Here is a 56,911-nt window from a genome sequence, read left to right as displayed (position 1 = left end):
CCGCCGTGAGCTCCTTGGCAAAGGCGTCATCGAAGGTGCCGGTGGCTTCGCAGCCATTGCTGGTGCAGGAGGCGAAGTCGACCTTGCGCGGCTTGCCCTTGTTGATGACGATCTGCACGCCGTCCTTGATGCGCACGCCGAGCGGGGTGCGGATGAGATAGGCCGGCGCGCCCGCAGCATCCTGGCCGATCTGCCAGAGCAGCACAGTCTTCTGCGACTTGCTCTCCGTGACCTTCAGCGCCGCGGCGCAGGAACGCTTGGCACCCTTTTCGAGCTTGGCCCGGCAGGTCACCACCCAGTTATCGAACACGGTGGTCTCGGTGCGAACCGGCGCGGCGCTCTCGGCGGGCGCCTGCTGGGCCATGGCGGCCGGGCCGGCGACGAGCAGCGGCAGCGCCAGCAGGCCGACGGCCAGTTTGGTGACAGGGTGCATGAAATCCTCCGGCGGATGTTCCGAGCCTCCCGCGCCCGGAGGCGGCGCGCGCTTCCGATCAGGGAACTCTGGCTGAACGGCATGGGCAGGCCCGGCAATCGCGAACCCGCGCGGGAAAGGCAGCCCCGGACCGGCGCCCGGCCCGTTGCTCACGATCGAGCACGAACGGGCTGTCAAAGCAATGGGCCGACCACGAGGCCGGCCCATTCCGAGGTTGTTTCAGGCGTTCCGCAGCCGTGCGGTGCCCGCCTGGACGGAGATCACCAGCGGAACTTGATACCGCCCTGCCCGACCCAGCCCTCGACATCGCCGAAGTTGTATTCGGCGTTGCCGAAAAGCGCCACGGTGCTGTTGAGGTCGGCGGTGAAGCCGAGGCCGGCATTGTACCAGGTGCCGTTGATGTCGCTGGTCAGCACGGTGCCCGCCACGTTGGTCTTGTTGTCGCCCATGAACTCGGACAGCACGTTGAACGTCGCGTAGGGCGTGATCGTCTGGCCGGTTGCCATCACATAGGTCGACTGGACCTGCAGGCCCAAGCGGCCGATGAGCGACTGGGCATCGCCCGGCGAGACGTAGGTGCCGATCGAGTCGTAGTAGTCATCCTGCTTGGCGACGACATAGGCGAGCTGCACCTGCGGCTGGATGACCCACGCATTGGGCATCTCGAAGCCGTAGCCCACCTCGGCAGAGGCACCCCACACATTCGCGCTGGTATTGGCAGTGACGTTGCTCGTCGAGGTGATGTCGATGTCCAGCACGTCGACCTTGCCGACGAGGTCGGTGTAGAAACCCGCGCCCGGGGCCAGGCCGACCTGCCGGATCGAGGTGTAGATACCCGCCGACCAGCCGTTGATGTCCATCGACGAGCCGCTGTCCCACGAGGTCCAGTCGCCGGCGACGTCCACGTCAGACCAGCCATAGCCGCCGAAGGCGCCGGCCGTGACGCGCCAGCCGCTATAGTCGAAGGTGTAGTCGCCGCCGGCCTGCATGCCCCAGGTCTGCTGGCTGAAGTCCCAGCCGCCGGACACGTCATAGGTCAGGTCCGAACCGCCGCCGCGGCCCCACATCTGGAACTTCGGCGCCGGCAGCGGCTGGAAGGCCGGAGCCTTGCCGGTGACCGGGTCGAGATCGGCGTTGCGGCCCTCGAACTGCTCCTGCTGGCGCATCTCGCCGAGGCGCTTATAGAGCGTGTCCATGCCGGCGTAGAAGTGGTTCTGCACCGCCGACGGCGCCGTCGCGTAGCTGGTGGCCTGCGAGGTGTAGCCCGCGCGCAGGAACCAGTCGCCACCGCTGCTGGCGTCCGACATGCCGCCGGTGGTCGGGTCCTGATACAGCCGGTAGGCGAAGGCGCCGGCCATCACCTCGCGCCGGCCGCTGACCGGGTTCTGCGCGAGCTGGAAGGTTTCGTCGGGCGAGAGATGGCCCTCGGTGATGTCGACCACCTTGATGCCCGAACCCACCGTCGTGCCGGTGTTGATGCCTTCGCCCGGATTGGTGTTGTTCACATAGATCGTCGTGACGGCTTCGGAGGAGACGTTGCCGTTGATCACCAGAATGTCCGTCGCGCTCGCCGCGTCGTACAGGAAGGTGTCGATCAGCAGGTTGCCGCCGCCGATATAGTCGCCGTTGATGGTGAAGCGGTCGCCGGCGACGTCCTGCGGGATGCCGGAGACGAACTGGCCGTTATGCAGGGCGATGGTGCCCTGGTTGATGAAGGTCGCGGCCGGCAGGTCGCCCAGCGTCTCGTCACCGTCATGGTGATAGAGCTCGACGCGGGTGTTGCTGGTGCCGTCCACGGAATTGCCCGCCACATCGAGCACGCCGCCGGTGACCTTGAGGAAGCCGGCGTCCGGGCCGGTGTAAATCTCGCGATAGCCGGCCTCATCGGCCGAGCCCTCCAGCACGAAAGTGCCGGTGTCGAGATCGGCCTTCGAGTCGGTGAGGCGCAGATAGGAGGTGGGATCGACCACCACGAGGCCGTCCGTGCCCTCCGTCCCGTTGAAGTTCACATAACGCTGCGTCAGCTCGAGATAGGAGTTCTTGGAGACGCCGAGCTGCTGAAAGTGCTCCACATCGTCGAGCGACAGCGTGCTGCCATTGGTGACGACCAGCGTGTCGAAACCGCGGCCACCGTCGAGACCGCCCCAGATCGAGAAGTTCGAGTTCATGTTGTCGAGGCCGGACAGCTTGACGTAATCGTCACCATCGCCGCCACGGATGTTGTCGAGGCGGATCCAGCTATCCTCGTCGTCGGTGCCGGCGACCACGATGGTGTCGTCGCCGTCGCCGCCGTCGATATCGTCGAGGCGGATCTGGCCGCCATCGGCGATGACGCCGATGAAGTCGCCGCCGCTGTTGCCGTCGATGTCCTTGCCGCTGATCTCACCGCCCCGCTGGGCGAACAGGACGATCTTGTCGTCATTGTCGTGGTAGTGGCCGTACTCGCCGTCGCCCTCGATATTGTCGAAGCGGATCTCGCCGCCCTTGTCGGCGATCAGGAAGACCTTGTCGTCGCCCTTGCCGCCCTTGATGTCGTCGACGGTGATCTCGCCGCCCTTCTCCGCCGACAGCTTGATGGTGTCGTCGTCGTCGCCGCCGTCGATGTCGTCGACCTTGATCTCGGCACCCTTCTCGGCGAACAGCCCGATGAAGTCCTCGTCGTCGCCGCCGTCGATATCGTCGGCGCGGATGTCGCTGCGGCGATCCTCGGCCGACAGCACGATCACATCGTCTCCGTCGCCGCCGTCGATGTCGTGGACATAGATGTCGCCGCCATCCGACACGAACAGGCCGATGAAGTCCGTGCCGTCATTACCGTCGATATTGTCGCCGACGATCGTGCCGCCATCGGTGGCCGACAGGATGATCTTGTCGTCATTGTCGCGATAGCGGCCGTACTCGCCGTCGCCTTCGATGTCGTTGAAGCGGATCTCGCCGCCCTTCTCCGCCGACAGGAAGATCTTGTCGTCGCCCTTGCCGCCCTTGATGTCGTCGACGGTGATCTCGCCGCCCTTCTCCGCCGACAGCTTGATGGTGTCGTCGTCCTCGCCGCCGTCGATGTCGTCGATCTTGATCTCGGCGCCCTTCTCGGCGAACAGGCCGATGAAGTCTTCGCCATCGCCACCGTCGATGTCATGGGCGCGGATGTCGCTGCGGCCATCCTCGGCCGACAGGACGATCACGTCGTCATCGTCGCCGCCGTCGATGTCGCGGACATAGATGTCGCCGCCATCCGAGGCGAACAGGCCGATGAAGTCCTCGCCATCATTGCCGTCGATGTTCTCGCCGGAAATCTTGCCACCATCCTTGGCGGTAAGAACGATCACGTCGTCCTCGCTGCGGTGCCAGCTGCGGCCGTAGCCGTACCCGCTGTCGCCGTCGCCCGCGATGTCGTCGAAGCGGATCTCGCCGCCGTCGTCGGCGGTCAGGAAGATCTTGTCGTCGCCCTTGCCGCCGGTGATGTCATCGACCTTGATCTCACCGCCCGTGTCGGCCGAGAGCTTGATCTCGTCGTCGCCGTCGCCGCCCTTGATGTCGTCGAGGGTGATCTCGCCGCCCTTCTCCGCCGACAGCTTGATGGTGTCGTCGTCCTCGCCGCCGTCGATGTCGTCGATCTTGATCTCGGCGCCCTTCTCGGCAAACAGGCCGATGAAGTCTTCGCCGTCGCCGCCGTCGATGTCATGGGCGCGGATGTCGCTGCGGCCGTCCTCGGCCGACAGGACGATCACGTCGTCATCGTCGCCGCCATCGATGTCGCGGACATAGATGTCGCCGCCATCCGAGGCGAACAGGCCGATGAAGTCCTCGCCATCATTGCCGTCGATGTTCTCGCCGGAAATCTTGCCGCCGTCCTTCGCGGTAAGGACGATCACGTCGTCCTCGCTGCGGTGCCAGCTGCGGCCGTAGCCGTACCCACTGTCGCCGTCGCCCGCGATGTCGTCGAAGCGGATCTCGCCGCCGTCGTCGGCGGTCAGGAAGATCTTGTCGTCGCCCTTGCCGCCGGTGATGTCATCGACCTTGATCTCGCCGCCCGTGTCGGCCGAGAGCTTGATCTCGTCGTCGCCGTCGCCGCCCTTGATGTCGTCGAGCCGGATCTCGCCGCCCTTCTCCGCCGACAGCTTGATGGTGTCGTCGTCCTCGCCGCCGTCGATGTCGTCGAGCTTGATCTCGGCGCCCTTCTCGGCGAACAGGCCGATGAAGTCTTCGCCGTCGCCGCCGTCGATGTCATGGGCGCGGATGTCGCTGCGGCCGTCCTCGGCCGACAGGATGATCACGTCGTCATCGTCGCCGCCGTCGATATCGCGGACATAGATGTCGCCGCCATCCGAGGCGAACAGGCCGATGAAGTCCTCGCCGTCATTGCCGTCAATGTTCTCGCCGGAAATCTTGCCGCCCTTATCGGCCGTCAGGACGATCTTGTCGTTCTCGCGGCTCCAGCGGCTGCCATAGCCATAGCCGCCGTCACCGGAGATGTCGTCGAAGCGGATCTCGCCGCCCTTCTCGGCGGTCAGGTAGATCTTGTCACTCCCATCGCCGCCCGAAATGTCGTCGACGGTGATCTTGCCGCCCTTCTCCGCGAACAGCCCGACGAAATCGTTGTCTTCACCGGCCCGGATGTCGTCGCCCTTGATCTCTCCACCCTTCTCGGCCGAGAGGATGATGACATCGTCGTCGTCCAGATGATGGCCGCCGTAGCTGCCATTACCCTCGATGTCGTCGAAGGTGATGAGTCCGTCGTCATCCGCCTTCAGCTTGATGAAATCGTCGCCGGAGCCGCCGCTGATGTCCTTCTCGAACAGGACGTAATTGCTGTCCCCGGACGCGGTCGCGATGATCTTGTCCTCGCCCGAGCCGCCCTTGACCTCGCCGCCCATCGTCACGTCGCCGTGGAGAGCGTTGATCAGAATTTCGTCGTCGCCCTTGTCGCCGCTGACGTCTTCGTGGATGCCCACCCAGTAATCCGCAGTCGAATCCGCGCTGCCGATGGTGATCTTGTCGTTGCCGTCGCCGCCGGACACCGAGCCGCCATATTCGACATTGCCCGTGTTGGCCGAGACGCCGTCGGCACCGATGAAGATGGTGTCGCCGCCCGCCTTGCCCAGGAGCTCGATGGCGTCCCAGGTCGTGCCGTCGAAGCCGTAGGTGCCGCCGAGAACCTTGATGGAATCGGGATCGTCCGTGCCGACAATGTCGGTCGACACGTAGCCAGCCGTGGTATCGCAGACGATGGTGGAGGTGCCGTTGCCCGTGCAGCTCGTCGCCGAAGCGGGCTGCGGCGCCACCGTCACCGCGAGGGCGACGAAGACCGTGCTGAGCGCAAGCGTGGAGACCGAGCTGAACAGCGCCCCCTTACGGTGCTCCACCGCCGGAGACATTAGCGACTTACGCTTCGCAGCCAGCTTCGAACCACGCGCCCAACGGCGCGACGCCGCAATAACGGTCGACATCAAACAGCTCCCAACCCATCGGCGGAATAAACTCCCGCCTTTTCCAAATTTGCCCGTACTTCCGGCTCTCGGTCCGGATTCGGTTTCGGCATCGGGAAGCTAGATCGGCGCCACGAAAAGCGGCAAGAGGCTGATCAAACCGGCAGTATCGCATAATTCCGGCTCTCAAAAAAAACCGCCGCCCCGCGCTGACCGCAAGAGGGTCACAGAAATGCCCTATGTTCAACGGGTTGTGGATTCGCACGTTTCGCGTGCAAAATTTCACAAATTCCCTCATATTAATACCTGCTCATTTTGCCTTCCCGCGCCGGTGGTGATTGGCGCCGTGTGTGCTATTTTTGCTACGCATTCGGGGAAGGGATGAACGACGGTCGTCACTTTGGGCGACCGCGTTCCGTCCGCAGAAAGCGGCCTGCGGGGAACATGCTGGTTGGTTATTGTGTAGTGGAACCCGATGGCCAGCAGGCCAACGGGGCGGCCTTCGACAACGTGCACGGAAGCGCCGATATGAGCCGGGACAGCGAAGCAACGCTGCGCCACCCGGACATCGCCCAGCTTGAGAAGCTCGGCTGCGAGCGCGTCTTCTCCGATATCGAGGACGACCGGCGCGCCGACCGGCCCGGGCTGCGCGCGGCGATCGAATTCATGCGCGGGGGCGACGTGCTGGTCGTGCCGTCCATGTCGCATGTGGGGCACGACATCGAATCTGCGGTCGTCGCCATCGCCCGGCTGAGCGAGAAAGGCGCCACGCTGCAGATCGGCGGCATGGCGATGGATATGATGATCCCGTCCGGCGAGGCGCTGGCCTTTGCGTGCCGGGTTCTTGCGCCGCTCGCCAGCCCGGCCGCCACGCCGCCGGACCTCGATGGCGCGCCGCGCCGGCGCGGCCGGCCGCACTCGCTCTCGAAGAAGGACATCGCCAAGGCGCGGCGCCTGCTGGCCGCCGGCAACGCGGTGCCGCAGGTCGCCCGCGCGCTCGGCGTGTCCTCCGCGACGGTCTATCGAATCTTCCCGCGCCGCGGGCAGAAGCCCGACGCGGAAGGCGCCGAGGAATAGACGCCCCCGCCGGACCCGCGAATCGGGACCCGGACCGCAGGGCCGGCAGCCTCAGCCCTTCAGCGCGGGCAGCGCCTGGTCGATGCCGTCGAGCGGCAGCGCCACCTTCAGCACCTGCCCGTCAACGAAGGTGAAGCTGGCCACCGCCTCCCTGGCGCCCGCCAGCTCCTTGGCGAAGGCTTCGTCGAAGGCGCCGACAGCGTGGCATCCGTTGGACGAGCACGAGGCGAAGTGGAAGTGGCGCGCCGCCCCGCCGTCGAGGCTGATCTCGAGCCCGTCATCGAGCCGTACGCCGAGCGGGGTGCGGAACAGGAAGGCCGGCTCGCCCGCCGGGTTGCGGCCGATCTGCCAGAGCAGCGCGACCTTCTTCGACCTGGCCTCGAGCACCTTCAGGCTCGCCGTGCAACTCTTCCTGTCCTTCACGTCGAGCCGCTCGCGGCAGGTCACGCTCCACTGGCCGAAGGTCTTCGTCGTCGCCTGCGCCGGGGCGAGCTTTCGCGGCTTGGGCGCCTCGGCCTTGCTCTCGGTCTTCACAGGTGCGGCCGTCTGCGCGCTCGCGGGCTGGGCCACCGCGAGCGCCAGCGGCAGGATCAGCGCAAGCGGCGCGGCGAGCTTGACGGACAGGAACATCGAAACCTCCGGGGAGAACGCATCATCGTCGGGCGCGGCGTGGAGCGGTGCCGGGCGCGCGGCCGGCGCGCCCAATTCATCGCAGTCGCGGGAGAAACACAATCGGCATTGCCGGCTACCGGCACCTCAGCGCGGGGAGCGCACCGCGCGCACCAGCACGCTTGTCGCCAGCAAGATGGCAGCGGTGGCGATGCCGGCGGTGACGACGCCCGCCGGCGTCCAGCGCGCGCTGGCCTGAACGGCGACAAACCTGCCGACCCGCAGGTCCCACACCGCCTTCATCTCTTCGGGGTGACAGGGATATGGCGGCGTCTCGCTGCCCGGCTGGTCGGCCATCTCGTCTCTCCGCGCGGATCGTCCGGCCGGACATTCCTACTCCCCGCCGGTGGCGGCGCCTAGTGCCGCCGATTCGCCCAAGAGCGGAGAACCGGGAAGAGAGCGAAGAACCGGGAAGGCGGCATCTTGACGCTTGTCGTCGTGCCCGAAGCCCCTACATCGGCTCACGGCCGCAAATGGCCCTGAGAGGAGTGAGATGTCGTCGCGTTTCGTTCGGTTCGATCCGGAGACCGTTGAGCTTCTGGACAGATGCGCCGCCAGGGCGCAGCAGGTCGCCCGCCAGATGCACCCCGATGCCAATGACGAGGATACCCGCACCCGCCTTGCCTCGGCGCTGATCGAGGCGCTGCAGCTGGGCGAGACCGACGAGGCCAGCCTCGTCGCCTTCGCCCTGCGGGTGCTTCCCGCCGCGCGCGAGGATGCGTTCGGCCGTGCGCCCGCGACGGCTGCTTGAGCGGTCGCGCCCACGTGTCAGCCGCGCACGCGGTGGCGGCCGGCCCACACCACGAGCGCCGGCAGCAGCACGGCCTGTACCACCGTGATCAGCAGCAGCAGTCCGAAATTGTTCGGCGCGAAATCATGCGCGTCGATCGCCTCGCGCACATGGCCGACGGCCACGCCGGCGAAGAACAGCGCCGTGTACAAGGCGGCGGCGGCCTGGAATGGCAGGCTCCGCCAGAAGGCGAGCACCGCCACGACGCCGATCGAGAGGTCGGCGACGCCGATCTCGAACTGGAAGGGCGACACCTGCCAGCCGATCGACTGCGCGGCGATTTCGGGAAAGAACACGTGAAAGAGGCCCGCCCACAGCGAGGCCACGCCGACCGGCAGCAGGAGCAGCCAGCGCAGCAACCTGTTCGGCAGCGGCTCCTCCCCGCCCGTCATGAAGGCCGCCGCGACGGCGATGACGAACAGGAAGGCCGGCAGATTGGTAAGGACGAAACGGATTGCCTCGGCCATCGTAAGAAATCCCGGCTGTGGAACGCGATGGGCGAACACTACGCCGCCGGCCCGAAACGAAGCCAGCGCGAAACGTGCGCTCGACGCGGCGCGCTCCCGCTTCAGGCGCGGTTGCGGAACTGTCATCGAAACTGTGCATGAGGGGGTAGACCGCGAAGGAGCGAGGCGCTATATCCCCCGCGTTCGCCGCCGGGTCCTGCCGACCCGGCCGCCGGGCTTGCGAATGCAGGTAAATCCCTGAAATTCCAGAGCCTTCGGTGGGGGATAGTTTAACGGTAGAACTGCGGACTCTGACTCCGTTAGTCCAGGTTCGAATCCTGGTCCCCCAGCCAACCTGTTTTCCTAAGACATTTCCTTGAGTGCTTCGCCTTCGTGCGACAGGCCCGCTCCACGCCTGTCGTCCTGCGCCGAAGCGCGGTTGCGCTTGACCGCCGCCCCGCCGCCCTGCACCACGGAGCCGGCCACAGCGAGCCGGAGGCACCCGCTTGATCACGCTCTATTCCTATCCCGAGCTTTTCGGCGTCGCGGACAATAATGGCTATGGGCTGAAGGTCTTCGCCTATCTGCGGCTGGCCGGCCTGCCCTTCGATCACCGGCACGTGGTCGATACGTCGGCGGCACCGCGCGGCCAGCTTCCCTATATCGACGACGATGGCGAGATCGTCGGCGACAGCGAGGCCATCCTCGCCCATCTCGCTGCCCGTCACGGCATCGATCTCGACGCCGGACTGACGCAGGCCCAGCACGACACAACGCTGATGGCGACGCGCCTGCTCGACGATCTCTACTGGGTGATGTCCTACTCGCGCTGGAAGGACCCGGCCTTCTGGCCGGCGTTCAGCGCCGCGCTGCGCCGCGAGCATCCGGAGCTGACCGACGAGGTGCTGCAGCAGGCGCGGGACTACAATGCCCAGCGCTACCATTTCCAGGGGATCGGCCGCTACGCGCCGGAAGCCGCCTATGCACGCGGCCTCGCCGATCTCGCCGTGCTGGCGCGGCTGGTGCCGGCGGAAGGCTATGTGTTCGGCCCCCGCCCGGCCCGCCTCGACGCGGCTATCTACGGCTTCGTCGCCAACATCCTCTTCTACGAGATCGACACGCCGCTACGGCGCTTCGTGCAGGGGGCGGAGAATCTGGTCCGCCATTGCCGCGCGATCCATGCCGCCATCGCGGACGTTAACAGAGCGTAAGCGCCGCCCGCTGCAGGCATACCTCCGACGCCGGTTTCGACCTCGATTCATGCACTGAATGCAATATTAAGGTAATATAATACCTTAATTGCCTATTTTCGTCGTTTCTGGCGGATTTCCGGGACCTCCAACCCATGCATGCCTGTCAGTGCTGTCATGCAGCATTCCGCCTTTTGCGGCGCGAAAGCGCGGCTATATTGCTGGCATACAGAATACGAAATGGAGACCACGATGAGCACCGTTACCCTTTCCCGCCACAGCTCGCCGGACTTCTTCTCGCGCGTCGTCGAGAGTGTTGCCGCCTTCTTCGAAGCCGTCAGCGAAGGCCGCCAGATCGCCCAGCGCTACGAGGCCCTGTCCCGCCTTTCGGACGCCGCCCTCGCCAAGCGTGGCCTGACCCGCCAGGACATCGCCCGCGCCGCCGTCAGCGGCCGCTGATCGTCCCGGCCGCTGATCCGGCCGGTTCGCGAATACGCAGGGTGACGCTGTCGGACGATCCCACAGCGTCCATCACGGTCAGGCGAACGAAACCTGCGCCCGCCGGCTGCCAGAAGAACGTGGCGGCATTGGCGGGCTCGCCGGCCGGTACGCCGTCCACGAACACCGTCAGGCGGCCCGTGCCGCCGCTGACCTTCAGCGCCAGCGGCTCGTCCGCCTCGCGCTCCAGACTTGCCCCGTCCGGCGGAAACGCGATGCGGGGACCCACGCCCTCACCGATCTGACCCGCCATCCGGCCGAAGCGTCGGAGCGGCGGCGGCAGCTCGGCATTTCGCGCGACGATCGCCTCGCCCGGCACCGGCCCGAAGGGCGCCGGCCGCGTCATCAGGCGCGCAAAGGCCTCGAACAGGATCGGCGCCGCCGCCTCGCGCCCGATCATGCCCGGCACGGGCTGCCCGTCCGGCCGGCCCACCCACACCGCCACCGTCCGCCGCCCGTCAAAGCCGACCGCCCAGGCGTCGCGGTAGCCGAAGGACGTGCCGGTCTTGAAAGCGATGCGCCCCGCCCGCTCGTTGCGCGGCGCCGGCGTGCCGGCCAGCGTGTCGGCGAGATACCAGGCCGCCACCGGGCTCATCAGCCGGCGCGCGCGCTCCCCTCCGGTCGTTCCCCCGTCGAGCCGCTCGCGCAGCGGATGCGCCATCCCGCCATCGGCGATGCCGCCATAGAGGCCGGCCAGCGCGTCGAGGCTTATGCCCGCGCCGCCCAGCCCCACCGCCAGCCCCGGCACCTCGCCGGGCGGCAGCTTCAGCGCGAAGCCGGACTGGCCGAGCCGGCTGGCGAGGCGCTGCGGCCCCACCGCCTGCAAAAGCACCACGGCGGGCACGTTCAGCGAGAGTTGCAGCGCCTGCCGCACCGAGACCGTGCCCTGATACTCGCGATCGAAATTGCGCGGGCGATAGGCGCCGAAGCGCGCAGGCCGGTCCTCGATCAGCGTCTCGGGGTGGGCCAAGCCGTCCTCGAAGGCGAGGCCGTAGATGAAGGGCTTCAGTGTCGAACCGGGCGAGCGCTGGGCGCGCGTCAGGTCGACGGCGCCGGCGCGGGCGGCGTCCAGAGGATCGGCGCCGCTGACGCGGGCCAGCACCTCGCCGCTCGCATTGTCGACCATCACCATGGCGAGCGACACGCCGGGCCCGAGCTCGCGCACCCGCTCGCCGGCCAGTTCCTCCAGCCGCGCCTGCGCCACCGCGTCGATGGCAAGGCGGTGCTCGCGCGCCGCCGGGCGCTCGCGGCGCGCCGCCTCCGCCGCATGTGCGGCCAGCATCGGCAGGGCGAGGCGCCGTGCCTGCAGGGGCGCGCGGTGGGCGAACTCCGCCTCCGGCGCGCCGAACAGGCCGGCCTCGGCGAGCCGCGCCAGCACCTTGTCGCGGGCGAGGTCGGCGCGCTCGGGGTTGCGGTCGGGTCGGCGGGCCTCGGGCGCCTGCGGCAGCGACACCAGCAGCGCCGCCTCGGCCAACGTCAGCCGGCGCGGCTCCTTGCCGAACCAGGCGAGGCTCGCCGCGCGCACGCCTTCTATATTGCCGCCATAGGGCGCCAGCGTGAGATAGAGGCCGAGGATCTCGCGCTTGGAAAGCCGCGCCTCCAGCTCGATGGCGCGGCGCATTTCGGAAAGCTTGGCGCCGATCTTCGCAAGCGTGCCACCGCCCGCGCGCGGCTCCAGCAGCCGCGCCACCTGCATGGTCAGCGTCGAGCCGCCGGAGACGATCCGTCCATGCACCAGCATCTGCCCGGCCGCGCGCAGCAGGGCGAGCGGATCGACGCCGCCATGCTGCCAGAAGCGGCGGTCCTCATAGGCGACCAGCATGTCGACATAGCGCCGGTCGACCTCGCCCGGCTCCGCCTTGAGCCGCCAGCGCCCGTCCTTGAGCGCAAAGGGTCGCAGCAGCCTTCCCTCGCGGTCCAGCACCTCGACCGAGAGAGCGGGAGACGGGGCGGGAGGCGCGGCCGCGCGCACGCCGGCGAGCCAGGCGGTGCTGCCGCCGGCCACCAGCATCGTACCGAGCACAGCGAGCCCGGCGCCGCGCCGCAGCGCCGCCCTCATCGCGCCCTCCCCACGCCCTTCATCGCCGCGCCCTCACCGTGCCGGCCCCGTCACTTCGGTGCGTCCCGCCGCCGTACGGGCGAAGCGGCCGGGGCGGTACATGTCTTCGACGATGGCGGGGGGATGGGCGTAGCTGCCCGGCGAGACGGCGCGCACGATATAGGCGACGCGCAACGCCTGCGCCTCCTCCGAGCCCTGGGTGAGATCGAAGGCGGCCGCGAAGAAGGTATCGCGGAACTCGGCATGCGCCGGCTGGGTGGTGTCGCCGAGCCAGGACAGCACGCCGACATCCGAGCCGACGGCAAGGCTCGGATTGTCGATCTCGAAGCCCGCCGGGAGGTGATCGACCAGCAGCACGTGGCTCGGCCCGGCCTCGTCCTCCTGCGCCTCCAGCAGCACGACGAGCCGCTGGTTCTGCGCCACCTTCGCCGGGTCGGCCGGCTGGCCCTCCAGCGTGAAGTAGCTGCGCGTCAGCGCGAAGCCGTTCGCCGCCGCCGGCTCGGGCGTCGCCGGCGGGCCGTCGATGGAGACGGCGACCTCGAGCGGCGCGGTGCCGCGATTGGTCAGCACGATGGGCTTGGCGAGTTCGTCCGGCGTCAGCGTGCGCTCGTAAATGCCGGTCTGCGCGCGCCCGTCGACATCGACCGCGATACCGCGCCCCTCGCGCGCCGCGCGGGCGGCGAGCAGCAGCCACGCATCTTCCTGCGTCGAGGTCGGGCCGGCATCGACGAAGGCGGTGGCGATGCGCGCCCGCGCCGTGCGCGCCTTGCCGGTAAAGCCGGCTTCCGAGGCGAGCGTCGCCACCCCGGCGGCGTCGCGCAGGATGGAGCCGAAATCCGGCCGGCCGGTCGCCACCGTCTCCGCCGCGTCCGGCAGCAGTTCGAGCGCCGCGCCGAACACCTTCTCCGCCCGCCCCTTGTCGCCCAGCAGAGCGAGCGAGGCGGCGAGCTGGCCGCGCGCGAAGGCGCTCCCCACCTCCTCCAGCTTGGCGTCGGCGATGTAGCGCAGATCGCCCAGGGGCGCCCGGCCGTTGCGCGCCAGAACATAGATCGCATAGGCGGTGCCGTCGTCGGTGGCGCCGTCGCCAGCATAGGCGAGCGCGTTGCGCAGCCGGTCGAGCGCCATGGCGAAGGGCTGCTCGGGCACGGCATGGCCCTTCTCGCGGGCGCGGGTGAGGAAATCGGTGACATAGGCGTCGAGCCACAGATCGTTGCCGCCCGCCTCCCACAGTCCGAAGGAGCCGTCCGAACCCTGCCGCGCGAGGAGGCGGGCAATGGCGTTGCGGATGGTCTCGGCCGGCTCCTGCCCGAGCCGGAAACGCGCCGGCGGGCCGAAGTCGGAGAGATAGAGCAGCGGCAGCGCGCGGCTGGTGAGCTGCTCGGAACAGGCGAAGGGATAGCGGTCGAGCGCGCCGATCAGCGCCGGCACGTCGAGCGCCGGATCGAGCCCGGCGAAGACGCTGACCCCGCCGCGCCCCGGCACGAGGTCGGCCACGAGGTCGCGGCTCAGCGTCAGGCTCTCGCCCGGCGCCAGCGTGTCGACACTGCGGCGGGAGATCGCGGGATAGGCGGGGCGCAGGTCGAGCCGGTAGTCGCGCGCGATGGCGAGCCCGCCGGGGCCTGACAGGCGGACGGAGAGTTCCGCCTCGCCAATGCCGGTGCCCTGAAGTTGAAGGTTGAACGCCTGCCGGCCGCCCTTCTCCAGCGGCACCGTCTTCGGCGCGCTGGCGACCGAGATCGGCCCGTCCGTCACCACGTCGAGCGCATAGTCGCCGGCCTCGCCGTCGACATTGGCAATGGCGAGGTTGAGCGTCGAGCGGTCGCCGGCGGCGAGGAAGCGCGGCAGCGTCGCCGTGATGACGACGGGATCGCGAATGACGACATCGGCCTGCGCATGGCCGACCGCCGCCTCCGACCACGCCACCGCCATCAGCCGGCCGGTGCCGTCGAAGGGCGGGATGGTGAAGTCGACCGTTCCCCGGCCCTCGCCGTCGAGCTTCACGAGGCCCGAGAACAGGGCGAGCGGGGGCTGCGTCGGCGGCTCGGCCTGCAGCCCGCCTTCCATGGCGTCGCCGCCCGCGCGCAGCCGGCCGCGCGTGCCCAGCATGCCGTCGATGAGCTGGCCGTAGAAGTCGCGCACCTGCGTGCCGAGCGCGCGCTGGCTCAGATAGAAGCCGTCGGGGTCCGGCGTCTTGAAGGCGGTGAGGTTGAGAATGCCGACATCGACCAGCGCCAGCGTCACATAGGCCTCGCCCTTGCCGGCACCGGTGATGCGCACCGGCACGGAGAGCGTGGTCTCCGGCCGCACCAGCGAGGGCGCGTCGAGCTTCACGTCCAGCACGCGCTGCGCGCGGTCGACGCCGAACCAGGCGAGGCCGATGGCGCGGCCGGGATTGCGGCCGGCGGCGACATCCAGCGGACGGTGCAGGAAGGCGAGCGCATAGGCGCCCGGCGCCCAGCCGGCGGTGGCCGTGAACTCCACCGCGCTGTCGCCGGCGGGAACGTCCAGCGTCTTCGAGGCGAGCACGCCGTCGCCGACGATGAGCACGGTGGCCGAGCCGGCATAGCGGCTGGTGAGGTTCACCCTCACGGTCTCGCCGTCATTGTACTGGGACTTGTCGAGCCCGACGTCGAGCCGGTCGGGCGCGTCGGCGGTGGCCCCGCCGCCCCAGCCGGCCTCGAAGGGCACGGCGGTGGCGATGCGCCCGTCGCTCACCTCCAGCCGGTAGCGGCCCCAGCCGACCGGCACGCTGAGCCGCGCCGGCACGCCGCCGGTGAGTTCCACCGCGCCGTCGGCGACCTTGGCGACGCTTTCTACCGGCTCGAAATCCCAGGCGCCGCCGAGGCGATACCACTGGTAGCGCGTCTCCAGCCGATAGAGCGCCCATCGCCCGGCTTTGAGCGCCACCGGCGCGCCGGCAGCGTCGAAGGCCTGCACCTCGAAGCCCGCCTGCGCGTTCTCGCCCGGGCCGGCGCCTTCGAAGAGCGGTTTCACACCGATGCCGACGCCATTGGGCCGCACCGGCAGCACCAGCGAGCGGCGCACCGCCCGCCCGCCCCCTTCATTGAGTGACACGAAGATCTCCGCCTCCAGCGGGCGGGCGCTCGGCGGCAGCGTGGGCAGGCTGGCGGCAAGGCTCGCCTTGCCCTGCGCATCCGTCACGGCGGAGGCGGCGAGCGGCTCGCGCACCGGCGTGAAGCCGTCATCCGGCCGGCCGAAGCGCCAGCCGGCAAGACCGGGGCGCTGGTCGGCGACGCGCACTTCGATCTCGCCCTCGACATCGAGGCCGGCGGCCGGCGGGCCGAACAGCCAGCGCCCGTCCGCCGCCACCGTCACCGGCGTGCCCGGCGCAATATCCGTGGCGGCAGAGGAGATGTCGAGCGCCAGCCGCTCGGGCACATAGTCTTCCAGCAGGAAGGTGGTCGCACCGGTCGGGGCGCCGCGCGGGTCGGCATAAGCCTCCACGCGCCAGGTGCCCGTCATGGCGTCGCCCATAAGCGCGAAGCCGACTGTCCGCCCGCCCGCGCCGGCATCCTCCGCCAGCACGCGGCGCTCCTCCACGCCGTCGGGGCGCTTCAGCACGAGGGTGAGCGGGATGCCGCGCGCCGCCGCCACCTGGGGCGCGCGCAGCAGCGCGGTGACGTGCACCGTCTCGCCGGAGCGATAGACGCCGCGCTCGGTGGTGACGAAGGCGTCGAGCTTCTCCGGCGCCGCCCTCCCACCCACACCCCGGTCGGTGAGGTCGAACGCCTGGTCGTCCAGCGAGAGGAAGGCGTAGTCGCCCTCCTTCGCCTGCGCCACCACGACGGTGGGCGCGAAGCCGTCCTTGCCGCGCATCATCCCGGCATCGAAGGTGCCCGTGCCGCTCGCATCCGTGCGGGCGGTCGCCAGCACCTCGTTCGACTTGGCGAGCAGGCGCAGTTCGACGCCTTCCAGCGGCTGCGCGCTGCCGAGCGCGCGCACCAGAACGGTCAGCCCGTTGCTGCCCGAAAGCGCGGTGAGGCCGAGATCGGAGACGACGAACCACTGCGTCGCGCGCGAGCCCCAGTCGTCGTTCGGGTCGGCGGCCTCGCCCGCCGGACGGGCCGTGAGCGCATAGACGCCGGGCGCCAGCATGCCCACCGCCTCGTCGACGGGCAGCGAGGTGGTGACGTCCTCGTTGAGCGGCGAGGCGGTGTCGAGCTCGCCCTTGAACACAAGCTCGGCCTTGCCGTCCTTGAGTTGCTGGACGTCGTAGCCCGCGATGTCGCGGCGGAAATCGCCGTCGAGCGCGGTCGGAATCAGGCTGCGGTCGCCGATGCGGAACATCTCGACCCCGACGCGCGAGGTGTTCACGCTCACCACCGGAATGCCCCGCGGGCCGGTGCGCGGCAGCACGTAGCTGCGGCCGGTGAAGCGCACGCCCGGCTTGCGGTCGCGCACATAGATGGTGAGGTCGGCGCTCTCGCGCAGCGGCTCGGCGGCGATGGAGGACGGCAGCCCCTGCCGCAGCTTCATCTCATAGCTTTCGCCATGCTTCAGCCCCTCGACGCAGAGCTGGCTCGCCTCGCTCGTCACCGCCGGCTTGTCGATCTTCCCGCCGGGACCGCTCAGCGTCACATAGGCCGAATAATCCTGACCGCCGCCGGCCAGCGGCTCGGAGAATTGCACGCAGATGCGCGGGTTCGCCGCGTCCGAATCGACGCTGTAGTCGAGGAGGCGGAAGCCGCGCTCCTCGCGCAGCTTGTCGTAGAAGGCGCGCTGGTCGGGCACGTCCACATAGGCGAGCGCGCTCGCCAGCGTGTCGAGCGCCGGCCGCCAGAGCGAGCGCTGGTCGTAGAGATGCCCGATGGCGAACAGCGCGTCGGCCTGCTGGGCGCGGGTGGCGGCGGTGCGGTAGGCGATGAAGGCCGCGGCCTGCGCGCGTTCGAGGAAGGTGTCGGCGTTCTCGTCATCCTTCGGCTTGATGCGCGAGAGGGCACGCGAGAGGCGCTGCCACAGGCCGGCATCGGCCGGGCTCGCCTGCGCCAGCCGGCCATAGATCTCCGCCGCGCTGCGCGCATCGCCCGCCGCCAGCGCCGCATCGGCGTCCTTGCGAAGCTGGGCGGCCGGCTTGGCGAGCGGGGAGCGGTCGCGGTGCAGCAGCGCCTGCAGCCGGCGCGCCGCCTCCACGAGGTCCGGGCGCGAATAGGTGGCGGGCAGCGCGTCCGACGCCGCCTTTCCGGCCTGCTGGGCTGCATTGGTCAGGGGCTTCGCCGGCTGGGCGCCGCTCGCGGCGGGCTTGGCAGGCTGCGTGCCGCTCGCCGCAGGCTTGGCGGGTGGCGCGGTCTGCGCCGCCGCCGGAGCGGCCAGCGCCGCCACGATCACCGCACCCGCCACCACCCGCGAAAGCCCCGAAAAGGCCAACGAAATCGCGACCATGACACCACCCCCACGAAGACGCTAAGCTGCGTTGCCGGAACGATAGGACGAATCCGGTGCGCGGACCATGACAGGACCGTTCCCCACGCGGCGGCACGGATGTCACACAGCCGAGGATTGCCACGCCGGCGCCATTGAATAGCCGTCCGCGCTTAGGTATACGGGCCGTCATCATCTAAAGGGTCACGCCGTCGCCCGGCGACGGAGAACCGATTCAACCGTGGCCGGACGCGGCCGCCGAGACCAGAGGCCTTTCATGTCGACCACGTTCGAGACCGTTGCCAACATCATTGCCGAGACGTGCGACATCCCGCGCGAGAACATCACGCCGGAGAGCCACGCGATCGACGATCTCGGCATCGACAGCCTGGACTTCCTCGACATCGCCTTCGCCATCGACAAGGCGTTCGGCATCAAGCTTCCGCTGGAAAGCTGGACGCAGGAAGTGAACGAGGGCAAGGCCACCACCGAGCAGTACTTCGTGCTCAAGAATCTCGTGGCCCGCATCGACGAGCTGATCGCCGCCAAGTCCGCCTGATCGCGGACAGGCAACGGCGCGTGCGCAGGACCGGGTGATGCGGCTCGAATATTTCCAGATGATCGACAAGGTCCTCGAGCTCGATCTCGAGGCCCGCACGTTGCGGACCGCCAACACGGTCCCGGACGAAAGCCCGATCTTCGAAGGCCATTTCCCCGGCCACCCGCTGCTGCCCGGCGTGCTGCTGTTCGAGATCATGGCGCAGACCAGCGGCATGCTGGCGCTGCGCCTGCACAATTACGACCGCATGGCGTTCCTCGCCTCGGTCGACAAGGGCAAGCTGCGCACCTTCGTGACCCCCGGTCAGGTGATCGAGGTGTTCTCCCGCCTCGAACATGACGGCTCGGGCTATGCCCGGCTCAAGGCCGAGGGCAGGGTCGAGGGCAAGCTCGTCTGCAACGCCGATATAACCCTCAAGACCATGCCCTTCCCGGCGCCCGAGCTGCGCGGCTACCTGCTGTCGACCGCCAAGCGCATCGGCATGCCGATGGGCGACGCGCCGGCCGCCGGCGAAGGGGCGTGCCAGGAAAGCCTGACGCATGTCTGAAAGCCTGACGCATGTCTGATCGTCGCGACGTCTGGATCACCGGCATCGGGATCGTCTCCTCGCTGGGTGAAGGCCCGATCGCCCATTGGGAAGCGCTGTCTGCCGGCACCACGGTGATCGACGAGGAGAGCTTCGCGCCCTACCTCGTCCACCCGCTGGCGAAGATCAATTTCGACGCGCAGATCCCCAAGAAGGGCGACCAGCGGCAGATGGAGCCGTGGCAGCGCATCGGCACCTACGCGGCCGGCCTTGCGCTCGATTCCGCCGGCATCAAGGGCGACAAGGACATTCTGGGCACCACCGACATGGTGGTGGCGGCGGGCGGCGGCGAGCGCGACCAGACGGTCGACGGCGCCATCCTCACCGAGATCGAGAAGCAGCCCAAGCCCGACGTCTTCCTCAACGAGCAGCTCCAGTCGAACCTGCGCCCGACGCTGTTCCTGGCCCAGCTCTCCAACCTTCTGGCCGGCAACATCTCCATTGTGCACGGCGTCACCGGCTCCTCGCGCACCTTCATGGGCGAGGAAAGCTCGGGCACCGACGCGGTGCGCATCGGCTGGTCGCGCATCGCGGCCGGCACCAGCGAGATCGCCCTCGTCGGCGGCGCCTACAATGCCGAGCGGCGCGACATGCTGCTGCTCTTCGCGCTCAAGCGCCTCGCCCGCCACGCCCCCTGGGCGCCGGTGCTGGCCGATCCTAAGGGCGTGCCGACCGGTTCGGCCGGCGCCTTCCTGGTGCTGGAATCGCCCGAGCACGCGACCGCTCGCGGCGCCAAGCCCATCGCCAAGCTCTCCGGCGTGTGGTCCGAGCGTGCGCAGCGTAACGAGCCGGGCGCCGTCGAGGCGGTGATCGAGCAGCTCGTGAAGACGGCTGAGGCCGGCGTCACCGAAGGCACCGCCATTCTCTCCGCCGCCTGCGGCGCGCCCGAGCCGACCCAGGCGGAAGCCGCCGTGCTGGCCCGCTCCGGCCTGCCGGTGCGCTCGGTGACGGATCGCGTCGGCCACGGGCTGGAGGCGCAGATGCCGGTCGCGCTGGCGCTCGCCGCGCTGTGCGTCGCCGAGGGGCGGCTTTTCGCCCCGCTCGCCGGCGAGCCGCTGGAAAAGCCTTTCGACGGCACGCTTTCCCGTGCCATCGTCACCGCAGTGGGGCATTGGCGTGGGGAAGGCGTCGCGCTGGTCGAGCGCGTCGACTGACCTCGCACAAGGCGGAAGCGCATCGCTTCCGAGGAGCAGATCATGGCTTCCTATACCGACAAGGCCGGTCGGCCGATCGTCGTCGTTACCGGCGCGGGGCTCGTCACCTCGCTCGGACAGGGCAAGCAGGACAACTGGGCGAAGCTGACGGCCGGTACTTCCGGCATCCACCGCATCACCCGCTTCCCCATCGACGGCATGCGCACCACCATCGCCGGCACGGTGGATTACCTGCCGAAGAGCTCGACCACGGCGCCCGACCTCTCCGAGGAACTGGCGACGCTGGCGGCCGAGGAAGCCATCGCCGAATCGGGCATCGGCGCGAAGGGCCGTTTCCCCGGCCCGCTCTTCTGCGCCGTGCCGCCCATCGAGCTGGAATGGCCGCAGCGCCGCATCCTGGCGCAGGAGGCCGCGCCGAATGCCGCCGTGACCTATGACGACCTGCTGCGCGCGGCGGAAGCCAACGGCCACGACGCCTGGCACGAGCGCTTCCTTTACGGCTCCATCGCCGACCACCTCGCCGACCGTTTCGGCACGCGGGGCCAGCCGATCTCCCTTTCCACCGCCTGCGCCTCGGGCAACACCTCGATCCAGCTCGCGGTCGAGGCGATCCGGCGCGGCGACTGCGACGCGGCGCTCTCTATCGCCACCGACGGTTCGGTGACGGCCGAGGCGCTGATCCGCTTCTCGCTGCTCTCGGCGCTTTCGACCAATAACGAGGTGCCGGAAGCCGCCTCGCGCCCGTTCTCCAAGAACCGCGACGGCTTCATCATCGCGGAAGGCGCCGGCGCGCTGGTGCTGGAGAGCCTGGAGCACGCGGTCGCGCGCGGGGCGAACATCATCGGCGTGGTCGAGGGCGTCGGCGAGATGGCCGACAGCTTCCACCGCACCCGCTCCTCGCCGGATGCCAAGCCGGTGATCGGCTGCATGCGTGCGGCGCTGTCGGATGCCGGCGTGAGCCCGGACGACATCGACTACATCAACGCCCACGGCACCTCGACGCCGGAGAACGACCGCATGGAGTTCACCGGCATGAGCGCGGTGTTCGGCGAGCGGCTGGGTTCCATCCCGCTGTCGTCCAACAAGTCGATGATCGGCCACACGCTGACCGCCGCCGGCGCCATCGAGGCGGTGATCTCGCTGCTGACCGTCCGCAATGGGCGCATCCCGCCGACCATCAACTACGAAGTGCCCGATCCCGCGATCCCGCTCGATGTGGTGCCCAACGTCGCCCGCGACGCGCAGGTGCGCCGGGTGATGTCGAACTCCTTCGGCTTCGGCGGCCAGAACGTCGCCCTCGTCATCACCGGCGAGCCGGCGTGACGGGCAAGCCTCTTCACATGACGAACGCGGTGGCCGGGCCTGTCCCGGCCACTGTCGTTTCGCGCCGCCCGCGCCCGCAGGCCAGCGCGGCGAGGAAAGGAATGCGTCCATGAGAATGCGTCCATGAGCCAGCGTGTCCTCGTCACCGGCGGCGGTCGCGGCGTCGGCGCCGCCATCGTGCGTGCGCTCGCGCTGGCGGGCTTCGAGGTGGTGTTCACCGTGCGCACGGCGGAAGCCGAGGCGCAGGCGCTCATCGCCGGCATCAAGGCCGAGAAGGCCGACGCCGCCGTCGAGGCGCGCGCGCTCGACCTCGCCGACAAGGCGGCCGTCGAAGCCTTCGCCGCGATCATCGCCGAGGAGCCGGCCTATTACGGCTTCATCCACAATGCCGGCATGAGCTACGACACGCTGGCGGCCATCGTCGACCAGCACCGCGCCGAGCAGCTCATGCAGGTGAATTACTGGTCTTTCGTGAAGCTGGTGGGCGCGCTGGTGCGGCCGATGACGCGCGCCCGCGCCGGGCGCATCGTCGCCATCGGCTCCATCGCCGCCGACGTCGCCAATGCCGGCAACGCCATCTATGCCGGCTCCAAGGCGGCGCTGGCCGGCTATTGCCGTACGCTCGCCATCGAGAGCGCGCGGCGCGGCGTGACGGTGAACGTCGTCGCCCCCGGCTTCGTCGACACGGCGATGCTGGCGCCCTATGCCGCCTATCGCGCCAATGTCGAGAAGCAGATCCCGGCCGGCCGCTTCGCGCGGCCCGAGGACGTGGCGGGGGTTGTCTCCTTCCTGCTGTCGCCGGGCGCCGCCTACGTCACCGGCGCGACCCTGCCGGTGGATGGCGGCCTCACCGCCGCACTAGCCATCCAGCGCTGATTTAGCTATCCACCCTCGTCCTTCCGGCGGCATCCGGCTGCGCCCTTTCCTCGTATGAGGCGATGGGCGGCCCCTCCGCCGCCATTGCCCGGAGTTGTCCATGCGCGCGCTTCAGCTGGTGTCCGACCGCGAACTCATCCTCACCGACCTGCCGGAGCCCGGCGCGCCGGAAGCGGGCGAGGTGCAGGTCTCCGTCAAGGCGCTCGCGCTGAACCATATCGACGTGTGGGGCTGGCGCGGCATGGCCTTCGCCAAGCGCAAGATGCCGCTCGTCGTCGGCGCCGAGGCGGTGGGCGAGGTCACGGCCGTCGGCGAGGGCGTCACCCGCTTCAAGCCGGGCTCCAAGGTCGCCATGTACGGCGCGCTGACCTGCGGCCAGTGCCGCATGTGCCGGCAGGGCCGCGACAATCTCTGCGAGGAGGTCGCCGGCGTCATGGGCTTCCATGTCGACGGCTTCGCCCGCGACACGCTGAACATCAAGGACCGGCTCTGCGTGCCGATCCCGGAGGGCATCTCCTGGGCCGACGCGGCCACCGCGCCCGTCACCTTCTCCACCGTCGAGCACATGCTGTTCGACAACGCCAAGCTGGAGCCGGGCGAGACCGTGCTGGTGCACGCCGCCGGTTCGGGCATCGGCACGGTGGCGATCCGCATGGCGAAGGAGATCGGCTGCACCGTCATCACCACCGCCGGCGACGACGAGAAATGCGCCAAGGCGCTGGCGCTCGGCGCCGACCACGCCATCAACTACCGCACCGACCGCTTCGAGCACGAGGTGCGCAAGATCACCAAGAAGAAGGGCGTCGACGTCGTGTTCGAGCATGTCGGCGCCGAGACGTGGAACGGCTCGCTGCTCTCCATGCGGCCGGGCGCGCGCCTCGTCACCTGCGGCTCGACCTCGGGCGTGTCGGTGAACATGAACCTGATGCAGCTCTTCCAGCGCCAGTATCGCATCATCGGCTCCTTCGGCGCGCCCATCCGCGCCATAGCCGACGGGCTCAAGCGCATGGAGCGCGGCGTGCTGCCGGTGATCGATTCCCAGTACCCGCTGGAGGATTTCGGCGCTGGGCTGGAGCGTCTGGAAACCCGCCGCGTCTTCGGCAAGGTCGTCATCACCTTCTGAACGCGGACCCGTCCCGACAACCCGGCCTCCCGATGCCCCCTGCCCGCCCCTGGCACCTCCGGCTGCGCGATGCCACCCTGTCGGCGAGCGTGTGGACGCTCATGCGGCTGCTGCGCCTGCAGCCGCCACGCTTTGCCTCGTGGAACGGCGGCTTCTGGGCCCGCATGATCGGGCCTTACACCTCGATCCACCGGGTCACGCTCAACAATCTGCGCCGCGCCTACCCCGAGAAGACCGAGGCCGAGCGCGAGGCGATCGCGGTCGGCATGTGGGACAATCTCGGCCGCATGGCGGGCGAGTTCGTCCATCTCGACCGCATCTGGCAGTACAATATGTGGGAGCCGTCGAAGAGCCGGATCGAGACCACGGGCGTCTCGAACTTCGTGGCCATGCGGATCGACGGCAAGCCGGCCCTCGTCTTCACCGCCCATCTCGCCAACTGGGAGCTGCCGGCCATCGCGGCAGCGGCGCAGGGGCTGAACAGCGCGGTGCTGTTCCGCGCGCCGGACAATTCCTTCTTTGCCGACCTGCTGTTCAACGCCCGCAGCCAGGTTATGGGAAACCTGGTCGCCGCCTCGCATGTCGCGGTGTTCGAGCTCGCCGCCGTGCTCGATCAGGGCAAGCATCTGGGCATTCTGGTGGATCAGGCACGGCGCGGCGGGCCGACGGTGCAGTTCTTCGGGCAGCCCTGCTCGTCCAATCCCACCATCGCCCGCCTCGCCCGGCTCTACGAGTGCCCGGTGCACGGGGTGCGCGTCATCCGCCTGCCCGAAGGCCGCTTCCGCATCCAGTGCACCCCCGCCCTCGACCTGCCGCGCGACGCCAGCGGGCGCATCGACGTGGATGGCGCCATGCAGGCGATCACCTCGGTAGTCGAGGCCTGGGTGCGTGAGCACCCCGACCAGTGGACCTGGTTCTACAAGCGCTGGCGGATGTAGGCGGCGGGGACAGCGTGACGGCGGCGCGACGCCGCCCCTTCCCCATCCGTCATCCCGGATGACCGAAGGCCGATCCGGGATCGCCCGCGCGATCGGGACGCTCCGTCGGCACGCGATTCCGGCTCTCGCTCCGCTCGGCCGGAATGACAGCAAGGGATGACCAAACGAAAAAGGCGCCCCGCAGGGCGCCTTTCGCATTCTTGCAAACCGGTGGCCTGCGGGCTCGCCGGTCACTTGCCGCGCTTGAAGTCGCTCCAGGTGCGGGTAACGACGCGCTGCACCTTCTGGGGATAGGTGGTGACGGTGAACAGCTTGCCCTGCGTCTCCTTGTCCGGGTAGATCGCCGGATTGTCGAGGATCGCCTTGTCGATGAACTGCTGCGCACCCTCGCTGCCGCTGGCGTAGGAGATGTAGTTCGAGTTCTTCGCCGCGATCTCGGGCTTCATCATGAAGTTGATGAAGGCCAGCGCCTCGTCGGGATGCGGGGCATCCTTCGGGATGGCGAAGTTGTCGAACCACATCAGCGCGCCTTCCTTCGGGATGACGTACTCGATGTTGATCGCCGGCTTGCCGGTCTTCTCGGCGGCTTCCTCGGCGCGGGCCTTGGCCTGGAACACGTCGCCCGACCAGCCCGTGGCGATGCAGATGTCGCCGCCGGCAAGCGCGTTGATGTAGCCCGAGCTATCGAACTTCTTGATGAAGGGGCGGATCTTGGCCAGCAGCTTGCCGGCCTCCTCGATGTCCTTCGGGTCCTTCGAGTTCGGGTCCTTGCCGAGATAGCGCAGCGCGGTGGGAATGATCTCCTCCGGGCCGTCGAGCATGTAGATGCCGCAATCCTTCAGCTTCTTCAGGATTTCCGGCTTGAAGATGATGTCCCAGCTGTTGAGCGGGATGTCGCCGAGGCGCTCCTTCACCTTGTCGACATTCATGCCGATGCCGGTGGTGCCCCACATGTAGTTCACGGCGTATTCGTTGCCGGGATCGTAGACCGCAAGGCGGTCGGAGATCAGCGGCCACTGATACTGGATGTTCGGCAGCTTGGCCTTGTCGAGCTTCAGGAACACGCCGGCCTGGATCTGGCGCTGCAGGAAGGAGCCGGTCGGCACCACCACGTCGTAGCCGGTCTTGCCGCCGAGGAGCTTGGTCTCCAGCACCTCGTTCGAGTCGAAGACGTCGTACCGGACCTTGATGCCGGTTTCCTTGGTGAACTCCTCCAGCACCGACTCGTCGATGTAGTCGGACCAGTTGTAGACGTTCACGACCTTCTCCTGCGCCGACGCCGGCGCGATCGCCAGCGCGGCCAGCAGGCCTGCCGCGATTGTCGTTAGGAGGCGGGACATCCTATTCTCCTCGGGAAGTGGGTTGCGAGTGCGGTGAGCTACACCCTGACGCCAAGGCTAGAGCCTCGTCGCCCGGTGCTCAAGTCATGACCTTGCTCACAAATAGGTCTCGTACTCGAGCGGGTTGATGCGGCGCTCGAAGGCGGCGAGCTCGGCTTCCTTCATGATGGCGAAGACGCGCTGGTATTCGGCGCCGAAGGCGCGCGAAACGAAATCCGAGCGCGCGAAATCGCGGATCGCCTCGCCCATGTCGTAGCTCAGATGCGGAGCTTCCTGCTCATAGGCGTTGCCGGTGAGCGGAGGCGGCGGCTCCAGACCGCGCTCGATGCCCTCCAGCATGCCGGCGAGTATGGCCGCCAGCACGAGATGGGGGTGGGCGTCGGCGCCGGCGATGCGGTGCTCCAGACGGCGCGCCTTGGATGGGCCGTTCGGCACGCGCACCGCCACCGCGCGGTTGTCATAGCCCCAGGAGATGCTGGTCGGCGCGTAGCTGCCCGGCACCAGCCGGCGGAAGCCGTTGTAGCTCGGCACATAGAGCACGGCGGTGTCCGCCATGGTGGCGAGCAGCCCGGCGGCGGCGCTGCGCAGCAGGCGCTCACCCGCCTCCCCGGCGCCGAAGGCATTGCCGCCCTCGCCATCCGTCAGGCTCACATGGACGTGCATCCCCGAGCCGGCGAAATCGAGGAAGGGCTTGGCCATGAAGCTCGCCCGCACGCCGTGCTTGCGCGCCACGCCGTCGATCAGCCGGCGCAGCAATATGGCGTCGTCGGCCGCCGCCATCGGATCGCGGCGGTGATAGAGGTTGACTTCGTACTGTCCGGGCGCGGCCTCCGAGATCACCGTATCGGCCGGCAGGCCCTGGATGCGCGCGGCCTCGCGAATGTCGTGCAGCAGCGGCGCGAAGGCGTCGAGGTCGGACATGGAATACATGTTCTGCCGCGCCGGCCCGTTGGACGAGGCGGGGAACACCGGCTCTGGCACGCCGCCGGCGCCCGCAGTGGTCTTCAGCAGATAGAATTCGAGCTCGAAGGCGACGCAGGGGTAAAGACCGAGCGCGGCGAGGCGCTCCACCTGATGGGCGAGCTTGTGGCGCGGGTCGAGCTCCCAGGGACGCTCGCCGCCGCGCAAATCCGGCTCATACATGGAGAGCATGACCTGCGCCGCCGGGCGCGGCGACCACGGCACCGGCGTCAGCGTGCCCGGCACGGGGCGGCAGATGCCGTCGCGGTCGCCGGTCTCGATGTGGATGCCGGTCTCCTCCACCTCGCGGCCCCAGATGTCGAGGCCGAAGATGGAAAGCGGAATGGCGACGCCGTCGCCCCAGATCTTGCCGCCCGCTGCGCCGGGGATCCATTTGCCCCTGAGCACGCCATGCGTGTCGGGCAGCAGGACCTCGACGATTTCCGGCGCGCCATGGGCGGCGACATAGGCGCCGAACGCGTCGGTGTGATTATCGGCTTCGCTCGCGGCGGCCGTGGCGTCTTCCACGGCATCGGGCAATGGCATGATCCACCTGGGTAAACTCGTCACGTCGATTTGGTCATGGCCGCAGGGGAGCGGTCAAGCCGGTGCTCTTGTGCCATGCGGAACGGCTTGACGCACGTAAAAATGTGATCACATTCTGCGCCGACCGACCCGGCCCCTCCCTTTTGCGCGAGAGCATCATGCCGCTTCCCTCCTCGACCGCCGAGCTGCGCGCGCTGGACGCCGCCCACCATCTGCACCCGTTCAGCGACATGAAATCGCTGAATGCCGAGGGCTCGCGCATCATCGTGAAGGCCGAGGGCGTGTGGCTGACGGACTCGGAGGGCAACCGCATCCTCGACGGCATGTCGGGCCTGTGGTGCGTGAATGTCGGCTACGGGCGCGAGGAGATCGTCGAGGCGGTCGCCGCGCAGCTACGCGAGCTGCCCTACTACAACACCTTCTTCAAGACCACGCACAGGCCGGCCATCGAGCTGGCGGCCAAGCTCGCCGAGCTGACCCCGCCGCAGTTCAACAAGGTGTTCTTCACCGGCTCGGGCTCGGAATCCAACGACACGGTGATCAAGCTCGTCCGCCGCTATTTCCAGATCAAGGAAAAGCCGGAGAAGAAGATCATCATCTCCCGTCGCAACGCCTATCACGGCTCCACCGTCGCCGCCGGAAGCCTGGGCGGCATGGCGCCGATGCACGGGCAGAGCGCGGTCATTCCCGACATCGTGCACATCGCCCAGCCCTATTGGTGGGGCGAGGCGCGCCAGGGCGAGACGCCGGAGGAATTCGGCCTGCGCACCGCCCGCGCGCTGGAATCCACCATCGACGCCATGGGCGAGGACCGCATCGCCGCCTTCATCGCCGAGCCCATCCAGGGCGCCGGCGGCGTCATCATCCCGCCCGCGAGCTACTGGCCGGAGATCGCCCGCATCTGCCGCGAGCGCGACATCCTTTTCATCTCCGACGAGGTGATCTGCGGCTTCGGGCGCACCGGCAACTGGTTCGGCTGCGAGACCTTCGGCACCCAGCCGGACATCCTCGTCATGGCCAAGGGCATCACCTCGGGCTACATGCCGCTCGGCGGCGTCATGGTCGCCGACCGGGTGGCCGAGGTGCTGCTGGAAGGCGGCGACTTCAACCACGGCTACACCTATTCCGGCCATCCCGCCGCCTGCGCGGCGGCGCTCGCCAATCTCGACATCATGGTGCGCGAGAAGCTGGTGGAGCGCGTCGCCAACGATGCCGGCCCCTATCTCAAGGCGCAGTGGTCGACGCTCGCCGAGCACCCCCTCGTCGGCGAGGCGCCGATGGTCGGGCTCGTCGGCGCGCTGGAGCTGACGCCGGACAAGACCGGTCGCACCAAGTTCCCCGATGTCGGCAAGGTCGGCACGCTGGCGCGCGACTTCTCGTTCAGGAACAACCTCGTGATGCGCGCGGTGCGCGACCGCCTCATCATCGCGCCGCCGCTGGTCATCTCGCACGGCGAGATCGACGAGCTGGTGGCCCGCGCCCGCAAGACGCTCGACGAGACCTATGCCGAGCTCAAGCGCTGGGGCTGGGTGCACTGAGCCGGCACGGCCCCGCCCTTTCGCGGCGGATTGCGGCGCGCGCCGCGAAATCGTGCTTAGATGGGGCGACGCCAGCAGGACGGGCGGGCCGCGATGAATGCCGTGACGTCGTTTGCCGAAGGTCCGGGCGTGAGCCCGGCGCGCACCGCCGCCCTGCGCGCGGAGGCGGAAGCGCTTTATCTCGGCACGCGCCCGAACACGCGCGCCGCCGCCGAGGCCGCCGCCCATCTGCTCGACGGCGTGCCCATGCACTGGATGGTCGACTGGTCGACGCCGGTGCCGCTCGTCATCCGCGAGGCGCAGGGCGCCCGGCTCGTCGATGCGGACGGCCACGGCTATGACGATTTCTGCCTCGGCGACACCGCCTCGCTGTTCGGTCACGGCCCCGCCCCAGTTGCCGAGGCGCTGATCGCGCAGGCTCGCCGGGGCCTCGCCACCATGCTGCCGAGCCCGGATGCCGCCGCTGTCGGCGATCTGCTCGCCGCCCGCTTCGGCCTGCCCTTCTGGCAAATCGCCACCACCGCCACCGACGCCAACCGCTTCGCCCTGCGCGCCGCCCGCGCCGCCACCGGGCGCCCGCGCATCCTCGTCTTCGACGGCGCCTATCATGGCGCGGTGGACGAGGTGTTCGTCGAGATCGGCCCGGACGGGCGGGTGCGCAACCGGCCGGCGCTGATCGGCGAGCCGCGCGACCTCACCGTGCTGACGCGGGTCGTGCCGTTCAACGACCTCGACGCGGTGGAGACCGCGCTGGCCGACAACACCGTCGCCTGCGCCATCGCCGAGCCGGTGATGACCAACTGCGCCATGGTGCTGCCGCAGCCCGGCTTCCACGAGGGGCTGCGCGAGATCACCCGGCGGCACGGCACGCTGCTGCTGATCGACGAGACCCACACGCTGTCCACCGGGCCGGGCGGCTATACCGGCGCCTTCGGGCTGCATCCCGACATCTTCGTCGTCGGCAAGGCCATCGCCGGCGGCGTGCCGGCCGCCGTGTGGGGCATGAGCGAGGAAGCCGCCGCACGCTTCGGCGCCGCGCGCCGCAACCGGCCGGACGGCCATTCGGGTCTCGGTACGACGCTGTCGGGCAGCCCGCTCCAACTCGCGGCGCTACGCGCGACGCTGGAGAAGGTCGCCACCGAGGACGCCTATGCCCATATGAACCGGCTCGCCGACCGCATGGAGGCAGGACTGTCGCAGGTGCTCGCCTCGGCCGGCCTTCCCTGGCATGTCGCCCGCTGCGGCGCGCGGGTGGAAGTGGTGCGCGCGCCCGCCCCCCTCACCGACGGACGGCAGGCAAAGGGCGCGCATTACCCCGCTCTTGAAGCGGCGATCCATCTCGCGCTGCTGGTGCGCGGCGTGCTGATCTCGCCCTTCCACGACATGATGCTGGCCTCCCCGGCGACGGGCGAGGACCAGGTCGAGCGGCTGATCGAGGCGACGCGCGACGTGGTGCGCCGGCTGGCCGGTTAGGAACGCCAGAACCTTCCCCCAAGCCCGAGCGTCGTCTTGCGGGTGCGGGCACCTTCCAGCTCTGTCACACGCCGGCTGAGAGAATAGATAGCCCGCAGCAGCAGTGCATTTTCCGCACGCAGCTTCTCGATGTCCGAGCACTCCACCACCTGATCGGGAGACACCGGCGGAAACAGGGGTTCCGCGCCGAACTGCGGCAGGTAGCGCGCCTTCAGCGCCTCATCGTGTTCACGGCAACGTTCGACCACGGCGTGGCGCTCGGCGAGGCTCATGAAGTACGAGCCGGGGCCCGATTTGAACGCGGTCGGACCGATAACGTGCGCCAGATGGCCTAGCACGTCGTTCTCGTCACGCCCGCAGAAGAGGTCGCGCGAGCGATTGAGAAGATCGCTGAGATGCTCGTTGCAGCTTATGTTGACCGGAGGCCCCCGAACCATCTCGGGAAGATCCACCCCGATCGTCGCCAGGAAATGAAGTACCACGTCGCTTTCGGGGAAGAGATCGCGGCGGAAGGGAAAGACCTTCAGCCGCTCGATACCCACCTGCTGCTCCCAGGCTCCCAGCAGTTCCATCCTGCTCGGATTGCTTGCAATCGCAGCCCAGTAGGCACGAGGTGAATCGAAGAGCTTGATCCCCCATTGCTGCCAGCCAGCGATAAGCTGTTCGTCAGGCCGGCGGATATACGCCACCACCTCCGGCGCGAAACCGGCCGTCCGGGCGGACTGTATCACCGGGGAGGCGAGCCCGCCCGGAGCGAGAAGGTTTTCGGCGGTGATGATAAGCGTGTGCGCCTGGCGATCGTCCATGACGACCGCCAGTTCGCGAAAGCGGCGCGTAAGCTCACCGACAGGATCAGGATGATCGAGAAGCTGCGAGAAATAACCGACCTGGCCGAATGTCACGAGGCTGTCGGCATCCAGCGTATCCGACGCCACCAGCATGCCGCGCGCCACCAGCGCCGCGTTGTTGGCCAGCAGCATGCTCTGGATGGCCGAACTGCCGCATTTCGGACCGCCTATGTGGACGATGAGACGTCGCTCGCGCACTTGCGGCGAACGCAGGGACAACCGGGCCTTTCGCAGTCTGTGAAAAAGACGAAATCCGCGGTTGTTGCCCATCAGCCCTTCTCGGTCGGAAACCCCGCTTCCTTCCAGGCAAGGATGCCGCCAGCCATGTGTCGATGCAAGTCGACGCCCGCGGCCTGCGCGGCGGCGGCGGCCTTCTGCGAGCGCTGGCCGGAGCGGCAGGAAAACACCAGCGTCTTCTCGCCGGGATCGGGCAGCGCATGGGCGTCAAAGGCCGAAAGCGGGAACTCGACCGCGCCGGGAATGCTCTCGGCGGCCGTCTCGTTCGGCTCGCGCACGTCCACCAGAAGGATGGTCCCGGCGTCGAGCCCGGCCTTCACTTCCTCCACCGAGAGATTTTCGATCACGCCGCCGAAGGGATTGGGCTGCATCTGGGGCTCCTCAAAGCTGTCAGACGCAGGTAGACCCGCCGCTCCGCCTCCGCAAGAGGCGAGAGCGACGCCACGCCCACCTCGCGTTCAGTTCGGACGGGCGGTGGCGACGCCGGCCACCACCAGCAGCCCGCCGACAAGCACGGCGAGCGAGGGAATCTCGCCGAACAGCAGCGCCGCCAACGTCACGCCGACGACGATCTGCAGCAGCAGCACCACCGAGATCAGCCCGGCCGGCAGACGGCCCAGCGCGAAGGTGGCGAGCCCCTGCCCGGCCGCCTGGGCGATCAGCCCGAGGCCGATCACTGCCAGCAGCCCCTTCAGGCTCTGCGGCACCAGCGTCTCGCCGCTCGCCACCGCCCAGCCGAGGCACAGCACGGCGCCGGTGCAGGCAGCGATGAACGAGGCCATGCCGCCGCCCAGCGGCACCGCCTTGGTGGTCGCCGCGCGGCGCACGGCGCGCGTCGTCAGCATGTAGCCGGCGTAGAAAAGCGCCGCAGCGACACAGAGCAGGTCGCCGAGCACTCCCACCGGGTGCACGCCGGCGCCACGGGTCTGGAAGGCGCTGCTGGCGATGATGAGCACCGTGCCCGAGAGCGCCATGGCCAGCGCGATCATCAGCCCACGCGTCGGGCGTTCGCGCAGGATCAGCCAGCCGAACACGAAGACGAACACCACGGCGAGATTGCCGAGCAGCACCGCATTCGCCGTGCTGGTATGAGCGAGCCCGGTGTGGAAGACGATGAGATCGGCGCCGAAGAACAGGCCCGCCAGCGCCGCCAGCAGGAACTGGCGCGCCGTGAGCCGGGGCGCGGGACGGGCGGGGCTCGCCTGGCGCCGCGCCGAGCGATGCTCGGCAAAGGCCCACAGCGCGGTCGGGCCGAGCGCGAAGAACAGCCGCCAGAAGCCGATCGCCGCCGGCCCGGCATCGGCGACCCGCACCAGGATCGGCGAGAAGCCGATGCACATCGCCGCCAGCACCACGGCGAAGAAGGCCTGCCGGCGGCGCTGCGCCTCGGCATTCACCACAGGGCGGGAATCGGGAAGGACCGCATGCGCGGGGGCCGTCAGGGCGGCGGGAGGCGGGGACATTGCCGGGCTCGACAGAAACGAAGTGTGACGTCTGGGAGGAATGAGCCGCCGGTGCGTGCTTGCGCGCATCCGCACCCGGTGCCCATTCTGGTGAGTGTCTACTCCCGCATCTGAAATCGCGAAAGCGAATTTATTTTGTCGTTTCATTGACAATTCTGATATGAAGAAGCCGGCGCGACGGGCGCCGCGATCCCCCGCCCAACGGACCGGAGGCCGTGATGCGTCATCTCGACACCGAATCCCTCGGCATGCTGATCGCCATCGTCGACACGGGCGGCTTCACCGCCGCCGCCGACCGTGTCGGACGCACGCAATCGGCGGTCTCGGCGCGCATTGCCCAGCTTGAAGACAATCTCGGCGTCCGGCTGCTGGAGCGCTCGCGGCGCGGCATCTCGCTCACCGAGACCGGCGAGCGCCTCGTCGCCCATGCGCGCCGGCTGCTCGCCTATGAGAGCGAGGCGCTGGCCGACCTGAAGGGCGGCACACCGGAAGGCAGCGTGCGGGTCGGCATGCCGGACGATTACGTCGACGCCTATTTCACCCCGACCATCGCGCGCTTCGCCGCCGCCTATCCCCGCGTCGAGATTTCCATCCGTGCCGACCTCTCGAAGAACATCGAGCCGGAGGTCGAGCGCGGCCATATCGACGTCGCGCTGCTCACTCGCGACCTCTCGCGCCCCACCGGCGAGCTGATCAAGCGCGAGAAGCTGCTCTGGCTCGCGGCGCGCGGCCACCGGCCGGAGCGCAACGCCCCCCTGCCGTTGGCGCTGTTCCCCACCGGCTGCCGGGTGCGCCCGCACATCGCTGCCACGCTCGACAAGGCGGGGCTGAGCTGGCGCGTCGCCTGCACCTCCTCCTCGCAGGGAGGCGTGCACGCGGCGGTCGAGACCGGCCTGTGCATCACCGCGCTTCCGGAATGCGCCGCGCCGCCGGAATGGCGCCGGCTGGGCACGGCGGACGGGCTGCCGCCGCTGCCGGATATCGAGGTCGCGCTGTTCCTCGCGCCGGCCGCCTCCTCGGCAGCCCGGCGCCTCGCCGACATGCTGCGCGCCGCGCTCGCCATGCCCTCGGTCGTCGCCGCCGCCTGAGTTCTTTCGAGACCTTCCCCGATGCCAACAAAGCCGGCGCTCCCGCGCGGGTTTCAGGTTGTCGCGATACGCAATCTACGATTGCGGTGATAATCGTTATGGATTAACGATTGTGGCGTCGTTGGATTGGGGGATCGAGGGACATGGGGCGCATGCCGAGAAACGGGGTGTCAGCGGCGAACCCCGGCGGGCCCGTGCAGGGCTTCCGACAGATCGTGGCGACCATCATGCTGCTCGCCTATTGCGTGCCCATCATTGCCTGGACGGTCTACGGCGCCATCCATCTCAGCCCCCTCGAATGGCAGTTGGAAGACGACGGCATCCTCGGCGCGGTCAGCTATTTCGCGGACAACTCCACCGGTACGCTGAACCTGCTGCGGCAAATCCTGCTGCCCCTGCTCGCGGCGCTGACGGCGAGCCTGCTGGTCCACAATGCCCATACCCGCATTCTGTTCGGCGTGCTCGTCGTGGTGTCGACGCTGGCCCTGCTGTCCGCCCTCGTCGGCACCTTCCTGTTCGCGCCGGACCACTGGGAAAAGGCGGCGACGAACCGCGCCTTCTTCTCCGATCTTGCCTCCTCGCTCGCCGTCTATGTGATGCTTCTGGTCGGGTTGAAGCTATGAGAACGCCTGCTCTCCTTGCGTGGCTCGCCGCCGCTGCGCTGGTCCTTCATGCGGGGCAACCGGCACGCGCGCAGGACGCGGCGCCCGGCGCTTCCGAGCTGACGCTGAATTTCAGCACCGACCCGGATTCGGCCCACCAGCGCGTGTCGATCTGGCGCAAGGGCGCGCGCATCTCGCTCGCCGATGGTTCCAACGCTGCCCAGGCCGGGGCGAAGACGCCGCTGCACATCGCGCTGGAACCGCCGCTGCCGGAACCGCTCTGGCTCGTCACGGACTGGAAGGACGGGGGCGGCTATTCCGCCTATCCGATCCTGCTCGTCCAGAGCGTGGCCGGGCTGAAGGCGGACGTGCTGTTCGTGAAGGATGCCAGCGCCCGGCCGTCCAGCCGCGATATCCGCCAGCGCTGCGAGCGTGAAACGGTGAAAGGCGACGAGCACGCCTTCCGCATGTACTTCTTCTGCAAGGCGGCGGCTGTGGCGGACCCGTCGGACGAGGGGATATTGCGGCGCGCCGCCCTGCAGGGCTGGCTGAAGGCCAATCAGGAACTGCTCCGGGTCGTCCAGCCCGTCTCGCCCTTCACCTACGATCCCGACCTCGCCGAGGCGCTGCGCGAGATCGTCGGCAAGGTCGACCGGGAAGGCGACCCCGACAGCTGGAAGCCGCTGCGCATCGACGACGCGCGCCAGTTCGTGACCGCTTTTGACGCCCGCAGCATCAGCCTCTACCGCCTCGTCTCCCCTCTCAAGGACAGCGGCGACATCAAGGGGGCGCTGGCGATGCTCGACTATGTGAGCGCGGCTTACGACAAGCTCGTCGGACCGGACGGCACCCGCACGGTGGACGGCGTGAACGGCAAGCGCCTGACCGACGACCGGGCCTTCCTGGAGACGCTGCTGCGCGAGCGCGCCGCGCGCCGCCCCTGACCTCTCCCCGGCCCGCAAAGACGCCCGGCGCCTTCATCTACAATTCACATGCATTGCGCCGCGCGGCAGGCTAACGCTCGCGCCATGAGCGACCCGCAGCCCGCCACCGTCCCGCCCACCTTTGCCGCCCCACCCGAACAGGGGAGCGTGCGCGAGGTGTTCCTCGCCTTCCTGCGCCTCGGCGTCACCTCCTTCGGCGGGCCGGTGGCGCATCTGGGCTATTTCCGCGAGGACCTCGTGCGGCGGCGGCGCTGGCTGAGCGAGGAGAGCTACGCCAATCTCGTGGCGCTGTGCCAGTTCCTGCCCGGCCCGGCCTCCAGCCAGGTCGGCATGGCGATCGGGCTGATGCGCGCGGGGCCCGCCGGCATGGCGGCGGCATGGCTCGCCTTCACCCTGCCCTCCGCCCTCATCATGCTCGGCTTCGCCTACGGCCTCATGCAGGCGGACGCCGCCGGCATCGGCGGGGGCTGGCTCGCCGGGCTGAAGGTCGCGGCGGCCGCCATCGTCGCCGACGCCGTGCTCGGCATGGCGAAGAACCTGTGCCCAGACCGGCCGCGCCGCAGCCTCGCCCTCCTCGCTGCCGCCCTCGCCGCGCTGATGCCCGGCGCGTTCGCCCAGATCCTCATCATCGCCGGCGGCGCACTGGCGGGGCTGGCGGTCATCCGGCTCGACCCCGCGCCGGTCGCCGAACCGGCGGTCCGCCATTTGCCCGGCCGGGTCGCCTCGCTCGTCGCCTTCGCGCTGTTCGCAGTGTTGCTCGCCGGCCTGCCGCTGCTGGCGCAGGCGAGCGCCGATGCCGGCATAGCCCTGTTCGACACGCTCTACCGTGCCGGCGCGCTGGTGTTCGGCGGCGGCCATGTGGTGCTTCCGCTGATCGAGGCCGAGCTGGTGCGTCCGGGCGGGCTGACGCAACAGGTCTTTCTCGCCGGCTACGGGGTCGCGCAGGCGGTGCCCGGCCCGCTGTTCAGCTTCGCCGCCTATGTCGGGGCGATGATGCCGACCGCGCCGAACGGCGCGCTGGGTGGCGCCATCGCGCTCGTCGGCGCCTTCCTGCCTTCGGCGCTGCTGGTCTATGCGGCGCTGCGCTTCTGGACGCGGCTTGCCGCCGACCGGCGGGTGCGCGACGCCATGGCGGGCGTCAACGCCGCCGTGGTCGGGCTGCTCGGCGCCGCCTTCTGGGACCCGGTGGTCACGTCGAGCCTCACCTCGGGCCGCGCCTTCGCGCTGGCGCTGCTGGCTTATCTGGCGCTCGTGCTGTGGCGCGTGCCGGCGTGGGCCGTGGTCGCCGGCGCCGCTCTCGGCGGCGCCGTCCTGCTCTGAAGGTCGCGCCGCTCTCGGCGGCGCCGTGTCGCCGGCCTCAGCCGCGCGTCACCTTGAAGGGCGAGAAGCTCTGGCAGGTCGCGAAGGCCTGGATGCGGTTGATGTTCACCCGGCGCGGCAGCGTTGCGGCGAAGAACACCTGCTCGGCGATATCCTCGGCCATCATCGCCTCGGTGCCGGCATAGACGCCTTCCGACTTCGCCGCGTCGCCGTGGAAGCGCACCAGCGAGAACTCGGTCTCCACCATGCCCGGCTCGATATTGGTCACCCGCACGCCGGTGCCGGCGACGTCCGCGATCAGGTTGAGCGCGAACTGCTTCACGAAGGCCTTGGTGGCGCCGTAGGCGTTGCCGCCGGGATAGGGATAGTCGCCGGCCACCGAGCCGGTGAACAGCACATGGCCCTCCTTGCGCTCCACCATGGCGGGCAGCGTCGCGCGCACCGTGTAGAGCAGGCCCTTGATGTTGGTCTCCACCATGTCGTCCCAGTCGCTCAGAAGCGCGGCATGGGCGGGTTCCAGCCCGAGCGCGAGCCCGGCATTGGCGAACACCACGTTGAACGGGGCAAAGGCTTCCGGCAGGCCGGCCAGCGCAGCGACCAGCGCGTCATTGTCGCGCACATCCACCTCCAGCGGGTGGAAGCGGGCGCCGAGTTCGTCGCGCAGGCCGATCAGCCGGTCGGCCCGGCGGCCGGTGCCGACGACATGGGCGCCGGCCAGCGCGAAGCGCCGGGCGGTGGCCGCTCCGATGCCCGAGGTGGCCCCGGTGACGAGAACTCGCAGGGTGGCAGGATCCAGCATCTGATACATGGCGCAGCTCCTCTCGCTGCGCCGCACATAAAGCAGTTCCGCGCAAAACTGAACGGCCTTGGCGCGGAACGGGCGAGATTTCGCCGGCGCCCCCCGGCGGCCTGACGGCAAGCCGGGCACCGGCCGGGCGTTGCAGACGTGCTGATGACACTTCCTGATGCGCAGCGCCGCCGGCTGCGTTAAGCTCCCGTTGACCATGATCGCGGCAAGATCGGTGGACGGCTTTGCCGCGTCGCCCGGGTCATGCTCATGCCACGATCCTTGGGGAAACAGAACGTCCGTTCGTGGCCCGCGAGGCGCCACACGCATATGACTGGGACTGGACGTCCGGGAATACCGTTCCGGACGAGGAGTGCAGGGCCGATGAAGTTCACCGCCGCCGTCACCACGACTGCCGTCGCCGTTCTGCTGGGCGGCTGCAGCACCGTTCTGGATGGCTTCGGCGGTTCCTCGCCCTCCCCCGTCGAGACCAGCCAGATCACGCCCGCCCCGTCGGGCTCGATCGAGAGTTCGCCGGTCGCCGCGCCGGGCCTGCCGAGCTACGGCGCCAACGCCGCAAGCGCGGCCGCCGCCGTCACGCCGCGCGCGACCACCGCCTCTTCCGTGGCGCTGTCGCCGCCGCCGGCCACCGCGCCGGGCGGGGTCGCCTATGCCGAGCCGGGCGCCGCCCGCACCCAGCTCGCCGGCACCTGGACCTATGCGTGGGACAACGGCCAGAAGCAGTGCCGCGTCACCCTTTCGACCGATCGCGGCATGACCGGCTTCGCCGCCAATGCCGACGTCGACTGCCCGAACGATATTTTCATGACCAAGGGCTGGGACGTGTGGGGCAACGACATCGTGCTCCAGAATCACCTTGGCAAGGTCACCGCCCGCCTTCAGCCGGCCTCCGCCGGCCAGTATGACGGCACCGCCACCGCCGATGGCGCCAAGATCACGCTGACCCGTTCCTGACGGGCGCCGCCCGAATGACTGGAACGATCCGGTCATTTCTCAGACGTGATACGCCGGGATACGGCTAATCCCTTATTCGCCGCCGGCGGAAGGCCGTGCGCGACGGCAAGAACTGTCTCATATTTGAAATATTCGTGGCATGTCTTCGTATTGTCTCGGATGCCGGGAACACTGCGACTGTGAGAACTTCGCCACACCGGCCATCACAAGGTCGGGAACTGCAAAATAGTTCGTGCGTTGCAGGATCGGGCGCCTCATCTTGTGCATGAGGAAAGCTGATTGATTCGTTCCGGCGATCGGAGGCTGTTGTGATGCTGCAGGCAGCGAGCGTGACAGTGAATACCCTGCCCTCCGCAAAATCGCGCGAGAGCGAGGCCGTGCGCATCGTCTATGCCCGTCGCGATGTCGCGACGGTCGCGCAGCTCATGTCGCAGCATCTCGATCTGGCGCGGCCGGGCTCCGACGCCGAGGCGCTTCGGCTGCTGCGACAAGCCTTTCCCGGCGCCTCGCTGACCGCGCGCGTCGAAGCCATGGCCCGCAGGGCGCGCTGAGCGCCTCATTCCCCGTGAAAGAAAAACGGGGCCGTCGGCGGCCCCGTCATTCGGTCGGACGACCCGGCCAGAAATTCCGACCTTAGTTCAGATGGCTCGGGCGGCTGTCCGCCGCCTCTCCCGCCACGGCGGGCGGATGCGCATCGCCGGCCGCGTTCGCCGCGAGGCGCTTCTCATAGTCGCGCGTGAGCCGCGCGTGGTGCATCGCCGAGAAGGGCAGCGCCGCGAGATAGGCGACGCAGATCACCGACAGCACCGTCCACGGCCACGTCACCAGCACCGCGACGAACAGCACCACGCAGACGAAGAGCGGCATCACCTTGTCGCGCGGCACCCGCGCACCGAGCCGCTTGCCGGAGAAGGCCGGCACCTTGGAGACCATGAGCAGCGCCACCGCGAGGCAATAGGCCGCCGCCACTGCCGGCGAGGCGACGAGGCGCGGCAGGCCGATCAGCTCCAGATAGACCGGCAGCAGCACGCAGATCGCCCCCGCCGGCGCGGGCACGCCGGTGAAGAAGTCGGACGCGAAGGGCGGCTTGTTGGGGTCTTCAAGCATCACGTTGAAGCGGGCGAGACGCAGCGCCGCGCAGATGGCGAAGGCGAGCGCGGCGATCCAGCCGACCGAGCCCAGCGTCTCCAGCCCCCACATGTAGAGCACGAGGCCGGGCGCCACGCCGAAGCACACGAAATCCGACAGGCTGTCGAGCTCGGCGCCGAAGCGCGAAGTGCCCTGCAGCAGCCGGGCGAGCCGGCCGTCCAGCCCGTCGAGCACCGCCGCCAGCACGATGGCGCCGAGCGCCAGTTCCAGACGTCCCTCGATAGCCATGCGGATGCCGGTGAGGCCGGCGCACAGCGCCAGCAGCGTCACGAGGTTGGGCAGCAGGACCCGCATCGGCACCGCCTGGAAGCGGCGGCGGCGCGGTTCGGGCGAGTCCGGCTCGGCATCGGGGTCGAAGGGAGGGAACAGGTCGGCCATCGCGCGCGCTCGCTCTACGGGGCTCAATCCACGGGTGCTCAATCCACCCGGTAAGTGGTCTCCGCGCCGGGCGCGGCAAGGTCGGCCAGCACGGTTTCGCCGGCGATGGCCCGCTGGCCCTCGGCGACGGCGGGTCGGGCGCCGGCCGGCATGTAGACGTCGACGCGCGAGCCGAAGCGGATCAGGCCGTAGCGCTGCCCCGGCGCGAGGCTGTCGCCCTCATGCACGAAGCTGACGATGCGGCGGGCGACGAGGCCGGCGATCTGCACCACGCCGAAGCGGCCGAGCGAGGTCTCCAGCACCATGCCGCTGCGCTCATTGTCCTCGCTCGCCTTGTCGAGATCGGCACTGAGGAACTTGCCGGGCCGGTAGGCAATGCGGCTCACCCGGCCGGCGAGCGGGGCGCGGTTCACATGCACGTCGAACACGTTCATGAAGATGCACACGCGCGGCAGCGGCGCGTCGCCCAAACCCAGCTCGGCCGGCGGCACGGCGGGGCCAACCAGGCACACACGCCCGTCGGCCGGCGAGATCACCAGGCCCTCGCGCACCGGGGTGACACGCTCGGGATCGCGGAAGAAATAGGCGATCCACACCGTGATCAGCACGCAGATCCAGCCGAGCGGCGGCACGAGCCACAGCAGCACGGCGGACACCGAGGCGCCGATCAGCAGGAACGGGTAGCCTTCCCGATGGACCGGCACGAGGCCGCTGCGGATGGAATCGAGGACGGACATCAGGAGCCTTTCGCAAGGGGCGCCCACCGGGCTCCCGCACAGGTAGGGCCCGCAGGCCCGGCCGTCAAATGCCGGCTCGCCGCAGCACGGGGATAAGCGCCGGACGAAGCATAAGCATGCCCCACGACGCGGAGACGAGGCGCCGGTCAGGCCGCCGCGTCGTCCTTGGCCGGCTCGGCAACCTGGTCGGCAATTTGCCCGGCACCGGGATCCTCGGCCTCGCCCGCCGCCTTGAGCGTCTCGCGGGCGCGCTCGGCCTCGCGCTGGCGCTCCCACATCGAGTGGTAGAGCCCGTGCCGCAGCATTAGCGCCGCATGGGTGCCGCGCTCGGCGATGCGCCCGCGCTCCAGCACGATGATCTCGTCGGCCGAAACCACGGTGGAGAGCCGGTGCGCGATGACGAGCGTCGTACGTCCGCGCGAGACGCGCTCCAGCGCGTCCTGAATCTCGCGCTCGGTGTGGCTGTCGAGCGCCGAGGTCGCCTCGTCGAGGATGAGGATGGGCGGATTCTTCAGGATGGTGCGGGCGATGGCGACGCGCTGCTTCTCGCCGCCGGAGAGTTTCAGCCCGCGCTCGCCGACCTCGGTGGCGTAGCCCTTCGGCGTGCGGCGGACGAAGCCGTCGATCTGCGCCAGCTCGGCGGCGCGCGCCACCTCCTCGTCGGACGCCCCGGCGCGGCCGTAGCGGACATTGTAGGCCAGCGTGTCGTTGAACAGCACCGTGTCCTGCGGGACCATGCCGATGGCGGCGCGCAGGCTTTCCTGCGTGATGTCGCGCAGGTCCTGCCCGTCGATGGTGATGCGACCCTCATTGACGTCGTAGAAACGGAACAGCAGCCGCGAGATGGTCGACTTGCCGGCGCCCGACGGGCCGACAATGGCCACCGTGCGCCCGGCCGGCACCTCGAAGCTCACGCCCTTGAGAATTTCGCGGTCGGGATCGTAGGAGAAGCGCACACCCTCGAAGCGCACCGTGCCGCCCGCCAGCTCCAGCGGGCGGGCGCCGGGGGTGTCCTTCACCTCGGGCGAACGCGAGAGGATGGTGAACATCGCCTCGATGTCGATCAGCGACTGCTTGATCTCGCGATAGATCATGCCGAGGAAGTTCAGCGGCTGGTAGAGCTGGACCATCATGGCGTTGACCATGACGAAGGAGCCCACCGACTGCCGCCCGGCGCGGATGTCGAACACGCACAGCGCCATGGTGGCGGTGAGGCCCATCGTGAAGATCGCCGCCTGCCCGGCATTCAGCCAGGCCAGCGAGGTGTGGGTGTGGATCGAGGCGCGCTCGTAGCGCGCCATGGAGCGGTCGTAGCGGTCCGCTTCCCACTTCTCGGCGCCGAAATACTTCACCGTCTCGTAGTTGAGCAGGCTGTCGACCGCCTTGGCGTTGGCGTCGGTGTCGCTCTCGTTCATCGCCGCGCGGATGCCCATGCGATGCTCGGTCATTACGAAGGTGAACAGCGTGTAGCCGAGGATCATGCCGACGGTCGCAACCACATAGCGCCAGTCGAACTGCCAGAACAGCACGCCGATCACCATGGCGAATTCCAGGATGGTCGGGCCCAGATGCAGCACCAGCATGCGCACGATGGTCTCGATGCCCTCGCGCGAGCGCTCGAGGATGCGCGTCAGGCCGCCGGTCTTGCGCTCCAGGTGGAAGCGCAGCGACAGCGCGTGCATGTGCTGGAAGGTCTCCAGCGCCAGCCGGCGCACGGCGTGCATCGCCACCTTGGCGAACAGGCCGTCGCGCAGTTGCGTCAGCCCGGCCATGACGATGCGCGAGAAGCCGTAGGCGAGCGTCAGCATCAACGGCGCGGCGACCAGCAGGCTGATCGTGTCGGTGGAGATGCGCGCGCCCTCTCCCTCCGCCACCGCATCGGTCGCCCATTTGAACAGGAAAGGCGTGACCATGGTGGCGATCTTGGCGAGCACCAGCAGCAGCAGGCCCCACAGCACGCGGGCGCGCAGGTCCATGCGGTCCTGCGGCCACAGATAGGGCCAAAGTCCCTTCAGGGCGACCAGCAGGCTTCCACGCGGATCGATGCCGGAAGATTTCGAGGGGCGCGCGACGGCGGTTCCGCCCTCAGGTGCGGACATGCGGCTTCCAGTTCAGTTTCGTGCCGGGCATTGCGCCCGATTCCCGATTTTCATCATTCAGATAGGCATCCGGCGGCGTCAGACCAGTGCGCCCTCCCGCGCATCGGGGATGCGCCCGGCGGGCAACTCGGCGATGGACTCAGTGGATGTTGGGCCGCCCGCCAGCGTCGCCAGCAGCGGGCCGACCTGCCCGGCCAGCGCCGCGAGCGTCTCGCGGTCAAGGCAGTAGCAGGAGCGCGGGCCCTCGATTGTGCCGGTGATGAGCCCGGCTTCCTTCAGGACCTTCAGGTGCTGCGAGACGGTCGATTGCGCGAGAGGGAGCCCGCGTACGATCTCGCCGCACTGGCAGCGGTCGACCTGCGCCAGCGCCCGCATGATCGCCAGCCGCGCCGGATGCGCGAGGGCGCGCAGGCGCAGGGCAAGCAGTTCGTCGTCGTCGATAGCGGCAGGCATGCGCAATCGTTTATCGTCGATTGACGATGATCGCAAGACGATTATCCGTGCGGTCTCCGTGAATAGCAGCCAGCACATTGCGCCTGTCACAGGCGGATGCCATCTCGTCCCGGCGCGCGGGGAATCGAGAGTGCTTGAACCCGTCCGCGCTGCGGTGCAACGTGGTGTCCATGACGAAGATAAAGAGCGTATGCGTGTATTGCGGCGCGGCTCCGGGAGCCGACGCCATCTATATGGAAACTGCGGTCGAGCTCGGCCGGCTGTTCGCCGCCGAGGGCATCCGGCTGATCTATGGCGGGGGCGGGGTCGGGCTGATGGGCGCGACCGCCCGCGCCTGCGCCGAGGCCGGCGGCATGGTCACGGGCATCATCCCGGACTTCCTGATCGGCAAGGAGCAGGCGTTCGAGCATGCCCACGAGCTGATCGTCACGCGCGACATGCATGAGCGCAAGCGGCTGATGTTCGAGCGGGCGGATGCCTTCATCGCCCTGCCCGGCGGCATCGGCACGCTGGAGGAGTTGATCGAGCAGCTCACCTGGGTGCAGCTCAACCGCCATTCCAAGCCGGTGATGGCGCTCAACGTCGCCGGCTTCTGGGACCCGCTGCTGACCCTGCTGGACCACATGCAGTCCACCGGCTTCGTCAACGTGGCCCGGCCGGTCAAGCTGCTGGTGGCGCACAATGTGCGCACCGTACTGCCCAAGCTGAACGCGGCGGTGGCGCCGCTGAGCCCGATGGACCTGCACGGCGACGCCGAGGAGCGCGTGCTCGACCGGATGTGAGGGCGCACCCGCCGCACACCGTCATCCCCGGGCTTGGCCCGGGGATCCATGACTGAGGTCTGATCGGGATAAGACGTGGATGGCCGGGACAAGCCCGGCCATGACGGCGCAATATGCCGAAACGCCGCCCCGCTGCTCAGTGCACCGGGCCTTCCGGCGCGCCGAGCGTCTTCTCCATCGTCGTATTCGCCAGCCAGACGCCGCCGCGCTGCACGGTGTTGCGGCGCATGGGCACGTAGCCGCGCTGCTGGAAGAAGCCGAGCGCGGTGTCGCTGGCGTCCACCGTCAGGCTCTTGGCGCCGCGCGCGGCCGCCAGCTTCTCCACCGCCTCGCACAGCAGCGCGCCGATGCCCTCGCCCGCCACGTCGGGGTGGACGTAGAGCATGTCGACGAGCTGGTTGTCCTTCAGCGCGACGAAGCCGGCGGGATCGCCGCCGCGCGTCGCCACCAGCACGAGCTGACCTTCAAGCCGGGCGGCCAGCGCTTCCTCGTCGGACGCAGCCGCCGCCCAGGCTTCCTGCTGGTCCTGGTCGTAATCCTCGCCGGTGAGGCCGAGGATCGCCGCTTCGGCGATAGCGGCGAGCACGGGCGTGTCGCCAGGCAGCGCCGGGCGCAGGGCGGCGGCGGGTGGCGCACTCACCGCTTCGCCTCCCATGTCGTGGTGCCGTCCTTGTTGTCCTTCAGCGCCACGCCGAGCGCGAGCAGCTCGTCGCGGATGCGGTCGGAGGCCGCCCAGTCACGGTTGCGGCGGGCCTCGATGCGCTCTTCGATGCGCGTCGCGATCTCGGTCTCGGAAATGGCGATCTGCGGCGCGCGCGAAGCCTGCCACTCGCGCAGCGGCCCCGGTGCGAAGCCGAGGAAGGCCAGCGTGCCGGCCAGCGCCTTCTTGCCCGCATGGTCCTTCAGCGCGTGCATCTCGGCGATGGCCTTGGGCGTATTCAGATCGTCCGCCAGCGCCTCCAGCACCGCCGGGGCGGGCCGCGGATAGGCGTCGTCCGCCGCCGCGTCGAAGAACTGTTCCAGCGTCTTCGCGCTTTCCTCCAGCCCCTTCAGCGTCCAGTCGATGGGCTGGCGGTAATGGGTGCGCAGCATGTTGAAGCGCAGCACGTCGCCCGGCCAGTCCGCCAGCAGCTGGCGGATGGTGATGAAGTTGCCGAGCGATTTCGACATCTTCTCGCCTTCCACCTGCAGGAAGCCGTTGTGCATCCAGACATTGGCCATGACATTGGCATGGAAGGCGCAGCGCGACTGCGCCACCTCGTTCTCATGGTGCGGGAAGACGAGGTCGATGCCGCCGCCATGAATGTCGAAGGTCTCGCCGAGGTGCTTCCAGCTCATCGCCGAGCACTCGATGTGCCAGCCCGGCCGCCCCGGCGCGGCGATGCCTGCCGGCGAGGGCCAGCCCGGTTCGCCCGGCTTGGAGGGCTTCCACAGCACGAAGTCCATCGGGTCCTGCTTGTAGGGCGCCACATCGACGCGCGCCCCCGCTAGCATGTCGTCGAGCGGACGGTGCGAGAGCTTGCCGTAATCGGGCATCGAGGGCACCGAGAACAGCACGTGGTCCTCGGCCACATAGGCGTGGCCGGAGGCAACCAGCCTCTCGATGAGCTGGCGCATCTCGCCGATATGCTCGGTGGCGCGCGGCTCGACGTCGGGGTGCAGCACGCCGAGTGCTTCGAGGTCGTCGTGGAACTGCGCCTCGGTGGTGAACGTCACCCTGGCGATCGCCTCGTTGAGGTCGAGGCCGGGGAATTCGCTGGCGGCACGCGCGTTGATCTTGTCGTCGACGTCCGTGATGTTGCGCACATACTTCACGTGGTCGGCGCCATAGAGGTGGCGCAGCAGCCGGTAGAGCAGATCGAACACGATCACCGGGCGCGCATTGCCGATATGGGCGAAATCATAGACCGTGGGGCCGCAGACATACATGCGCACCGCCGCCGGATCGATGGGGGCGAAAGCCTCCTTCGTCCGCGTGAGCGTGTTGTAGAGCTTCAGCTCGGGAAGCGCCTGCGCGTTGGTGCCCGACATCTGGTCCTTGCCTTCCGGTCGTCTCGTCCGATCCCGCCGTCCGAATGCGGCGGCGGCGCCGCGTCTGTCGTCCGTTTGGCCGGCCGCGTCAAGCCGCCGCGCCGGTCCGGCAAAGCTTTCCGGCTTCGCCCGCCGCCAGCGGTGAGAACCGCCGGAACGCAGCCTGCGCGCGCAGGAGCACGTTGACGGGGCGGCGGGCGAGCGGCTATCTCCGCCAGCCCGATCACCAGCTTGCGTCGCGCGTCGGCCGGTGTGCGGAAGATTTTAATTTTCGCTTCAAACCTTTCCGCCACATTCGCGTTGAACTGCCACCCGGCCTTAACCAAGCAGCCAACGACCCACCCCATGCACCCCGTCATGTTCCCCGCGATGCACCCCCTGCGCTCCGCCCTTCTCGCCCTCGCCCTCTGCGCGTCTCCCGGCCTCGCCATGGCGCAGGACGCCGCGCCGCAGGGCGACCGGATCTTCCTGATCGACGCGTCCGAGGGCTATGGGGTGGATACTTGCCTCGCCGCCGGCTCCGCCTGCGGGCAGGCCATGGCGGACGCCTGGTGCCGGGTGCACGACTATCAGCAGGCGGTCGGCTTCGGCGCCGTCGCCTCCGACGCGGCCGGCGGCGTGAGCGCGGCGGCCAATGTGCGCACCGCCTGCTACGGCACCACCTGCCAGGACGCGGTGGCGATCACCTGCACGCGCTGAGCGTGCGGCTTATTTCAAGTAGTCCGCGCAACGGGGCGCCTCGCCCGAATTGCCCCACGGCATGATCGGCACGCTGGTCGTCGAGTTCTTCGGGCTGCCCTCGATCAGGCGGTCCGAATAGACGAGATAGACCAGCACGTTGCGCTTGGCATCGCAGCCGCGCACGATCTGCATCTTCTTGAAGATCAGGGAGCGGCTCTCGCGATAGACGATATCGCCCTGCTCGAACTTGCTCTTGAACGAGATCGGGCCGATCTGCCGGCAGGCGATCGAGATATCCGATACTTCCTCCGCCACGCCCAGCATCCCCTTCACCCCGCCGCGCTCGGGCTGGGTGTAGTGGCAGGCGACGCCCTGCACGACCGGATCGTCGATGCCGTAGACGGCGAGCTTGTCGTCCGGGGTAAGGAACTTCCACACCGTCGATTTCTTGAAGATAAGGTCCGGCTCCTGCGCCTGCGCCGCCCCGGCAAGGCCGAGCGCGACGGCGAGGACGGCGGCAAGCAGCGGCAGGACACGCGCGAAAGGGATGGGCATGGCGAGTGACAACTCCGATCGTCTCGTCCGCCATATGGTGTGCCGCACCGTCACCGCAAAGAGCGCTGGTGCCGCATGACAGCGAATGACGCGACCGGCTGCACGCCGTGACGAAAGCGCCTTCAAACTTTCGACAAGCTCGCAGTGCTCATTGCGTCGCCGCCCCGATTCCGGCAAACCGGCCTCAGGCGCCGCCCAACTCTACCCCACGTCCCAACGCATACCGGTTGATGATGGTCCCAGCCTCCCGCCTTGCCCTGCGCCCGGCCTCGCGCCTCGCCTCCTGCCTCCTCGCCGCCGCGGCGCTTGCCGCGTCCGCCGGGCTGGTGCGTGCGCAGGACTATCCCCCGGGCAGCGTCGGCGGCGGCGACCCCGCCGCCTGCATCCGGCTGGAGGGCCAGCTCGCGGCGCTCGACAACGGCCAGCCGGTGCCCGGACAGGCCGATATCGGCGCCACCATCGCCCAGCAGCAGCAGGACGTCGCCGACCTCTCCGCGCAGGTGCGCCAGATCGGCTGCGACAAGCGCGGCTTCCTCATCTTCCAGCCGCAGCTTCCCCCGCAGTGCGACTCGCTCAACCGGCGGCTGACCCAGGCCCGCTCGGCGCTCGACCGCACCATGATGCAGGCGCGCGGCCAGCGCAGCGGCAATGACGAGCAGCGCCGCCAGCTCATCTACGCTCTGGCGCAGAACAATTGCGGCCCGCAGTACCAGGCCGCGCTCGGCCAGGGCGGCGGCGGCCGCGGCGTCTACGGCAACATGGACCGGCGCCCGCGCAATTTCATCGAGCAGTTGTTCGGCGTGCCGCGCGAGGAAGCCGGCCCGCTCGACGTGCAGCCGATGGAGATGCCGAAGGTCTCGACCTACCGCACCGTCTGCGTGCGCACCTGCGACGGCTTCTTCTTCCCGGTCTCCTTCGCTGCGACGCCGGCCAAGTTCGGCTCCGACGAGGCCCAGTGCCAGCGCCAGTGCCCCGGCACCGAGGCGCGCCTGTTCGCCTATCGCAATCCCGGCGAGGACATCCAGAACGCGGTCGCCGCCAACGGCCAGCCCTACATGTCGCTGCCAAACGCGCTGCTGTTCAAGAAGCAGTTCGTCGCCGCCTGCTCCTGCCGCCCCGCCGGCATGAGCTGGGCGCAGGCGCTCGGCGCGCAGGAGGACCAGACGCTGCGCAAGGGCGACATCGTCGTCACCGAGGACGCCTCGCGCGAAATGTCCCAACCCCGCCCCGCAACGCCCCCTCCCGCCAAGAAGCCCTGACCGCCGGTTACGTCGGGCTTTCAAGGCTCGATCGAGCGGCCGTCATCCCCGGGCTTGACCCGGGGATCCACCTCTTCGTACGACGGCAGCAAGGCGTGGATGGCCGGGTCAAGCCCGGCCATGACGGACGCTTGAGACGTCCGCGATCCGACGATGAAATTCTGCAGACCTACGCCGCCTCGCCCCTCAGCCGCGCGGCGGCCTTCTCGCGCCCGATCAGCGGCAGCAGCGCCTTCAATTCGGGGCCGCTTTCCGCTCCGGTCAGCGCCACGCGCAGCGGGTGAAACAGCGCCCGCCCGGCACGCCCGCTCGCCGGCTTCAGGACAGCGATCCAGCGGGGATAGACGTCCTCGCCCCATTCCTGCGGCAGCAGATCGGCCGCCAGATGCAGGAATCCGGCGTCTTCGGGCGCCATCGAGGGTGTAAGCGGCCCTTCCACCACGCGCCACCAGCGGGCGGCGTCCGTCAGCCGGTCGAGATTGCCGCGCACCGCCCGCCAGAACGCCTCCCCGCCGCCGATACCGAGCGCGGCAAGCCGCGCAGCTACCGTTACGTAAGACAGGTGATGCAGCGTCGCGGCGGTGAGCGCCGTCAGTTCCTCGGGATCGAAGCGTGCCGGGGCGCGGGAGATCTTCGCGAAGTCGATGCGCGCAGCAAGTTCGTCGAGCGAGGCCACCGGCTCGACGGGAAGCGAGGTGCCGGTCAGCACGGCGAGGCCCGCCAGCGCCAGCGCCTCCTCCCCCTCGTCGCGCAGCGCGCGCAGCGAGAGATGGCCGAGCCGCTTCGACAGTCCCTCCCCGCTCGGCAGAACGAGAAGATTATGATGGCCGAACACCGGCGGCGCGGCGCCCAGCGCCTCGAATATCTCGATCTGCACGCCGGTATTGGTGACGTGGTCCTCGCCGCGCACGACATGGGTCACGCCCATCTCGATGTCGTCGACGACGGAGGTCAGCGTGTAGAGATAGGAGCCGTCCTCGCGCACCAGCACGGAATCGGAGAGGGTGGCGGTGTCGACGCCCTGCCGGCCGCGCACCATGTCGTCCCAATCGACCTTGCGACCGTCGAGGCGGAAACGCCAATGCGGCCGGCGCCCCTCGCCCTCCAGCACCGCCCGCTCGGCGCCGGTCAGCATCAGCGCCGCGCGGTCATAGACCGGCGGCAAGCCGCGCCGACGCCGCGACTGGCGCTTCGCCTCCAGCTCCTCCTCCGTCTCATAGGCGGGGTAAAGCCGGCCCGCAGCCTTCAGCCGCTCTACCGCCGCGTCGTAGCGGTCGAGCCGGCACGACTGGTACTCGATCCGGTCGGGATGCAGGCCGAGCCAGCCGATATCCTCGGCGATGGCGTCGGCGAACGCGTCCGTCGAGCGCGCCGTGTCGGTGTCGTCGTAGCGCAGGATGAAGGTGCCGCCCTCACGCCGGGCGAACAGCGCGTTGTAGAGCGCGGTGCGCGCATTGCCGACATGGAGCAGCCCGGTCGGCGACGGGGCGAAGCGCAGGACGGGGGGCGTGGTGGTTCTCGACATGCCGCGCTTATCGCCGGGATGGCTGCGGCGGGCAACTTGGTTCTCGCGAGCCGCTCATCCTTAGGAATCCACACCCGTCATGCCCGGACGTGCCGGGATCGCCTGCCAGCAATGCTCCCGGATTCCGCAGACGATCCCGGATCGGCCTTGGCCGTCCGGGATGACGGCGTGATGGAGCTATCCCCCTTCGCGGAACCTGTTGGTGATCGGATAGCGCCGGTCGCGGCCGAAATTGCGCGGCGTCACCTTCACGCCCGGCGCCGCCTGCCGGCGCTTGTATTCGGCGATGTTGAGCAGGCGCTCCACCCGCGCCACAAGCGCTGGCTCGAAGCCTTCCGCTACGATGTCGGCGACGGGGAGCTCGCGCTCCACGAGGCGCTCCAGCACCGCGTCGAGCACGTCGTAGGGCGGCAGGCTGTCCTGGTCCTTCTGATTCTCGCGCAGCTCGGCGGTCGGCGGCTTGGCAATGATGTTCTCGGGGATCACCACGCCCGAGGGCCCCAGCGCCCCGGCCGGCTTCCAGCGGTTGCGCAGCGCACTGAGGCGGAAGACCTGCGTCTTGTAGAGGTCCTTCAGCGGGTTGAAGCCGCCATTCATGTCGCCATAGAGCGTGGCGTAGCCGGTCGACATCTCCGACTTGTTGCCGGTCGTCACCACCATGGCGCCGAACTTGTTGGAGATCGACATCAGCAGCGTGCCGCGCAGGCGCGACTGCAGGTTCTCTTCCGTTACGTCGCGGGTGTGACCCTCGAACAGCGGCGCCAGCGCGCCTTCCAGCGCCTCGACCCCGGCGGCGATCGGCACGATGTCGTAGCGCACGCCCAGCGCCTGCGCGACGCCGGCCGCATCGGCCAGCGATTCCCCCGAGGTGTAGCGGTAGGGCAGCATCACGCAATGGACGCGCGACGGCCCCAGCGCGTCGACCGCCATCGCGGCGACCAGCGCGGAATCGATGCCGCCCGACAGGCCGAGCACCACGCCGGGAAAGCCGTTCTTCTCCACATAGTCGGCAAGGCCGAGCACGCAGGCCGCGTAATCCGCCTCGTCGTCCTGCAGCAGCGGGGCGCGCGCGCCCTCCTCGCAGCGCCAGCCATCCGCCCAGCGCTCCCAGCGGGTGATGCGCACGCGCTCCTGGAAATTGGGAAGCTGCACCGCCAGCGAACGGTCGGCGTTGAGCACGAAGGAGCCGCCATCGAAGACGAGTTCGTCCTGCCCGCCGAGTTGGTTCACATAGGCGAGCGGCAGCCCGCTCTCGACCACGCGCGCGACCGCGACGTTCAGGCGCTCGTCATAGACGCCGCGCCGATAGGGCGAGCCGTTCGGCACCAGCAGCATCTCGGCGCCGGTCTCGGCGAGGCACTCGATGACGTCCTGCGACCAGACATCCTCGCAGATCGGCACGCCGATGCGCACGCCGCGAAAGGCCATCGGCCCCGGCAGCGGCCCGGCGGCGAAGACACGCTTCTCGTCGAACGGGCCGTAATTGGGCAGGTCCACCTTGTAGCGGGTGGCGGCGATGGCACCGGCGTCGAGCAGCAGCGCCGCGTTGTAGAGCCGCCCGCCATCGAGCCACGGAGCCCCGACGAGCAGCGCCGGGCCCCCATCGGCGGTCTCGGCGGCGAGCGCGTCCACCGCCCGGCGGCAGGCGGCCTGGAAGGCGGGCTTCAGCACGAGGTCTTCCGGGGGGTAGCCGGACAGGAAAAGCTCGGAGAAGATGACGAGATCGGCCCCCTGCCCGGCCGCCAGCGCACGCGCCTCGCGGACTTTCGCGGCGTTGCCATCGACGTCGCCGACGACCGGGTTGAGTTGGGCGAGCGCGATGAGGAGCTGGTCGGCGGGTTCCTGAGACATGCGCGTCGTTTAGCGCCCCGCTCGCGGCCCCGCAATCGGCCCGCGCCCGCCCGTCAGTCCCAGCCGGTATGCGGCACGCGCACGGCGGCGGGGCTGTAGCCCGCCTTGCGCACCACGGCCGGCAGCAGGCGCTCCAGCCCGTGCAGCACCGTGCCGTCGTCGGGGATCGGCTCGGCCGGGTAGTCCTCCCACCGCAGGTCGAGCGCCAGCGCCGGAGCCAGCGCCGCCGGCCGGGCGGCGAACATGTTGCCGACCGGGAAGTCGACATATTTGCCGCGCTTCTCGGGAAGGCCGATATCCTCGCAAAGCTCCTCGACGACCGGCTTGTTCAGCGCCCAGTCGAGCAGGTGCGTGTCTTCCGGATAGACCAGCCCGACCTCGGGCTGCGCCTCCATGAGGGCAAGCACCGTGTCGAGCATCGGATGCTCGCCGCCGATCATGTTCCCCCACAGGAAATTGCGCCAGGGATCGCCGATGGCGCGCCGCCGGCCCTTGGTCTTCTTGCCGTGCACGTGGAAGACGACGTCGTAGTCGTTCCCCGTCAGCACGTCGCGCAGGGCGGTGAGGAAGGGGCCGATGTCGCGCCCGATGTTCGGCACCACGTCGATGCGCACCCGCGCGGGATAGTCGGCGGTCATCGCCCGCAACTCCTCGGCCTTCGCCGCGGTATCGGTGGTGAGGAAGAGGTCCGGCCGCGAGGCGTTGACCGAGAGGCGCTCCAGCATCTCGGGGAACAGGTCGGGATAATAGAAATGCCCGTGCAGCGCGCTGGTGAGTCGGCTGGCGCGGGGGCGGTCCAGCGGCCCCGTCACCGGCACCGCCCACGGGCCGGGCGGGCAGCCGTTCTGCAGCCAGTGCGCGAGCGGATAGCGGCGCTGGTCGAAGCAGGCGACCGGGTGGTGCTCGGCATAGATCAGCGGGTGGAAGCCGGAATAGTCGCGCCGCATCGGCGGCGTGTTGATCGGGCGGCGCAGCAGGGTGCGCTTGCGCCACTCGAAGATCTGGTGTTCGAGCTTCTGCAACGGAGCGAGATCGCCGGGCGGGTCGGTCTCGTGCTTGATGCTCAGCACATCGAGCCGCTCGGGATAGGTGGCGAGGATGACGGCGAGCTCGTTGTCGACCTCCTCGCCGACCTCGCGGCCAAGCGCCAGAACCTGCCCGGTGCCGGCGCCGAGCGGCTCCTCCATGGCGAACACGCGCCAGCGACCGGCGAATTGCGGCAGCCGCCGCAGCGCCGCGTCGCGCGCGGCCTCGGAGGGGAAGACCACGGCACTCGCCCGCGCCAGCACGCGCTCCAGCGGAAAGGCGTCCGGCGCGCGCGTATCGACGTCATCCACCAGCGCCACCACGGGCACGCCGCGCCGCTCCAGAGAATCGGTCAGGTCCGCCAGGCCGGCGCCCACCGCAAGGGCGAAGAGCGGCTTCAACGTCGCGGCGCGCATCGCCAGCGCATCGACGAGGACCGGCCGCGGCACGCGCGCGCGCGCGACATCGACTGCAACCTCGACAGCGGGAAGGCCCGCGCCGGAGGCGCCGTCGAGCCGCAGCAGCACCACCTCCCAGTTGCCGGCCGCCTGCGCCACCAGAGCGGCGAGCGGGCCGACGTCGCCCTCGACCGCGATCAGCACGCGCCGGCGCTCCGCCGCCACGCCCGCCGGGTCGGGTTCGGGAAACGGCACCTGCGCGACGAGGGGCGGCAGCAGGTCCTCGCCCTTCGCCATCCAGCCGGCGAAGGCGCGGCGGGGACGGTCGTGGCGACGATAGACCAGCCCGTCGAAAGCCGGGCGCGCGCGACGGTAGGCGTCGAAAAGCAGGGTGCGGAGCAGCAGGCGCGGGCTGCCTTCGCAATCGAAGAGCACCCGGTCGAAGCCATGGCCGATGGCCTGGCTCACCCGCGTCAGCCTGGCACGAAACTCGCCGCGCTGCTCCGGGATGTAATAGGTTCGGCGCCGCTTCACAGGGGCGGCAGGCGGCTCCGTCAGGGTCATCGCGTGCGAACTGGCCGAACAATCATCGAGGTTGTGCACCCGCACCCCGGGAATCGGGACAGTTCGGGCACCCTTAAAAGCGTTCTAGAGGGCTCGGCCGTGCTTGGCCACCCCGAGCTCGGTCCCCCGTTACCACGCGCTTACGCGCCGCCACGATCGGGCAAGAGCGGGCCGGGCTCGGCGCCGGTCCCCGCGCCGAGGCGGCGCTCGATCAGGGCCTCGATGAGCCGGTAGCGCAGCCCCTTTATCAGCCCCGAGCCCTTGCGCCGGCGTATCGTGCGGTAGGTTTCGGAAAGCAGCCGCCGCTGCCAGAGCCGGCGCTCGAAGGCGGCGCGGTCGAAGCGGTTCTCCGCGATGTCGAGCACGACGCTCTCCAGCAGCCCGCATTCCTGCACGACGAGCGGGGAATGGTGCCCGCCGAAATAGAGGCGCACGAGGTCGAGCGGCGCCTCGCGCTGGAGGTTGCGTATGTGGCGGCGATCCTGGTTCAGTGGATCGTAGAAGACATATTTTGCCGCCTTCGCGCAGGGGAGCTGACGGTCCCACATGCGGGCGGACCCTTCCGAGCGCCAGCGCCGCTCCCACCACACGCGGCGCGGGTCCATGCTCCATTGCGGCGAGAAGGCGATGACGGCATCCGCCGCCAGCGGCGCCGAGAAGCGGTAGGCGGCATAGGCGCCCATGCTGACGCCGTAGGTGATGACGCGCGCGCCCGCCGCGATATCGGCCCGGACGACGGCCAGTGCCTCCGGCATCTCCGGATACTGGTACCAGCAATTGGCGGCGGACAGGAAATGATAGCCGGTATAGCCGCGCTTCTGGAGGAACGTCTCTCCATAGCCCGGCCGCACCGGCGCGCGTTCGAGCTGCAGCGACTCGAAGGTGACGAAGACGACGTCGTCGCGCGCCGCCGCGAGCTTCACGACCTTCAGGTTCGCGCTCTCATAGATGATCTCCCGCACGCCGCCTCCTCCGCGCTGGCGGCCTCAGCCGGCCGGCGCGACGGAGGTCGGTCCGCCGCCGTCCTCCGGCCGCCGCACCGGGCGGTAGCGCCAGTCGAGCAGGCGCTCCAGCGCGTAGTAGCGCAGCCGCCGCAGACCCCGCCGCACCTTGCGCGGGCGCACAAAGTGGTAGACCGAGGTCGAGCGCCGCCGCCGCCACAGCTCCGCCTGCAAGGCGGCGGGATCGAAGCGGTCCTCCGCGAGGTCGAGCAGCATCTGCTGGAGCAGCCCGCTCTCCTGCACATATTCCGTCGTGTGATGGTCGCTGAAATAGCTGAACATCACCGTCATCGGCACTTCGCGCTGCAAAAGCTCGATATGCCGGCGGTCCTGCGAGAGCGGGTCGTAGATCACGAAATGACGCGCGGCGCGGCGCGGCGCCTGGCGGTCCCACAGCAGCGCCGGGCCGCGCGGCCCCCACCGTTTCTCCCACGGCACGATGGCGGGGTCGACGCTCGCCTGCGGGGCGAGCGCGAACACGGTCTCGGCGCTCAGCGGCTCGGAGAAGCGCATCGCGGCATAGCCGCCCATGCTGGCACCGTAATTCACCACGCGCACGTCCGGGGGGATGTCGGCGCGCACCAGGGCGAGCGCCTGCGCGGTCTCGGGATAGTGATACCAGTCATTGCCGGCGGGCAGGAAATGATAGGCGGTGAAACCGCGCTTGGCGAAGAACACCTCGCCGAAACCGTCGCGGCCGGGAATGCAGTGCTCCTGCGGACGCATCTGCTCGAAGGTCACGAAGGCAACGCCGGCGCGCGTGCCCGCGACCTTGACGACCTTGAGGTTCTCGCTCTCGAAAATGATCTCGCGCACGCCTGCTGTCCCCGCGCGGGCGCCGTCACCCGACGACGTCCGTGCGCGCCGAAACTAGCCGGCCGCCCCTTCGACGGCCAATAAAATTTCCGAACGTATCCGTCACGGTTCACACGGGACGGCGGCGGGCGAACGCATCCACCGCCCGCCAACAAAAAACCGCGGCCCCGAAGGACCGCGGTTTTCAGTCGATGCGCAGGCGTCGGCGCCGGTTCACTCGGCGGCTTCGATCACCGGACGGGCGCGGCCGGCGTGCTCCTTCTTGAGCAGCTCGGCGACGAGGAAGGCCATCTCGATGGCCTGCTCGGCGTTGAGGCGCGGGTCGCAATAGGTGTGGTAGCGGTCCTTGAGGTCCGCATCCGAGATCGCCCGCGCGCCGCCGGTGCATTCGGTGACGTTCTTGCCCGTCATCTCCAGATGCACGCCGCCGGCATAGGTCCCCTCGGCGGCGTGGGCGGCGAAGAAGTCCCGCACCTCCTTGAGAATCTGGTCGAACGGGCGCGTCTTGTAACCCGAGGCCGCCTTGATCGTGTTGCCGTGCATGGGATCGCACGACCACACGACGGAACGGCCCTCGCGCTTCACCGTGCGCAGCAGCGCCGGCAGGTGGTCGGCCACCTTGTCCGCGCCGAAACGCGCGATCAGCGTGAGCCGGCCCGGCTCGTTCTGCGGGTTGAGCGCATCGATGAGGCGCAGCAGATCGTCCGGCTTCAGCGAGGGGCCGCATTTCAGGCCGATCGGGTTCTTCACGCCGCGCGCATATTCGATATGGGCGTGGTCGAACTGGCGGGTGCGGTCGCCGATCCAGATCATGTGGCCGGAGGTCGCGTACCAGTCTCCGCTAGTCGAATCCACGCGCGTCAGCGCCTGCTCGAAGCCCAGCAGAAGGGCCTCGTGCGAGGTGAAGAAGTCGGTCGAGCGCATCTCCGGATGGTGCTCCGGGTCGATGCCGATGGCGC

Annotated in this window: 48 protein-coding genes and 1 tRNA gene (2 of these 49 cut by a window edge); 23 read left to right on the top strand and 26 right to left on the bottom strand. The window is 69.1% G+C overall.

The window, feature by feature from the left end; all coding sequences use genetic code 11:
- On the bottom strand, window positions 1-433 hold the 5' portion of the coding sequence (locus tag MWN33_RS17740) for an invasion associated locus B family protein (protein ID WP_247202381.1). 104 nt of this gene lie to the left of the window's left edge; only the first 433 of its 537 coding nucleotides appear in the window; the start codon lies at window positions 431-433; its stop codon lies off the left edge, out of view.
- Between the two features lie 260 nt (window positions 434-693).
- Window positions 694-5,808, bottom strand: coding sequence for an autotransporter family protein (locus tag MWN33_RS17735; RefSeq protein ID WP_247202380.1), 5,115 nt, complete (start codon window positions 5,806-5,808; stop codon window positions 694-696).
- Between the two features lie 579 nt (window positions 5,809-6,387).
- On the opposite strand from MWN33_RS17735, the gene MWN33_RS17730 reads away from it, so the two are divergent.
- Complete coding sequence (locus tag MWN33_RS17730; protein ID WP_247202379.1) at window positions 6,388-6,936, top strand: recombinase family protein; 549 nt, start codon at window positions 6,388-6,390, stop codon at window positions 6,934-6,936.
- A 51-nt stretch (window positions 6,937-6,987) separates the two neighbouring features.
- On the opposite strand, the gene MWN33_RS17725 is transcribed toward MWN33_RS17730, so the two are convergent.
- Entirely contained in the window at window positions 6,988-7,566 is a 579-nt protein-coding gene (locus tag MWN33_RS17725) for an invasion associated locus B family protein (protein WP_247202378.1), read from the bottom strand.
- 126 nt (window positions 7,567-7,692) lie between these two features.
- Entirely contained in the window at window positions 7,693-7,902 is a 210-nt protein-coding gene (locus MWN33_RS17720; RefSeq protein ID WP_247202377.1) for a hypothetical protein, read from the bottom strand.
- Between the two features lie 196 nt (window positions 7,903-8,098).
- On the opposite strand from MWN33_RS17720, the gene MWN33_RS17715 reads away from it, so the two are divergent.
- The gene (locus MWN33_RS17715) at window positions 8,099-8,356 is read left to right on the top strand and encodes a hypothetical protein (RefSeq protein ID WP_247202376.1); all 258 of its coding nucleotides are present in this window, start codon (window positions 8,099-8,101) and stop codon (window positions 8,354-8,356) included.
- Between the two features lie 17 nt (window positions 8,357-8,373).
- Here the strand turns inward: MWN33_RS17715 and MWN33_RS17710 are convergent, their stop codons facing one another.
- On the bottom strand, window positions 8,374-8,862 hold the full coding sequence (locus MWN33_RS17710) for a DUF6790 family protein (protein WP_247202375.1): 489 nt from the start codon (window positions 8,860-8,862) through the stop codon (window positions 8,374-8,376).
- Between the two features lie 258 nt (window positions 8,863-9,120).
- On the opposite strand from MWN33_RS17710, the gene MWN33_RS17705 reads away from it, so the two are divergent.
- The 3 genes from MWN33_RS17705 (at window position 9,121) to MWN33_RS17695 (ending at window position 10,490) form a co-directional block, all read left to right on the top strand.
- Window positions 9,121-9,194 (top strand) — tRNA-Gln (locus MWN33_RS17705).
- Window positions 9,195-9,347: 153 nt separating this feature from the next.
- A complete protein-coding gene (locus tag MWN33_RS17700) occupies window positions 9,348-10,052 on the top strand; it encodes a glutathione S-transferase C-terminal domain-containing protein (RefSeq protein WP_247202374.1) in 705 nt (234 codons plus the stop codon).
- 231 nt (window positions 10,053-10,283) lie between these two features.
- Window positions 10,284-10,490, top strand: a complete 207-nt coding sequence (locus MWN33_RS17695) for a DUF1127 domain-containing protein (RefSeq protein WP_247202373.1) — start codon at window positions 10,284-10,286, stop codon at window positions 10,488-10,490.
- On the opposite strand, the gene pbpC is transcribed toward MWN33_RS17695, so the two are convergent.
- On the bottom strand, window positions 10,477-12,588 hold the full coding sequence (pbpC, locus tag MWN33_RS17690) for a penicillin-binding protein 1C (protein WP_247202372.1): 2,112 nt from the start codon (window positions 12,586-12,588) through the stop codon (window positions 10,477-10,479). The two genes, MWN33_RS17695 and pbpC, sit on opposite strands and share 14 nt — an antisense overlap.
- Window positions 12,589-12,621: 33 nt before the next feature.
- On the bottom strand, window positions 12,622-17,988 hold the full coding sequence (locus MWN33_RS17685) for an alpha-2-macroglobulin family protein (RefSeq protein WP_247202371.1): 5,367 nt from the start codon (window positions 17,986-17,988) through the stop codon (window positions 12,622-12,624).
- 256 nt (window positions 17,989-18,244) lie between these two features.
- Here MWN33_RS17685 and MWN33_RS17680 point away from each other — a divergent pair, with 256 nt between their 5' ends.
- The 7 genes from MWN33_RS17680 to MWN33_RS17650 all read left to right on the top strand — a co-directional run bounded on the left by MWN33_RS17680 (window position 18,245) and on the right by MWN33_RS17650 (window position 24,526).
- Window positions 18,245-18,526 (top strand): acyl carrier protein, encoded by a 282-nt coding sequence (locus MWN33_RS17680; protein WP_152301647.1) that lies wholly within the window; start codon window positions 18,245-18,247, stop codon window positions 18,524-18,526.
- Between the two features lie 37 nt (window positions 18,527-18,563).
- Complete coding sequence (locus MWN33_RS17675) at window positions 18,564-19,073, top strand: 3-hydroxyacyl-ACP dehydratase FabZ family protein (RefSeq protein WP_247202370.1); 510 nt, start codon at window positions 18,564-18,566, stop codon at window positions 19,071-19,073.
- An 11-nt stretch (window positions 19,074-19,084) separates the two neighbouring features.
- Window positions 19,085-20,266 carry a beta-ketoacyl-ACP synthase gene (locus tag MWN33_RS17670; protein WP_247202369.1) on the top strand — a complete coding sequence of 394 codons (1,182 nt, stop codon included), beginning with the start codon at window positions 19,085-19,087 and terminating at the stop codon, window positions 20,264-20,266.
- 42 nt (window positions 20,267-20,308) lie between these two features.
- Window positions 20,309-21,589: a beta-ketoacyl-ACP synthase gene (locus MWN33_RS17665; protein WP_247202368.1), complete on the top strand. Its 1,281-nt coding sequence runs from the start codon at window positions 20,309-20,311 to the stop codon at window positions 21,587-21,589.
- Between the two features lie 123 nt (window positions 21,590-21,712).
- A complete protein-coding gene (locus MWN33_RS17660) occupies window positions 21,713-22,465 on the top strand; it encodes an SDR family oxidoreductase (RefSeq protein ID WP_247202367.1) in 753 nt (250 codons plus the stop codon).
- A gap of 100 nt (window positions 22,466-22,565) precedes the next feature.
- Window positions 22,566-23,588 (top strand): zinc-binding dehydrogenase, encoded by a 1,023-nt coding sequence (locus tag MWN33_RS17655; RefSeq protein ID WP_247202366.1) that lies wholly within the window; start codon window positions 22,566-22,568, stop codon window positions 23,586-23,588.
- A gap of 32 nt (window positions 23,589-23,620) precedes the next feature.
- On the top strand, window positions 23,621-24,526 hold the full coding sequence (locus tag MWN33_RS17650; protein WP_247202365.1) for a lipid A biosynthesis lauroyl acyltransferase: 906 nt from the start codon (window positions 23,621-23,623) through the stop codon (window positions 24,524-24,526).
- A gap of 230 nt (window positions 24,527-24,756) precedes the next feature.
- Here MWN33_RS17650 and MWN33_RS17645 read toward each other — a convergent pair whose 3' ends face one another.
- A complete protein-coding gene (locus MWN33_RS17645; protein ID WP_247202364.1) occupies window positions 24,757-25,866 on the bottom strand; it encodes a polyamine ABC transporter substrate-binding protein in 1,110 nt (369 codons plus the stop codon).
- 96 nt (window positions 25,867-25,962) lie between these two features.
- Window positions 25,963-27,372, bottom strand: coding sequence for a glutamine synthetase family protein (locus tag MWN33_RS17640; RefSeq protein ID WP_247202363.1), 1,410 nt, complete (start codon window positions 27,370-27,372; stop codon window positions 25,963-25,965).
- A 158-nt stretch (window positions 27,373-27,530) separates the two neighbouring features.
- Here MWN33_RS17640 and MWN33_RS17635 point away from each other — a divergent pair, with 158 nt between their 5' ends.
- Together MWN33_RS17635 and MWN33_RS17630 are read left to right on the top strand one after the other, a co-directional pair.
- A complete protein-coding gene (locus tag MWN33_RS17635; RefSeq protein ID WP_247202362.1) occupies window positions 27,531-28,910 on the top strand; it encodes an aspartate aminotransferase family protein in 1,380 nt (459 codons plus the stop codon).
- Between the two features lie 93 nt (window positions 28,911-29,003).
- Window positions 29,004-30,383: a transaminase gene (locus MWN33_RS17630; protein ID WP_247202392.1), complete on the top strand. Its 1,380-nt coding sequence runs from the start codon at window positions 29,004-29,006 to the stop codon at window positions 30,381-30,383.
- On the opposite strand, the gene MWN33_RS17625 is transcribed toward MWN33_RS17630, so the two are convergent.
- From MWN33_RS17625 to MWN33_RS17615, 3 genes are all read right to left on the bottom strand, one after another.
- Window positions 30,380-31,501 carry a hypothetical protein gene (locus MWN33_RS17625; protein WP_247202361.1) on the bottom strand — a complete coding sequence of 374 codons (1,122 nt, stop codon included), beginning with the start codon at window positions 31,499-31,501 and terminating at the stop codon, window positions 30,380-30,382. The two genes, MWN33_RS17630 and MWN33_RS17625, sit on opposite strands and share 4 nt — an antisense overlap.
- Entirely contained in the window at window positions 31,501-31,839 is a 339-nt protein-coding gene (locus tag MWN33_RS17620; protein ID WP_247202360.1) for a rhodanese-like domain-containing protein, read from the bottom strand. The genes MWN33_RS17625 and MWN33_RS17620 overlap by 1 nt, the downstream gene beginning before the upstream one ends.
- A gap of 87 nt (window positions 31,840-31,926) precedes the next feature.
- Complete coding sequence (locus MWN33_RS17615; RefSeq protein ID WP_247202359.1) at window positions 31,927-32,931, bottom strand: DMT family transporter; 1,005 nt, start codon at window positions 32,929-32,931, stop codon at window positions 31,927-31,929.
- Window positions 32,932-33,149: 218 nt separating this feature from the next.
- Here MWN33_RS17615 and MWN33_RS17610 point away from each other — a divergent pair, with 218 nt between their 5' ends.
- The 4 genes from MWN33_RS17610 (at window position 33,150) to chrA (ending at window position 36,885) form a co-directional block, all read left to right on the top strand.
- Window positions 33,150-34,019, top strand: coding sequence for a LysR substrate-binding domain-containing protein (locus MWN33_RS17610; protein ID WP_247202358.1), 870 nt, complete (start codon window positions 33,150-33,152; stop codon window positions 34,017-34,019).
- A 167-nt stretch (window positions 34,020-34,186) separates the two neighbouring features.
- Window positions 34,187-34,642, top strand: coding sequence for a hypothetical protein (locus tag MWN33_RS17605; RefSeq protein ID WP_247202357.1), 456 nt, complete (start codon window positions 34,187-34,189; stop codon window positions 34,640-34,642).
- Window positions 34,639-35,565 (top strand): hypothetical protein, encoded by a 927-nt coding sequence (locus MWN33_RS17600; RefSeq protein WP_247202356.1) that lies wholly within the window; start codon window positions 34,639-34,641, stop codon window positions 35,563-35,565. The genes MWN33_RS17605 and MWN33_RS17600 overlap by 4 nt, the downstream gene beginning before the upstream one ends.
- Window positions 35,566-35,649: 84 nt before the next feature.
- Window positions 35,650-36,885 carry a chromate efflux transporter gene (gene chrA, locus MWN33_RS17595; RefSeq protein ID WP_281493843.1) on the top strand — a complete coding sequence of 412 codons (1,236 nt, stop codon included), beginning with the start codon at window positions 35,650-35,652 and terminating at the stop codon, window positions 36,883-36,885.
- A 37-nt stretch (window positions 36,886-36,922) separates the two neighbouring features.
- On the opposite strand, the gene MWN33_RS17590 is transcribed toward chrA, so the two are convergent.
- Complete coding sequence (locus MWN33_RS17590; RefSeq protein WP_247202355.1) at window positions 36,923-37,693, bottom strand: SDR family NAD(P)-dependent oxidoreductase; 771 nt, start codon at window positions 37,691-37,693, stop codon at window positions 36,923-36,925.
- A gap of 363 nt (window positions 37,694-38,056) precedes the next feature.
- Between MWN33_RS17590 and MWN33_RS17585 the strand changes: the two genes are divergently transcribed.
- Together MWN33_RS17585 and MWN33_RS17580 are read left to right on the top strand one after the other, a co-directional pair.
- Window positions 38,057-38,647, top strand: coding sequence for a protease inhibitor Inh/omp19 family protein (locus MWN33_RS17585; RefSeq protein ID WP_247202354.1), 591 nt, complete (start codon window positions 38,057-38,059; stop codon window positions 38,645-38,647).
- Between the two features lie 311 nt (window positions 38,648-38,958).
- Complete coding sequence (locus tag MWN33_RS17580) at window positions 38,959-39,198, top strand: transferase (protein WP_247202353.1); 240 nt, start codon at window positions 38,959-38,961, stop codon at window positions 39,196-39,198.
- Between the two features lie 82 nt (window positions 39,199-39,280).
- Here MWN33_RS17580 and pssA read toward each other — a convergent pair whose 3' ends face one another.
- The 4 genes from pssA to MWN33_RS17560 form a co-directional block, all read right to left on the bottom strand.
- Window positions 39,281-40,174, bottom strand: a complete 894-nt coding sequence (pssA, locus tag MWN33_RS17575; protein WP_247202352.1) for a CDP-diacylglycerol--serine O-phosphatidyltransferase — start codon at window positions 40,172-40,174, stop codon at window positions 39,281-39,283.
- Window positions 40,175-40,212: 38 nt separating this feature from the next.
- On the bottom strand, window positions 40,213-40,911 hold the full coding sequence (locus tag MWN33_RS17570; RefSeq protein ID WP_247202351.1) for a phosphatidylserine decarboxylase: 699 nt from the start codon (window positions 40,909-40,911) through the stop codon (window positions 40,213-40,215).
- 146 nt (window positions 40,912-41,057) lie between these two features.
- Window positions 41,058-43,010 carry an ABCB family ABC transporter ATP-binding protein/permease gene (locus tag MWN33_RS17565; RefSeq protein WP_247202350.1) on the bottom strand — a complete coding sequence of 651 codons (1,953 nt, stop codon included), beginning with the start codon at window positions 43,008-43,010 and terminating at the stop codon, window positions 41,058-41,060.
- Window positions 43,011-43,088: 78 nt separating this feature from the next.
- A complete protein-coding gene (locus MWN33_RS17560; protein WP_247202349.1) occupies window positions 43,089-43,463 on the bottom strand; it encodes an ArsR/SmtB family transcription factor in 375 nt (124 codons plus the stop codon).
- Window positions 43,464-43,633: 170 nt separating this feature from the next.
- Between MWN33_RS17560 and MWN33_RS17555 the strand changes: the two genes are divergently transcribed.
- On the top strand, window positions 43,634-44,245 hold the full coding sequence (locus tag MWN33_RS17555) for an LOG family protein (RefSeq protein WP_247202348.1): 612 nt from the start codon (window positions 43,634-43,636) through the stop codon (window positions 44,243-44,245).
- Between the two features lie 136 nt (window positions 44,246-44,381).
- Here MWN33_RS17555 and MWN33_RS17550 read toward each other — a convergent pair whose 3' ends face one another.
- Together MWN33_RS17550 and cysS are read right to left on the bottom strand one after the other, a co-directional pair.
- Window positions 44,382-44,900: a GNAT family N-acetyltransferase gene (locus tag MWN33_RS17550; RefSeq protein WP_247202347.1), complete on the bottom strand. Its 519-nt coding sequence runs from the start codon at window positions 44,898-44,900 to the stop codon at window positions 44,382-44,384.
- Entirely contained in the window at window positions 44,882-46,276 is a 1,395-nt protein-coding gene (gene cysS, locus MWN33_RS17545) for a cysteine--tRNA ligase (protein WP_247202346.1), read from the bottom strand. The genes MWN33_RS17550 and cysS overlap by 19 nt, the downstream gene beginning before the upstream one ends.
- Window positions 46,277-46,621: 345 nt before the next feature.
- On the opposite strand from cysS, the gene MWN33_RS17540 reads away from it, so the two are divergent.
- Entirely contained in the window at window positions 46,622-46,975 is a 354-nt protein-coding gene (locus MWN33_RS17540; RefSeq protein ID WP_247202345.1) for a hypothetical protein, read from the top strand.
- Window positions 46,976-46,984: 9 nt separating this feature from the next.
- On the opposite strand, the gene MWN33_RS17535 is transcribed toward MWN33_RS17540, so the two are convergent.
- Complete coding sequence (locus tag MWN33_RS17535; RefSeq protein ID WP_247202344.1) at window positions 46,985-47,512, bottom strand: CreA family protein; 528 nt, start codon at window positions 47,510-47,512, stop codon at window positions 46,985-46,987.
- A gap of 230 nt (window positions 47,513-47,742) precedes the next feature.
- Here MWN33_RS17535 and MWN33_RS17530 point away from each other — a divergent pair, with 230 nt between their 5' ends.
- A complete protein-coding gene (locus MWN33_RS17530) occupies window positions 47,743-48,771 on the top strand; it encodes a DUF2865 domain-containing protein (protein ID WP_247202343.1) in 1,029 nt (342 codons plus the stop codon).
- Window positions 48,772-48,940: 169 nt separating this feature from the next.
- On the opposite strand, the gene MWN33_RS17525 is transcribed toward MWN33_RS17530, so the two are convergent.
- From MWN33_RS17525 to MWN33_RS17500, 6 genes are all read right to left on the bottom strand, one after another.
- Window positions 48,941-50,296: a glutamate--tRNA ligase gene (locus MWN33_RS17525; protein ID WP_247202342.1), complete on the bottom strand. Its 1,356-nt coding sequence runs from the start codon at window positions 50,294-50,296 to the stop codon at window positions 48,941-48,943.
- 177 nt (window positions 50,297-50,473) lie between these two features.
- Window positions 50,474-52,147 (bottom strand): NAD+ synthase, encoded by a 1,674-nt coding sequence (locus MWN33_RS17520; RefSeq protein WP_247202341.1) that lies wholly within the window; start codon window positions 52,145-52,147, stop codon window positions 50,474-50,476.
- A 53-nt stretch (window positions 52,148-52,200) separates the two neighbouring features.
- Window positions 52,201-54,105 carry a rhamnan synthesis F family protein gene (locus tag MWN33_RS17515; RefSeq protein ID WP_247202340.1) on the bottom strand — a complete coding sequence of 635 codons (1,905 nt, stop codon included), beginning with the start codon at window positions 54,103-54,105 and terminating at the stop codon, window positions 52,201-52,203.
- A gap of 170 nt (window positions 54,106-54,275) precedes the next feature.
- Window positions 54,276-55,097, bottom strand: coding sequence for an alpha/beta fold hydrolase (locus MWN33_RS17510; RefSeq protein ID WP_247202339.1), 822 nt, complete (start codon window positions 55,095-55,097; stop codon window positions 54,276-54,278).
- 24 nt (window positions 55,098-55,121) lie between these two features.
- A complete protein-coding gene (locus tag MWN33_RS17505) occupies window positions 55,122-55,952 on the bottom strand; it encodes an alpha/beta hydrolase (RefSeq protein WP_247202338.1) in 831 nt (276 codons plus the stop codon).
- Window positions 55,953-56,165: 213 nt separating this feature from the next.
- On the bottom strand, window positions 56,166-56,911 hold the 3' portion of the coding sequence (locus tag MWN33_RS17500; RefSeq protein WP_247202337.1) for a class II 3-deoxy-7-phosphoheptulonate synthase. It continues 640 nt past the right edge of the window; 746 of the gene's 1,386 nt are visible here — the last part of the coding sequence; its start codon lies beyond the right edge, outside the window — the gene reads right to left on this strand; it ends in the stop codon at window positions 56,166-56,168.

The organism is Ancylobacter koreensis (assembly GCF_023016525.1).
GTDB lineage: Bacteria > Pseudomonadota > Alphaproteobacteria > Rhizobiales > Xanthobacteraceae > Ancylobacter > Ancylobacter koreensis.
Note: the sequence above shows the minus strand (reverse complement) of the source record. Positions and strands in the feature narration are given on the sequence as shown.

Coding starts and splice junctions, on each gene's coding strand:
- MWN33_RS17735 (WP_247202380.1), bottom strand. CDS start 5,808: ATGTCTCCGGCGGTGGAGCACCGTAAGGGGGCGCTGTTCAGCTCGGTC.
- MWN33_RS17730 (WP_247202379.1), top strand. CDS start 6,388: ATGAGCCGGGACAGCGAAGCAACGCTGCGCCACCCGGACATCGCCCAG.
- MWN33_RS17725 (WP_247202378.1), bottom strand. CDS start 7,566: ATGTTCCTGTCCGTCAAGCTCGCCGCGCCGCTTGCGCTGATCCTGCCG.
- MWN33_RS17720 (WP_247202377.1), bottom strand. CDS start 7,902: ATGGCCGACCAGCCGGGCAGCGAGACGCCGCCATATCCCTGTCACCCC.
- MWN33_RS17715 (WP_247202376.1), top strand. CDS start 8,099: ATGTCGTCGCGTTTCGTTCGGTTCGATCCGGAGACCGTTGAGCTTCTG.
- MWN33_RS17710 (WP_247202375.1), bottom strand. CDS start 8,862: ATGGCCGAGGCAATCCGTTTCGTCCTTACCAATCTGCCGGCCTTCCTG.
- MWN33_RS17695 (WP_247202373.1), top strand. CDS start 10,284: ATGAGCACCGTTACCCTTTCCCGCCACAGCTCGCCGGACTTCTTCTCG.
- pbpC (WP_247202372.1), bottom strand. CDS start 12,588: ATGAGGGCGGCGCTGCGGCGCGGCGCCGGGCTCGCTGTGCTCGGTACG.
- MWN33_RS17685 (WP_247202371.1), bottom strand. CDS start 17,988: ATGGTCGCGATTTCGTTGGCCTTTTCGGGGCTTTCGCGGGTGGTGGCG.
- MWN33_RS17680 (WP_152301647.1), top strand. CDS start 18,245: ATGTCGACCACGTTCGAGACCGTTGCCAACATCATTGCCGAGACGTGC.
- MWN33_RS17675 (WP_247202370.1), top strand. CDS start 18,564: ATGCGGCTCGAATATTTCCAGATGATCGACAAGGTCCTCGAGCTCGAT.
- MWN33_RS17670 (WP_247202369.1), top strand. CDS start 19,085: ATGTCTGATCGTCGCGACGTCTGGATCACCGGCATCGGGATCGTCTCC.
- MWN33_RS17665 (WP_247202368.1), top strand. CDS start 20,309: ATGGCTTCCTATACCGACAAGGCCGGTCGGCCGATCGTCGTCGTTACC.
- MWN33_RS17660 (WP_247202367.1), top strand. CDS start 21,713: ATGAGCCAGCGTGTCCTCGTCACCGGCGGCGGTCGCGGCGTCGGCGCC.
- MWN33_RS17655 (WP_247202366.1), top strand. CDS start 22,566: ATGCGCGCGCTTCAGCTGGTGTCCGACCGCGAACTCATCCTCACCGAC.
- MWN33_RS17650 (WP_247202365.1), top strand. CDS start 23,621: ATGCCCCCTGCCCGCCCCTGGCACCTCCGGCTGCGCGATGCCACCCTG.
- MWN33_RS17645 (WP_247202364.1), bottom strand. CDS start 25,866: ATGTCCCGCCTCCTAACGACAATCGCGGCAGGCCTGCTGGCCGCGCTG.
- MWN33_RS17640 (WP_247202363.1), bottom strand. CDS start 27,372: ATGCCATTGCCCGATGCCGTGGAAGACGCCACGGCCGCCGCGAGCGAA.
- MWN33_RS17635 (WP_247202362.1), top strand. CDS start 27,531: ATGCCGCTTCCCTCCTCGACCGCCGAGCTGCGCGCGCTGGACGCCGCC.
- MWN33_RS17630 (WP_247202392.1), top strand. CDS start 29,004: ATGAATGCCGTGACGTCGTTTGCCGAAGGTCCGGGCGTGAGCCCGGCG.
- MWN33_RS17625 (WP_247202361.1), bottom strand. CDS start 31,501: ATGGGCAACAACCGCGGATTTCGTCTTTTTCACAGACTGCGAAAGGCC.
- MWN33_RS17620 (WP_247202360.1), bottom strand. CDS start 31,839: ATGCAGCCCAATCCCTTCGGCGGCGTGATCGAAAATCTCTCGGTGGAG.
- MWN33_RS17615 (WP_247202359.1), bottom strand. CDS start 32,931: ATGTCCCCGCCTCCCGCCGCCCTGACGGCCCCCGCGCATGCGGTCCTT.
- MWN33_RS17610 (WP_247202358.1), top strand. CDS start 33,150: ATGCGTCATCTCGACACCGAATCCCTCGGCATGCTGATCGCCATCGTC.
- MWN33_RS17600 (WP_247202356.1), top strand. CDS start 34,639: ATGAGAACGCCTGCTCTCCTTGCGTGGCTCGCCGCCGCTGCGCTGGTC.
- chrA (WP_281493843.1), top strand. CDS start 35,650: ATGAGCGACCCGCAGCCCGCCACCGTCCCGCCCACCTTTGCCGCCCCA.
- MWN33_RS17590 (WP_247202355.1), bottom strand. CDS start 37,693: ATGTATCAGATGCTGGATCCTGCCACCCTGCGAGTTCTCGTCACCGGG.
- MWN33_RS17585 (WP_247202354.1), top strand. CDS start 38,057: ATGAAGTTCACCGCCGCCGTCACCACGACTGCCGTCGCCGTTCTGCTG.
- MWN33_RS17580 (WP_247202353.1), top strand. CDS start 38,959: ATGCTGCAGGCAGCGAGCGTGACAGTGAATACCCTGCCCTCCGCAAAA.
- pssA (WP_247202352.1), bottom strand. CDS start 40,174: ATGGCCGACCTGTTCCCTCCCTTCGACCCCGATGCCGAGCCGGACTCG.
- MWN33_RS17570 (WP_247202351.1), bottom strand. CDS start 40,911: ATGTCCGTCCTCGATTCCATCCGCAGCGGCCTCGTGCCGGTCCATCGG.
- MWN33_RS17565 (WP_247202350.1), bottom strand. CDS start 43,010: ATGTCCGCACCTGAGGGCGGAACCGCCGTCGCGCGCCCCTCGAAATCT.
- MWN33_RS17560 (WP_247202349.1), bottom strand. CDS start 43,463: ATGCCTGCCGCTATCGACGACGACGAACTGCTTGCCCTGCGCCTGCGC.
- MWN33_RS17555 (WP_247202348.1), top strand. CDS start 43,634: ATGACGAAGATAAAGAGCGTATGCGTGTATTGCGGCGCGGCTCCGGGA.
- MWN33_RS17550 (WP_247202347.1), bottom strand. CDS start 44,900: ATGGGAGGCGAAGCGGTGAGTGCGCCACCCGCCGCCGCCCTGCGCCCG.
- cysS (WP_247202346.1), bottom strand. CDS start 46,276: ATGTCGGGCACCAACGCGCAGGCGCTTCCCGAGCTGAAGCTCTACAAC.
- MWN33_RS17540 (WP_247202345.1), top strand. CDS start 46,622: ATGCACCCCGTCATGTTCCCCGCGATGCACCCCCTGCGCTCCGCCCTT.
- MWN33_RS17535 (WP_247202344.1), bottom strand. CDS start 47,512: ATGCCCATCCCTTTCGCGCGTGTCCTGCCGCTGCTTGCCGCCGTCCTC.
- MWN33_RS17530 (WP_247202343.1), top strand. CDS start 47,743: ATGATGGTCCCAGCCTCCCGCCTTGCCCTGCGCCCGGCCTCGCGCCTC.
- MWN33_RS17525 (WP_247202342.1), bottom strand. CDS start 50,296: ATGTCGAGAACCACCACGCCCCCCGTCCTGCGCTTCGCCCCGTCGCCG.
- MWN33_RS17520 (WP_247202341.1), bottom strand. CDS start 52,147: ATGTCTCAGGAACCCGCCGACCAGCTCCTCATCGCGCTCGCCCAACTC.